This window comes from Clostridium sp. ATCC BAA-442 (assembly GCF_964239415.1).
Lineage (GTDB): Bacteria > Bacillota > Clostridia > Oscillospirales > Oscillospiraceae > Flavonifractor > Flavonifractor plautii.
In genome coordinates this window covers 250-45068 of the sequence record NZ_CAXSQB010000031.1, presented here as the reverse complement: position 1 = coordinate 45068, position 44819 = coordinate 250, and the positions used below count along the sequence as shown (strand labels likewise).

The following is a 44819-nucleotide window of genomic DNA, read 5'->3' as shown; positions in this document are numbered from 1 at the left end:
ATATCGTAATTTTCCCTCCAGTTCCTTTAGTTCACGCCCAGGTTGGCGGAGATGACCATGCGCTGCACCTCGCTGGTACCCTCGTAGATCTCGGTGATCTTCGCGTCGCGCATCATGCGCTCCATGGGGTACTCACGGGTGTAGCCATAGCCGCCGAACAGCTGCACGCAGCGGCGGGTCACGTCGCTGGCCGTCTCAGCCGCCACCAGCTTGGCCATGGCGGCGTCCACAGTGTAGGGCTCGTGGTTCTCCTTCTTCATGGCCGCGGAGTACACCAGCCACTTGGCCGCCTCGGTCTTGGCGTGCATGTCAGCCAGCTGGAACTGGGTGTTCTGGAACTGGGAGATGCGCCGGCCGAACTGGACGCGCTCCTTGGTGTACTTGATGGTCTCCTCGATGGCTCCCTCGGCCAGACCCAGGGCCTGGGAGGCAATACCGATACGGCCGCCGTCCAGGGTCTTCATGGCGATGCCGAAGCCCTTGCCCTGCTTGCCCAGCAGGCGGTCCTTGGGGATAATGCAGTCCTCCATAATCAGCTCACAGGTGGAGGAGCCCTTGATGCCCATCTTCTTCTCGTGCTTGCCCACGGAGAAGCCGGGGTCGGTGCGCTCCACGATGAAGGCGGAGATCTCCTTCTTCTTGCGGCCGCGCTTGTCGGTGGTAACGCCGGTGATGGCAAAGATCACGAACACGTTGGCGTAGCCGGCGTTGGTGATGAAGATCTTGGAGCCGTTGAGGATCCAGTTCTCCCCCTTCTCGTCCAGCACGGCGGTGGTCTGCTGGCCCTGGGCATCGGTGCCGGCGCCAGGCTCGGTCAGGCCGAACGCGCCGATCCACTCGCCGGAGCACAGCTTGGGCAGGTAATACTTCTTCTGCTCCTCGGTGCCGTTCTCATAGATGGGAGCGCAGCACAGGGAGGTGTGGGCGGAGATGATAACGCCGGTGGTGCCGCAGACCTTGCTCATCTCCTCGACGGCCATGACATAGGACAGAACGTCCGCGCCGGCACCGCCGTACTCCTTGGGGAAATAGATGCCCATCATCCCCAGCTTCGCCATCTTCTTGACGGTCTCCTCGGGGAACGCCTCGTTCTCGTCCACCCACTCGGCCAGGGGCTTGACTTCATTTTCGGCGAAGTCACGGTACATCTTGCGGAGCATTTCCTGCTCTCTGGAAAGGTGCAGATCCATTTGTTGCCTTCCTCCTAAGATTTATATTTCAGAACGGGCGGGCGGGAGTCAGGGGCTCCCGCCCGTCGTTGCTCGCATAGGGAACTGCGTCTGCCCTGTTTACTTTTTGGAGTAGTCGTAGAAGCCGATGCCGGTCTTACGGCCCAGCTTGCCGGCGCGGACCATCTTGCGCAGCAGCAGGGAGGCGCGGTACTTGGGATCGTGGGTCTCGTCGTACAGGGTGTCCATGATGGCCAGGCATACGTCCAGGCCGATCAGATCGCCCAGGGCCAGGGGGCCCATGGGGTGGTTGGCGCCCAGCTTCATGGCGGTGTCCACGCCCTCCACACTGGCCACGCCGGTGTAGACCAGGTCGATGCCCTCGTTGATCATGGGAACCAGAATCTTGTTCACCACAAAGCCGGGGGCCTCATTGACTTCAACGGGCTCCTTGCCGATGGCGGCGGCCAGCTCGGCAATGGTCTTGTAGGTCTCATCGGAGGTGTGGGCGCCCCGGATGACCTCCACCAGCTTCATGACGGTGGCGGGGTTAAAGAAGTGCATGCCGATGAACTTGTCGGCCCGCTTGGTGGCCGCCGCGATGGCGGTGATGGAGATGGAGGACGTGTTGGAGGCCAGGATGGTCTCCGGCTTGCAGAGGCTGTCCAGCTCCGCGAAGATGCTCTTCTTGATGTCCAGGTTCTCGATGGCGGCCTCCACCACCAGATCGGCATCGGCAGCGGCGGCCAGCTCGGTGGTGAAGCTCATGTGGGACAGGATCTCAGCCTTCTTGGCCTCGTCCAGCTTGCCCTTGCTCACCAGCTTATCCAGGCCCTTGTTCAGCCGGGCCTCGCTGGCCTGGATGATCTCGTCCTTGATGTCGCGCACCACAACGTCATAGCCGTTGCGGGCAAATACCTGGGCGATGTCCAGCCCCATGGTACCGCCGCCGATGACCACAATCTTCTTCATAGTAAAAAACCTCTTTTCTATTGGTTTGATCAGAACATTCCATACCTGGTCGGACAGGTTTGCGATGACAGGCGTCATATGTACCGTTTACCGGTTCTGGAAGTGCTTCTCAGCCCGCTTCTCCAGGAACGCGCCCATGCCCTCGTTCTTGTCCTCGGTGCCGCAGGTAACGCCGAAGGCCTCGGCCTCGAAAGCGGAGCCGGTGTGGATGTCGGTCTGCATGCCCATGCGGATGCAGCGCTTGGATTCGCACACGGCGATCTGGGCGTTGGCGCAGATCGCGTTGGCCAGCTCCATGGCCTTATCCATCAGCTCCTCGGCGGGGTAGACCTCGCTGACCAGGCCGATGGCCTTGGCCTCGTCGGCCTTGATGGTCTTGGCCGTCAGAATCAGCTCCATAGCCTTGCTGACGCCCACGATGCGGGGCAGCCGCTGGGTGCCGCCGAAGCCGGGAGTAATGCCCAGGCCCACCTCGGGCTGGCCGAACCGGGCCTTCTCGCTGGCCAGTCGGATGTCGCAGGCCATGCTCAGCTCACAGCCGCCGCCCAGGGCGAAGCCGTTTACCGCCGCAATCACGGGCTTGGACAGGTTCTCCAGCTTGAGGAACACGCCGCCGCCGTGCACGCCGAACTTCTTGCCGTCGATCGAGGAGAAGCCCTTCATCTCACCGATGTCGGCTCCCGCCACAAAGGAGCGGCCCGCGCCGGTCAGAATCATCACATAGATCTCATCGTCCGCCGCCACCTGGTCGATAACCGCGTCCAGATCGCTCAGAACCTGGCTGTTCAGGGCGTTCAGGGCCTCCTGACGGTCGATCGTCACGATGCCCACATGGCCCTGCTTTTCCAGCTTCACAAATCCCATTTGTTCTGCCTCCTTAATCCAATATCAAAGCCTGCGATTATAATCGTTATTTTTTTAACACAAACCTTCCTAATAAGTATACTGCTTTCCACGCCAACAGGCAAGTGAAATGCAAGAAAAAAGCGTTATTTTTTTATCAAAATTTGTGGTCAGGATGCATAAATCAGGAAAAGGCCACTCCAGATCTCTCAGGATAATCAGCAAACCGGCCGGTTTTTCATGGCAGACCAGCCGGGCGGTCTCCACTCATACCCGCAGCCCGGCAGCGCATCCCGCACAGGCAGATCGGCCAGGGACAGGAACATGGGGCGGTATCCATTGCCCATGTGGAAGGCCCGGTATGCTGGGCCCGGTGCCCTCCCGCAGTGTTTGAACAGGAGAGCCGGCGCGCTGCTGGGGAACATCAGGGCACATGGATCACTTTGGCCGCCACGGTTGGCCCTTTCTTCCATACTACAAAGTATGAATGGATTTATCATACGCGCTTGCGGCCGTTTTGTCAAAGATTTTCCCGCGTATGGGGGACAACCCGTGGTGAATAGGGTTTAGGGAAAGGAGGGTGCGCCTTGAAACTCGACCGTACCTCTATGCTCTACGGTACCCTGATCCTCACGGGCACCAGTATCGTCTCCCAATTTCTCGGGTTCGTGTACCGCATCCTGCTCTCCCGGCTGATCGGCGCGGAGGTCATGGGGCTGTACCAGCTCATCATGCCGGTGTTCTCCGTCATCATGGCCCTCACCGCCGTGGGTCTGACGGTGGCAGTGTCCAACCTCTCCTCCCAGTATCACGCCAGGGGCAACCGGGCCGCCATCGCCCAGGTGCTCCGCCGCTGCCTGGCGGTGTTTCTCCTCCTCTTTGCGGCGGTGGCTGCGGTGGTGGTCCTGCTCTACGACCCCATCTCGGTCTATCTGCTGGGGGACGCCCGCACCCAGCTGGGCCTGCTGCTCCTGCTGCCCTGCATCCTGCTCACCGGGGTGGAAAACCTGCACAAGCACTTCTTCTACGGCACGGGCAACATCCGTCCGCCGGCGGCGGTGGAGCTGTGTGAACAGTTCATCCGCACCGGAGCGGTGCTGGGGCTGCTGGTGGTCTTTCTCCCCCAGAACCCGGAGCGGACGGTGGGGCTGATTGTCACCGGCATGATCCTGTGCGAGCTGTTCTCCGCCGTTACCCTGCTCCTGCTGGCCCGGCGGCACCTGAACCGGGCGGGCGGCCTGACCGGCGCGCCGCTGGAGCACCGGCAGCTCAACCGCCGCATCGCCTCCATCGCCGTCCCTATCGGGCTGACCAGCCTGCTGGGCAACCTAATGGGCTCGGCCACCTCTGTGCTCATCCCCCAGCGGCTGGTCCACGCGGGGGCGGAGGTCTCGGAGGCCATGAGCGCCTTCGGCGTGCTGTGCGGCATGACCCTGCCCATGCTCTGCCTGCCCACCGCCTTCATCGGGGCGCTGGGCCTGGTGCTGGTGCCCAAGCTGGCTGAAGGCGCCGCCCTGGGGCAGCGGGGTCTGGTGCAGCACCGGGTGGACCGCTCCATGCTGGCCACCTCGGTGCTGATCCTCCCCGCCATGGCCTTTCTGGTGGTGCTGGGCCCCACCCTGGGCGCCGCCCTGTTCCGGGAACCCACCGTGGGCCGCTCTATTCTCCCCCTGTCCGTCGGGGTGCTCCTGTCCTGCTACCAGTCCGTCCTCGCCTCCGCCCTCAACGGCGTGGGCCGTCCGGGGGCCGCCGCCCGCAACTCCATCCTCTGCGGCGTGGTGCAGCTCGGCTGTACCTTCTTCCTCATGGGCCTGCCCGGCGTGGGGCTCAGGGGCTATGTGGCGGGCTTTCTCGCCTCCGCCGCCCTGGGGGTACTCCTCAACTGGTGGGCCGTCCGCCGGGCCACCGGCCTGCGGGCCCAGATTTTTCAGTGGTGCACCGCCCCCGCCCTCTCCGCCCTGCTCATGGGGCTGGTGATCAACCTTCTGTTCCAGGTGCTCCGCCGCGCCGGCCTGGAGGCTCTCCCCGCTGCCTTAGCCTGCCTGCTGTTCGGCGGCGTGCTCTACCTGGCCGCCCTCCAGGCCCAGGGCATCCACCTGCGCCGCCTGTTCCGCCTGCGCTGAAACCGCTTTGCAAACGTCCCGCTCCGTGCTATGATGGAGTGAAGCTGAAAAAAGGAGCGGACGTATGGGAATTCGGATTGGAATCGTCGGCGCGGGCACCACGGTGGCCATCGCCGACCGGCATGTGGAGGGCTTTCTGGCCCAGGCGGGGCGCTGTACCGTCACCGCTGTGTGCAGCCGCACCCTGGAGGGCTGCCGGCGGCTGTGCATCCGGCACGGGCTTGACGGGGTACGGATGACCACCCGCCTGGAGGAGCTGCTGGACGTGGTGGACGCAGTGGTGCTCTGCACTCCCAACCAGTTCCACCTGCCCTATACCGAGCGCGCGGTGGAGCGGGGCAAGGCCGTGCTTCTGGAAAAACCCCTGGGGCTCCAGACCGCCCCGCCGGGGCAGGCGGAGCGGCTGCTGGCCCGGCGGGATGCCAGGGTGATGGTGGCCTATGTCTACCGCTATACCGCCGTGGTGGAGCGGCTGCGCGCGCTCCTCCGCCAGCGGATGGGGCGGGTCTATCTGGCCCAGGCCAGCCAGGGCGGCACCCGCCTGGCCGACCCCGCGGTCCCTCTGGAGTGGCGGATGCGCCGCTCCGCCTCCGGCAGCGGTGCTCTGGGCGACTTCGGCAGCCACCTGCTGGACCTGCTCCAATATGCAGCGGGCGTGGAGCTGGCCGAGGCCGCCGGCTACGGCGGCACCTTCCTCCCCAACCGCCGGCCGGACGGCCAGGGAAACACCTGTGTGGAGAACGACGACGCCTTCGTGTTCTGCGGCCGGGGAACCGGCGGGGCGCTGTGCAGCGTCTCCGTCAGCCGGGTGGGACTGGACGGCATCCACCTGTGCATCTCCGGCGAGGGCGGGCTTCTCCGCGCCAGTGTGGAGGAAGGCGTCCTCACTTACTGGCCCAAGGCCCCGGACGGTCCCTACGCCCCGGAGGGGGAGGCGCGTTCGGAGCACCTCGCCGAGCCGCCCGGGCTCCGCTTTGCGCGGCAGGCCGCGGCGTTTTTGGATCTGGTGGAGGGCCGCCCGGTGGAGTACTGCACCCTGGAGCAGGCCGTCCGTCTGGAGCGCCTGCTCACCCGCCTGGACCAGTCCGCCCAATAGACAAATCCCCATGCCGCCGAAGTACGGCGGCATGGGGATTCCCTTATCTCTGCATCAGCTCTCCCAGCAGCGGCTCGAACTGGACCCCCTCCAGAACCGGGGTGCCCAGCGCCAGGGTGTGGGCTGCGCACCGCTGGACAAACTCCGCCGCCCGCTGGGCCGCTGTCTCCAGCGGCTCCCCCTGGAGCATCGCCCCCAGCACCACGCTGGCGAAAAGGTCGCCGGTTCCGGGGAACTGGGCCGGCTCCTGCCTGGCCATAGCAAAGCGGATGCGCCCTGTGGCCCGGTCGAAGCAGCCCGCGCCGATGGCGCCCGGCCGGAGGCTCACCCCGGTGAGCACCACCGAGCGCCGCCCATCCAGGCTCAGCCGCTCCAGCCACGCCCGCAGCCCCTCCTCGTCCCGGGGCAGATCGGCGTAGTCCTCCTCCAGCAGCAGCGCCGCCTCGGTCAGGTTGGGGGTGATCACGTCCGCCTGGGCCGCCAGATCCCGCATACGCCCGCACAGCTCCGGCGTGTAGGTGCGGTAGGGCTTCCCGTGGTCCCCCATCACCGGGTCCACCAGCACCAGCGTCCCCTCCCGGCGGAACTGGCGGTAGAAGTCCTCAATCAGTCCGATCTGCCCGGCAGAGCCCAGAAAGCCGCTGTAGATGGCGTCAAAGGTCACCCCCAGCTCCGCCCAGTGGGCCGCCGTCCCCGCCATCTGGCCGGTCAGATCCAGAAAGGTGGCCTTCTCGCTGGCCGGAAACGCGGTGTGGGCGGAGAGGCAGGCGGTAAGCAGCGGGCAGCATTCCCCGCCCATGGCGGCCAATACCGGCAGCACCACCGTGGTGGAGCAGCGGCCGAAGCCGGAGATATCCTGAATCGCGGCAATCCGCGGAGCACGTTTCATGGTCGGTTTCCCCCTTGCGGTTTACGTTCTTCTCTATTATAACTGCCCGCTCCGCAGAGTGCAATTGACAATTTTGCACGGGAATAGTATACTGAGTTATCATGCGGGCGTGGTGGAACTGGCAGACTCGACGGATTTAGGTTCCGTTACCTTCATGGTGTGCGGGTTCGACTCCCGCCGCCCGCACCATCGGAGTATCCTCCGGGATACTCCGATTTTTTTATTTCTAAAATTATTCTAAAAAAGTTGTACAGAAACATGCAGCTTTTTGCCTGTTTCCCCCTATATTATGAAAAATAATTTTCTTGTACTTTTAAGGGGGAATAACTGTTGTACTATAAGCGATATTTCGGCACAATACAAAAGAGTGCAGGACTACCAAGCTGGGTCAAATGAACGCACCATTCAGAGGGCAAAACTCACTGTGAGGAATGCTTGAGGCTGGATGACTGTTGGTTTCAGAAGGAAAAAGCTCCGCTTTGTCCGCACCATCCATACTGTCACTGCACATTAGACCCGATTCCTTATACCATTGTTGTCAGCAACGCTGCAGCACATAGCGCATACAGCAAATTTGACCCATATCTGTTTAATACCAGAGGTGAACATCCACACGGGAAAGATAAACTGTTTCATGAATGGGGCTATACAGTTGTGGATGCATTTTGGCTGCAAAAAGAAATAGAACGACAGGCAAGGGAAAAGTATGTATCTGGAAATTATGAATTGGGAAGGTTAAATTTCGCAGGTCAAAGAATAAGTATCAGAATTGAAATCCCGAGAAGAAATGGCGATGGAACAGTATCGTTTATATCAGGTTGGATGGTTGAGTCTACCGGCGAGATACGACTGACAACACCGTACGGAGGTGAATAAAATGCAGATGATGGATTGTGTTGAAGTGATTGTGGAAAAAGAAAGCTATGCCCGGGAAGGCGTACACAAAGGAATGCAGGGTTGGATCTGTTATGAACAAGAAGTAGACGGTTATTGGCTGGTCAATTTCCCGCAATACGGTGAGAAAAACGATATTGCAGAGATTGACATCAAGGAAGAGGACCTTAAATATCTTCCTAATGGCATGAATGTTAAACGGAATGAGCAAATCAAGGCGCAGTTTGATGCATTAGAAAAAGGCGGAGGATATTTCCGATTATATGATTTGATTGGATAAAACTCCTTGCTTCCCGCTTACAAACCATTGATATTACTATATTTTCCACAGATCCTTTCATGACACTCAGACCACGTCGGAGCAAACGTCAAATCGTTTGCTCCGACTTTTTTAAAAAGTCAGAGCGCATTTATTTTGCTGCTCCTCCTTCCCAAATCACAACCGCTGCGCTGGGTTGTGATTTGGGATCGCCGCTCTGCGGCGTTTTTCGATTTTGCAGAAATATCGGTTTTAACCATTATTCGCATAAAAATAACCAGACCTTTCGGTGTGGTTATTTTTATGAATACCGTGAGGACTTCACATACCCGGCGGAAGTGAATTCCGCCTGCGCCAAGGTTTTTGAATGCCCCCACCCAATTCGAACAGTTTACATGAGACTGGCGGATAGGGGGGTATAGCTGAAAGCCTTATCATGACAGGACTTTCAGCTATTTCTGTATTCACTTCGGAGATGAGGCATGAAAGTGCAAACGAGCTGAAATCGAGATACAAAATGGAAGATTTTTGGGATCTGCCCCCCCTGTGTCATAACCACATGAGATTAATATTGAGTTGCATAAAATAGGAATACTTGATATAATTACAGCAATACTCTGGGAGAAAAATGTGTAAAGGGTGGCTGTTATGACAGGAAAGCAGTGGTTTGCGCGACAGAAAAAAGAACAGATTGCGCAGCTAACATGTCAACTGGACGCACTGCTTCCTAGTATCTTGCGGCGCCATGCCTTCAGCAAAGACAATCCAGATGACTTCAAATCTCAGCAATTATCCCTCCACGCAAAAATCGGAGGGAAGCACACGACGTATCTTAATGTTACAGATGACGTGATAAGCTCACCTGAGGAATTTGCCGCCCGTTGGTTCCAGGGGCTTATAAACCACATAAAGACCGTCGATGCGGGAAAAGAGGCATCCAGGGCGGCGTATAAGTTTCAGCAGCAACTGACAAGTGATCCGGAACTCTTAGAATATGTGACTCTTTTTTTAAAGCGCACATATTGGCGCAACTGCGATGCCTTGGCAAAAAAACGCCCTAAAAAGGAAGAAGCAGCACTTTGGATTGGGCAAACAAATGCAAGCTATGGACTTCTCATCACCCCTCGTTTTAAAAATGGAGAATGGGAAAACGATGTCAGTGAAATTCGACATTTTAAACCAAACTACTGGACCATCGGACATGTCCTGGAGACAGGACTTGTCGTTCCCCATTCACCGCAAAGAATAGAGTTTTTTACGATAGAACAATACCTGGTATTTTTTCAAAATATTATGGTTCGACAAACGAGATCACCCTATGAAATGGAGATTGCCAAAAAGTATTGCGAGTTGGTGTTAAGCAGCAAGCAGCCATACGAAATTCCGCTCTTGATCCCAGAATTGCGATATGGCGGTCTTCAGACACAGCACAGGTATCGGTTGGATTTCACGATTATTAATCCCTATACATTGCAGAAACAGGGATTTGAATTTTCTCCCTGGTCAACACATGGGTACTTATCCAGGACAAAGGAAAAAAATCAAAAAGAAATCAATTTAGAGGCCAGAGCCAATTTTGAAAAAGAGATGCAGAAGCACAAAGAATATTACCGAAAGTTTAATATTTTTACTTTAATATATACAGACTCAGACCTGCAAAATCTCGATCAAATATTTGAAGAAATGCAACAGTATTTAAAGCCTGAGCACGAAAACAGACAGATACTTGAAGCGACACTTGAGGAATTCAAACGGTTTTCTTTATAGAATCAACCTTAATCCCAAGCCCTTATCAAAGTGCATTTTTTATCAACACAGGACATGTCGCCGCGGACGTCATATCGGGGCCACTTTTTTGTAAAAGTCACCGCTCACTCATTTTGTCGCGGCTCCTTTCCAAACCGCAACCGCTTTGCTGGGTTGCGATTTGGTTTTTGGTGCAGACCTGCAACCACTGCATCTTTTTTGTAGCCATCACCCGGCGAAGAAACCTGTCTTTGACTTCGGTCAAAGACAGGTTTCTTTCTATTTTGACTGTCATCATTGTCCATAGAGGATACGGTGTTTTCCCTGCCCGATCCAGATTGAAAAGAATTTGTAACAGCTAAAAAAGTTATTTGATTAGACCAAATAAAATTGCCCGCCGGCATCAAATCCAGAGCGGATTTTCCGGCTGCTGTGCATACTATCCTCTTTTGCCTCCGAGTTATAGCTGCCTGCACGGTGTGGTCTTAAGCGTCCTCTGCCTCCAGCCTGGTTTTTCAAGTGGTCAAAATCTGACGTTGAAATTCTGTGACTTTATATGTTATATTAGCTTTGATTACTTTTACGGGCTCTCGCAAAAGAGAGTCACAGCGTGTACTGGGAGATATCATAGTGCGTGAAAATGAATATAAGGAGATCCTGTCGGCGCTCTTAGGCCTTTTGAATGAAGGGGTTCATATTGTGGCCGGGCAGGGGACCTCCATTTTTTACAATTCCGTTATGGCCAGGATGGAACAGATGGAGCCGGCAGATGTGGTCGGCCGGCGTTTTGAGGATGCGTTTTCTCACATGGATCTGGAGTCCAGTACGATTTACCGTGCGCTCCAGGCCGGGGCATCCACCGTCAATCAGCCGCAGCGGTACATCAACGCCAGCGGCAAATATATTCACACCATTAATACTACCATTCCGGTCAAAGATGCCGACGGGAAGTTGCTCGCCGTGATCGAGGTAGCCAATGACGTAACTCAGCTGTCGGAGCTGTGCGACCGGCTGGCCCATCTGCAAAGTCAGGTGGGGACGCAGGAGACATCCAAAAAACAGAAGCTCAAACGCTATCACTTTTCCGATCTGATCGGGCGTGATCCCAAGTTCCAGAAGAGCATGGAGCGGGCCAAGCGGGCGGCGCAAAACGACATGCCGGTGCTGATCTACGGGGAGACGGGCACCGGAAAGGAGCTGTTCGCCCAGAGCATCCACTACGGTGGAACGCGGAGCGGGAAGCCCTTTATTGCGCAGAACTGCGCGGCCCTGCCCAGCAACCTGCTGGAGGGGCTTCTGTTCGGCACCGCCAAGGGCGGGTTCACCGGAGCGGTGGACCGGGCGGGCCTGTTTGAGCTGGCCAACCACGGTACGCTCCTGCTGGATGAGCTGAACTCCATGCCCTATGAGCTCCAGAGCAAGCTGCTCCGGGTCTTGCAGGAGTCCTACATCCGGCGGGTTGGGGGCTCAGAGGATATTCCGGTGGATGTCCGGGTAATCACTACTGTAAATGAAGACCCTGTCGACCTGATCCGCCAGGGAAAACTCCGTCAGGACCTATACTACCGCCTCAGCGTGGTCACCCTGAATATTCCGCCCCTGCGGGAACGCAGGGGCGATATCCCCTATCTGGCCCAGGCGCTGATTGAAAAGCACCATGCGAAGATGGGAAAGCGCCTGTCGGAGCTGCCGCGGGATGTGCTGCGCCAGCTCATGGAATACGACTACCCGGGAAACGTCCGGGAATTGGAGAACATCCTGATCCAGGCCATGTTCATGATGGATGGGGACAGCGGCTTTACAACAGAGCTCCTGGACCTGCCCGCGCCCGGCAAGGCCGTGGACCGGCGTGGCACAGACTTTCAGGCGGGCGAGTCCCTGCAGGACTATATCGAGCGCATTGAGGAGGAAACGATACGCACCATGTTCGACCGCTGCCGGGGGAACGTATCCCAGTGCGCAACCTGTCTGCATATGAAGCGGCAGACCCTTCAGCACAAGCTGAAAAAATATGGAATTCTTTATTAACGGCTTCTTGGGGGGCGCAAAAAAGTGGGCACAATGCCCATTTTTTTGCGCCTTGTCAACCTGTTTTGGTGCATGTTTGCCAGAGCAGCTCACAGGCCGTTTCAGAATAAAACTTTGTGGATGTCCTCTAAACCCCGGCTAATTGTCCATATAAATGGAAAATATAAGAATTTAATTGAAATATTATACAGATCAAAGGGTGCGCCGGAAAAACTGGCACACCCTTTGCTTTTTCTATCCGCAGACAGGACACAGAACCTGAACCACACGACCTGTAACGGAAAGGATGAATGCAGCATGAAAAATGTGAAGGTAATTCTCTGGGGACTGGGCGCCATGGGCGGCGGCATCGGCAAGATGCTCTGCAAAAAGCAGGGCGTGGATATTGTGGGCGCCATCGACATCGGCGCCAAGCTGGGCAAGAGCCTGTATGACGTGGTGCCCGGCATTGAGCGCGGCGACCGCGAGGACGTGATCGTGGGCACCGCCGAGGAGGTCATCCGGCCCGGCGCCGCCGATATCGTGGTGGTGTGCACCAACTCCTTTACCCGTGATGTCTATGACAAACTGGTGTTTGTTATGGAGCGGGGCATGAACGTCATCACCTCCGCCGAGGAGATGGCTTATCCCCAGGCCCAGGAGCCTGAGCTGGCGGCCAAGCTGGACGAGATCGCCAGGAGGAACGGCGTCACCGTGCTGGGCACCGGCATCAACCCCGGCCTTATCATGGATCTGCTGGTCATCCTGTGGACCGGCGCCTGCGAGAGCGTGGATCACATCGTCTCCCGCCGGGTGAACAGCCTGTCTCCCTTCGGCCCCGCCGTCATGGAGGAGCAGGGTATCGGCCTGGAGGTGGCCGAATTTGAGAAGCGGAAGGCTGCGGGCACCATGACCGGCCACGTGGGCTTTGCCGAGTCCATCCGCATGATCACCGACGCTCTGGGCTGGAAGCTGGATAAATTCGAGCAGGACATGGAGCCCATCGTCACCGACGTGGACCGCAAGTCCCCCTATGGCTTTGCCGCCGCCGGCCATGTGGCGGGCGTTGCCATGAAGGGCTGGGGCACCGTGGACGGCCAGGTGAAGATCGAAATGGACCACCCTCAGCAGATCGAACCCGAGCAGGTGGGCATCCATACCGGCGACTATGTGGAAATTCAGGGCATTCCCCCGGTCAACATGGTCAATACTCCCGAGATCGAGGGCGGAATCGGCACCATGGCCATGATCATGAACTGCATTCCCCACGTGATCAACGCCCGTCCCGGCCTGAAAACCATGGTCGACATCCCCGTGCCCCACGCCATCATGGGCGACATGCGGGACATGATCGACGAGGACTGCAAGCTGGTGAAGTAAGGAACCGTCCAATCGACTTGAAACGGTTACGGGCCCGGAGGAGCTTTCTCCTCCGGACCCGCGGAGAAAGGAAGCTGTGAAATGGTTCAAAAAGGAACATGGGTACGGATTAAGAAGATCCTGCTTCCAGTGGGCCAGCGTGCCCCTCAGGATCCTGAGGACACCAGAAATACCCCGCTGGTGATGTGGACAAAGGGATTCCTGGCGGCCGACGCCAATCTGGGAGACGAGGTGCAGGTCACCACGGCCGCAGACCGGGTGGAGACCGGCACGCTGGTGGAGGTCGACCCCTATTACACCCACAGCTATGGCAAGTGCGTGCCCGAGCTGGTGCAGATCGACCGCAATTACAGAGCATTCCTGTATGGAGGTGATAAGTGATGGCACTGGCAAAGGATTACGCCTCCGTGATGAGCCGCAAGGGCGAAATTATGAAGAAGGCCCTGGGCATGGATTTCTCCGCCTTTGAGAGCGGCTCCATCGCCTTTGACTACGAGAAGATGATGTCCTCTACGGGGTTCTCCATGGAGGAGGTAGAACGGGTGCAGGGGCTGACCGGAGTGGGCAATACCCCGCTCTTCACGCTGCGGAACCTGACCGCCCTGGCCCGCAAGTGCGCCAGGCCCGGCTATGGCGCCACCATCTGTGTGAAGGATGAGATGACCAACCCCTCCGGCTCCTTTAAGGCCCGCCGGGCCGCCTGTGCGGTGGCCTTTGCCAAGGCTCACGGCTATAAGGGCGTCATCGCCGCGACCTCCGGCAACTACGGCGCCGCCGTGGCCTCCCAGGCCGCGATGCAGGGCCTCAAGTGCATCATCGTCCAGGAGGCCTACGACTCCCGGGAGGTGGGCCAGCCCGAGATCATTGAGAAGGCCCGGGCCTGCGAGGCCATGGGAGCCGAGGTGGTGCAGATCACCGTGGGCCCCGAGCTCTTCTATGAGTCCCTCTCCCTGCTGGAGGACACCGGCTTCTTCAATGCTTCCCTCTATTCCCCCTTTGGCATCGCCGGCATCGAAACACTGGGCCATGAGATTGCCCTTCAGTGCCGCGCCCAGTTCGGCAGGGATCCCGATATGGTTGTGTGCACCAATGCCGGCGGCGGCATGGTTACCGGCACCGCCCGGGGCCTGCGGAAGGCGGGGGCCGGCCATACGCAGATCGTAGCCGCCTCAATTGATCTGACCGGCCTGCACATGGCCTCTGACACCCAGTTCAACCGGAAGTCCTGTACCACCGGCCACACCGGCTTCGGCGTCCCGTTTGCCAACTGGCCGGACCGCTCCGACGTGCCCCGTTCTGCCGCCCGTCCCCTGCGCTATATGGATCGCTATGTCACCGTGACGCAGGGCGAAGTTATGTGCATCACCGAGCTGCTGGCAAACCTGGAGGGCCTGGAGCGCGGCCCCGCCGGAAATACCTCTCTGGCCGCGGCCTTCTGCCTGGCTCAGGAGCTGCCGGAGGATCAGATCCTGGTAGTCAGCGAGACCGAGTACACCGGCGCGGGCAAGCATGTGCAGCCCCAGCTGGACTTTGCCCGGGAGAACGGCATCGAGGTGCGCTTTGGCAAGCCCGGCGAGGAGGTGCCCGGCGTCAGCGTGATCCTGCCCGCCGATCCCTATCAGTTCCAGGTCAGGGATCTGGATCTGGACAAGATGCGCCATTCCCTCATCAAGACGGCCCTAAAGACCTATACGGCCACCCCCACCGAGGCGGACTATGAGTTTCTGGCCCAGGAGACCAACAAGAGCGTGGATTGGGTCAGGGAGCAGGTGGCCGCCATCGTGCCCACACTTTGAGAGAGGAGCGTGACATCCATGAAGCGTGCCGATGATTTTGCTGAGAGAAGAAAGCATATCGCCAATCTGACCGACCAGGAGCTGTATGACCGCTTCTGGGCGCTGACCGAGCAGGTGGTTGCCCCGCTGCTGGAGCTGGGCCGCAGGAATACCACCCCCTCGGTAGAGCGTGCCGTGCTGCTGCGGATGGGCATCTCCTCTCTGGAAACCCAGAAGATTGTGGAGGGCTGTATGGATCACAGCCTGATGAGCCACGGCGCCGGCCATGTAGTCTACAAGCTGTCCAGGGAGAAGAATCTCTCCATTCCGGAGGCCGGACACCTGCTGGCCCAGGGGAAGTACTGGGATGAAGCCGCCGCGCTGTTCAAGGAGGGGAAGTAAGTATGTCTGAGATGACCCTGAAGCCCAACGAAAAGCTGGATGTACGCAACATCCTCAAGGATCTGGACAAGTACGAGCCCAAGCGCCGGGGATGGACCTGGCGCAAGCCCGCCCCCAACCTGGAGATGGGCCCCTTTACCTACCACGATGTGTCCGAGCCGCTGAAGCAGAGCGTCGGCCTTCCCCCGGCCAAGTACTTCGGCGATATCGACCCCCAGCCGCTTCCGGTCATCACGACCGAGATTGCCTCCGGCCGCTTTGAGGACGATATCCGCCGCATGCGCATGGCCGCCTGGCACGGCGCCGACCACATCATGGTCATCCGGCATATGGGCCAGTCCCACATCGACGGCCTGATGGAGGGCACCCCCCAGGGAATCGGCGGCGTTCCCATCACCCGCAAGCAGGTCCGCGCACAGCGTAAGGCGCTGGATCTCATCGAGGAGGAGGTGGGCCGCCCCATCAACTATCACTCCTATGTCTCCGGTGTAGCTGGCCCCGATGTGGCCGTCATGTTTGCCGAGGAAGGCATCAATGGCGCCCACCAGGATCCCCAGTACAACGTCCTCTACCGCGACATCAACTGCGTGCGCTCCTTCGTGGACGCCTGCGAGTCCAAGTCCATTATGGCCTGGGCCGGGATGCTGCAGATTGATGGCGCCCACAACGCAAACGCCACCGCCCGGGAGGCGTGGAAGGTTATGCCTGAGCTGATCGTGCAGCATGCCATCAATTCCCTGTTCTCCGAGCGGGTGGGCATGAAGCCGGAGAACATCAGCCTGTCCACCGTGCCCCCCACGGCCACTCCGGCCCCCTGCGTCTATACCGACCTGCCCTACGCCGTGGCGCTGCGGGACATCTGCGGGCGCTACAAGATGCGGGCCCAGCAGAACACGAAGTACATCTGCTCCTCCACCCGCGAGGCGACAGTGACCCACGTGCTGAACATGCTCATTTCAAAGCTGACCAGCGCGGACATCCAGTCCACCATCACCCCTGACGAGGGCCGCAACGTCCCCTGGCACATCTACAATATCGAGGCCATCGACAACGCCAAGCAGACCCTCATCGGTCTGGACGGCCTGATGGAGATGGTGGAGCTCAAAAAGGATGGCCCCCTGCGCGAGATGGCCCGTGAGCTCAAGGAGCGCGCCTGCCTGTTCATGGAGGAGATCGTGGAGGTCGGCGGCTACTTCAACGCTGTTCAGGAGGGCTTCTTCGTGGACTCCGCCAAGTACCCCGAGCGCAACGGCGACGGCATCGCCCGCAAGATTGAGGGCGGCGTGGGCTACGGCTACATCTTTGAGCGGGCCGAGGACTACATGGCCCCCGTCACTGCCCACTACGGCTACAACAACGTGGAGCAGTACGGCGGCGATCCGGCCAACCCCTCCGCCCTGATTGGCGGCTGCACGTTTGAGGACCGCAGCAAGATCGTCTACATCGACGAGCTGGATGAGGAGGACAACGTAAACGTCCGTCTGGACAAGGTAAAGAAGTATCTGGACGGAGAGGCCATCAAGCCCGAGGTGGAGTGGTGCGCCGACGGCACCATCCTGCTGACCATGTGTATCCCCGCTGAGAAGCGTGTGGCCGAGGCGGCGGCCCTGGAGATCGGCAAGCGGCTGGGTCTGGATCACCCTGAGGTGATCAGCAAGGAGGTTCTTCAGGAGGCGGAGGGTACCCGCATCGAGATGAAAGGCAAGCTGACCTTCGACGTGGATCCCACCAAGCTGGAGGTCCCCCCCGAGCCCCACCATCTGAGTGACGCCGTGCTTTACAAAGAGTTCGAGGAGCACCCCATGGTGGTGGTCTGCGGCACGGTAGGCGAGGATGAGCACTCCGTGGGCCTGCGGGAGATTATCAATATCAAGCACGGCGGCATTGAAAAGTGGGGGGTCAAGGTTCACTACCTGGGCACCTCCGTCCCGGTGGAAAAGCTGGTGGACGCGGCGGTGGAGCTGAACGCCAACGCCATTCTGGCCTCCACCATCATCTCCCACGATAACGTCCACTACAAGAATATGAAGCGCATCAACGAGCTGGCGGTGGAAAAGGGCATTCGTGACCGGGTAATCATCGCCGCCGGCGGCACCCAGGTCATCCCGGATGAGGCCGTCAAGACCGGCATTGACCAGGGCTTCGGCCGGGATTCCCATGGGATCGACGTGGCCACCTTCCTGGCAGAGGAGGCCATGCGCCGGAGAGGTGAGCTGTAAGCTCAAAGCAATCCCCGAACGGCTGGATTGCTCCATATCTATCCATGCCCCGGCGAAGGCCTGAAGGGGAGCCGGGGCAGGATAGGTTTCAGGTTCGTCTAAAATGCAGTCAAATGAAATGAACGGACCCCAACCCCATTCCCCAACCTGATTTTGGATTTAGGAGGAGCCTTCATGAGTCAAGAAACGACGAACAAAGCAGGCGGCGTTTCCTTTATCGGATTGCTTGGCCTGGTCATCGGCGCAACAATCGCAAGTGCGGTATTTGCATTCCCGGGCGACTTTGCTGCGGCCGGGGCCGGTTCCGGCGCTGTTCTGGTGGGCTGGCTGATAACCGGCATCGGTATGCTGGGGCTCTGCCTGGCCTTTTATTACTTAAACAAACTGAAGCCCGAGCTGAAGGGCGGCGTTTACAGCTATGCGCGCGCCGGCTTTGGTTCTTATGTGGGATTTAACTCCGCATGGGGTTATTGGTTAAGTGAGCTGCTCTCAAACATCTCGTTTTTGACACTTCTGTTCGCCTCGGTAGGACAATTTCTGCCCCTGTTCGGCGTAGGAAACAACATCCCGTCGGTCATTGGCATGTCCGTGGTATGGTGGATTGCTATTATCCTGGTGCTCCGCGGCACAAAGGAATCCACTGCGGTCAACCTGGTTTCCACCATCGCAAAAATTATCCCCATTCTGGTGCTGATCGTCGTCATTATTTTTGCCCGCGCCTTCTCCTTCGAGACCTTTATGCAGAACTTCTCGGGCAGCGAGGGCGGAATGAGCTTTGGCAAGCAGGTCATGGCGACCACCACCACCACAGTGTGGGCGTTTACCGGCATTGAAGGAGCCGTGGTAATCTCCGGCCGCGCCAAGCGTTCCAGCGACGTGGGCCGCGCCACGGTGATCGGCTTCCTTTCCGTACTGATTCTCTATATTATCATTTCCTTCCTGAGCGCCGGCGTGATGACCAATGAGGAGCTGGCCGCCCTGGGCAATCCCCCCATGGCCGGTATCCTGGAGCACGTGGTGGGCCCCTGGGGCGCTGCCCTGGTGAATATCGCCGTTATTATCTCCCTGCTGGGGGCCACGCTGGGCCACACCATCATGTGCACGGAGTGCCCATATGAGGCGGCCAAGAGCGGCGCGTTCTGCAAGGCGTTTACCCGAACCAATAAAAATGGCGCGCCTGTCTTCGCCATTGTCCTCACCAGCATCATTGCGCAGGTATTTCTGGTTCTGCTCTATTTCAATGAATCGACCTATCAGGTATTTTACTTCTTTGCCACCGGCATGATCATGGTGCCGTACTTCCTCAGCGCAATGTATTTCTGCAAGGTGGCGCTGAAGCAGGAGAACGGGCTGATCAAAGGAATTGGTATTTTCAACGCTGTTTACGCGGTCTGGATGGTCTTTGCCGCCGGCATCAGCGTCATGCTGGCAACCGTCCTGCTTTATGTGCCCGGTATCTTTGTCTATGCCAAGGGACAAAAGGAAAAGGGACTAAAAGTATTCGAGACAAAGGTTGATAAGGCCGTTTTTGTCGCCCTTCTGGCACTTCTGGTTATTTGTATCTACTTTGTGGCCACCGGCAGGATCAATCCGCTCGGCTGATTCGGCTGAATGTCGTCCTGTCCCGCGCAACAGCGCGCCGAACGAAACAAGTCGGGCAAACAGGCAAACCGAGGGGCAGAGGCGCTGCGGCCTTCTGCCCTGGTTTGCCTGTTTGCAAAGCAAATCTGTAGTATGTTTGCTGCCTTCCAATGCAGCAGAAAGGCGGTGACAGTAATGAAAGTAGATGTCCTTGTAGCGGAGATCGGCTCCACCACGACCGTGGTAAACGCGTTTCACGGCCTGGAGGGCGACCGCCCGGTCTATCTCGGCCAAGGCCAGGCCCCCACTTCTGTACTGGACGGAGATGTACGTATCGGCCTGCAGAGCGCAGTCTCCGACCTGTGCGGCAAGCTGGGAACGGAGTCCCTGGAGTACCGCGAGATGCTGGCCACATCCTCTGCCGCCGGCGGCCTCAAGATGACGGTACACGGCTTGGTATACGACATGACGGCCAAGGCCGCCAGGGAGGCGGCCCTGGGCGCGGGAGGGATTCTCCACTACGTTACGGCGGGACGGCTGCGCCGGACTGATTTGGCCAAGATCAAGGAAATACGCCCCAACCTCATTCTGATCGCAGGCGGCGTGGACTACGGCGAACGGGACACGGCGATCGCCAATGCGGAGATGATCCGCTCCATGAACCTTAAAATCCCCGTCGTCTACGCCGGAAATGTGGAGAATCAGGAGGAGATGCGCCTGATTTTTCCGGAGGAGGAGGGGGAGCAGCTCTACATTGTGGAGAATGTCTACCCCAAGATCGACGCGCTGAACGTAGAGCCCTGCCGGAAGGTCATTCAGGATGCGTTTGAACAAAACATCACCCATGCTCCAGGCATGGAGCACGTCCGGGAGATGGTGACAGGCCCCATCATCCCCACGCCGGGCGCGGTGATGGAATGTACCAAGCTGTTGTATGAATACCTGGGCGACCTCATTGTTTTGGACGTGGGCGGGGCGACAACAGATCTGCATTCCGTCACGGTGGAGTCCGACCAAGTCGCCCGCCTCATGATTTCACCCGAGCCGAAGGCCAAGCGCACGGTTGAAGGGGATCTGGGCGTGTATGTCAACCGCTGGAAGGTGGTGGAGTCCATCGGCGAGGAGAAGCTCCGGGAGCAGTGCCGGGAGCAGGGCTTTTCCATGGAGCATGCCCTGGAGACCTATCGGGCCATCCCCAAAACGGAGGAAGAAGTGAAGCTGGTGGAGCTGCTTACCCGAGAGGCCGTGGTAAAGGCGGCGGAGCGGCACGCCGGCAGGCTGCGGTATATCTACGGCCCTTCCGGACGCAGCACGGTGGCCGAGGGCAAGGATTTGACGCAGGTCAAATACATCGTGGGCACCGGAGGCGCCCTCACCCGGCTGCCCCACCGTGAGGAGATCATGCGGGAGATCACCCGCTGTAATGAGTCGGGCATGCTGCTGCTTCCCGGGGAGCACGCCCAGATCCTGGTGGATCACGACTATATTATGGCCTCGCTGGGCGTGCTGTCCAAGCGGTACCCACAGGCGGCCGCCCGGCTGCTGGAGCAGAGCCTGGGCATGACCTTTCCGGAGCGGAAAGCGGAGGAGCCGGTACCCGTCTGCAACAAGGAGCTCTCCCGGCTTGAGACCCAGCGGCAGCAGCGGGAAGAGGAGCTACAGCGGCACATTGAGGAGTGCGAGGCCATGGGCTATGATATGAGCGCCTACCGGGAGAACAGGCCGAAAGCAGGGGACTGCAGCCATGAGTGCAGCCGCTGTACCCGCCTCCACTGCCCCAACCGCATTACACAGGAAGGAGCGAGTTCGTAAGCCATGTACCCCAGAGTGCGTATTCACATGGACAGACTGCGCCGGAACCTGGACGCCTGCGCCGGCATAATCCAAAAGGTTCCCGGCTGCACCCTTATGATCGTGACCAAGGGCGTGTGCGCCTATCCCCCCATCGTCCGCATGCTCACGGGGCATCCGGGGGTTGATTTTCTGGCCGACTCCCGCATCCAGAACCTGAAATCCTATGCCGCACAGGCGCGTCAGGCCGGTAAGCAGACGGTTCTGCTCCGCCTGTCCATGCCCAGCGAGGTATCCGAAGTGGTGGAGTATGCGGATGTCAGCTTCCAGTCGGAGCTGTCCACCATCAGGCTGCTGGACGAAGCCGCCGGGCGGGCGGGCAAGCGCCATAATGTGGTGCTGATGATCGACCTGGGCGATCTCCGGGAGGGAATCTTTTACCAAAAGGAAGAGGAGATCTTTTCCACGGTGGCAGAGCTCCTTTTGCTCAAGCACATACGCCTGTATGGGCTTGGCACCAACCTCACCTGCTACGGGGCCATCATTCCGAAGTATGAGAATCTCTCTCTGCTGGTGGGGCTTGCGCGAAAGCTGGAGCAGCGCTTCCACATCCGGCTCCCCATGGTCTCCGGCGGGAATTCCAGCTCCATTTATCTGATTGAACAGGGGAATCTGCCGGAGGGCATCAATAATCTGCGCCTGGGCGAGTCCTTCCTGCTGGGCAATGACACTGCTTATGGCACAAGAATCCCGGGAACCGTGGGGGACGCACTGGAGCTGGAGGCGGAAGTCATTGAAATCAAGGAAAAGCCCTCCCTCCCGGTAGGCGAGATCGGCGTGGATGCTTTCGGACACCGGCCCACCTATGAGGATAAGGGGATCATGCGCCGGGCCATCGTGGCGGTGGGCCGGCAGGATGTGGACACAGACAGCCTGCAGCCCAGGGATCCGCAGATAGAAATCCTGGGCGGAAGCTCGGATCACCTGCTGCTGGATCTGACCCACTGCACCACTGTATACCAAGTGGGGGACCGGATACAGTTTACCCTTGGTTACGGCAGCATGCTCAAGGCATTTACCAGCCCCTATGTGGAAAAAGTCATCTGAGCCGCAGATCTCTGCGGAGAGGGAGTGGCAGATATGTTACGGAAACTCGACCTGATCGGCGTTCAGTCGGATTGGGGTGCCTCGCAACGGGGGGCCAGCATGGGACCAGCCGCCATCCGGTTTGGAGGGCTTGTGGAGGGTCTGGAGCGGCAGGGCCACCACGTACGGGACAGGGGAGATATCCTCGCTCCCCGGACAGGGGCCAGCCGGGAAAAGCTGCTGCACTATGAACAGGTGTCAGAGGTGAACCGGCGGGTGTACCTCTCCGTTACGGAAACCCTGGAGGAGGGGCGTTTCCCCGTTATCCTGGGCGGCGACCACAGTATCGCCGCCGGCAGCATCGCGGCGGTCTCGAAGAGGCACAGCGGCAACATCGGCGTCATCTGGATCGATGCCCACGGCGACTGGAACAGCGAGGAGAGCACATGCACCGGCAATATGCACGGGATGCCCTTTTCCGCTGTCTGTGGTTACGGACCTGACTGTATGGTGGAGTTCGGCCAGGGAGCGGCGCCGGTTAACGTGGCTCACTGCGTGCAGGTCGGCGGACGGGACATTGACGATTTGGAGCGGCAGCGTATGGCGCAAGCGGGGGTCACTGTGTTTCCGATCAATATGATCGACAAGCTCGGGATGGGCGCGGTAATTGAGCAGGCCATCCAGATCGCCGGAGAGGGCACCGATGGCATCCACCTCAGCTTTGATGTGGATGCCATCACTCCGGAGGCTGTGCCGGGCACGGGAGTGATTGTTTACAACGGCCTGACCCCCCGTGAAGCCTTTCTGGCGGCAGAGGCCATTGCGGAGAGCAGGAAGCTGATCTCCATGGACATGGTGGAGGTCAATCCCTTCCTGGATACCGCCAATAAGAGCGGCATTCTTGCCTCTGAGCTGATCCAGTCGGCTCTGGGAAAAAGCGTATATTGAGCACGGAGGGAGACCTGTGGAGGAACCTTTGGAACAGACCATTTCCGCACGCCAGCTTGGGGCTGCCTTTTCGGGGTGTTTTCTGGGGGCCGGCTATGTCTCCGGCAGGGAGATGTGGCAGTTTTTCGGCCGGTTTGGCCCGGTGGGCTGGCTGGGGCTGTGCCTGAGCATCGCGCTGCTGGGTGGGGCGGGGTTGCTTCTGCTTACCATGGTCCGGCGGACCGGCCGGCATGAGTTGTCCTTCCTGATGGTCCCCTGGCAATGCCCGGCGCTCAGATATCTCCTGGCTCTTTTCTCTGTCCTGCTCCTGTTCGGGGTGGTAACCATCATGACAGCGGGGACGGGGGCGGCGCTTCATCAGGCCTTTGGACTGCCCCCCTGGCTATGCGGATTGCTCTTTGCTCTGCTGATCGCAGCCCTCTCTCTGTCGGGGCTGCGGGGGATGATCTCTATCTTTTCCTTTGCGGCCCCCGCGCTGGTTCTCTGTACGGTGGGGTTAGGGGCGGGGGCCCTGCTCCTGCTGCCTGCCTGTCCGCCGCCTGCGTTCCAGGGCGGTGTTGGGTGGCTTCCCTCCGCTATGGCATTTTCGGCCTATAACATGTTCAGCGCTGTGGCAATCCTGGCCCCCCTGGGGCGGCAGGTCCCGCCAAGGTGCACTCCAAGGGGAATTGGCCTGGGCTGTACCATGCTTTTCATGGTGGCCGCGCCGATTCTGCTTGTCCTGAACCACTATCCCGGGGCGGCCGAGACGGAATTTCCCATGCTGACGGTGGTCACAGCCATCTCCCCAGGACTCGGCATTCCCTATCTTTTGCTCCTGCTGATCGCCATGGTGGTCACCGCCTTTTCCTGCTTTCTGGCTGGTATGGAGCGGCTCTCCGCCGGAACAGAGCTGCACGGCCGGGAGAGGGTCCTCCGGTTTTTCGCTGTCTCCCTGGTGGCCTGGGGCGCGTCTCTGCTGGGCTTCGGTGAACTCATCAGTCTGATCTACCCGGTGTTCGGCGCAGTCAGTGCGGTTTTCCTAACAGGTATGGCTGTCCATTTTTGCAGGGTGAACTGGGGGAATCCGAATGAAAAAGCAGACGGAAAGTGACCTGGTGGCAGAGGCGGTCGCCTACATGAGGCTCCATTTCGCCAGACCACTCAAACTGACAAAGGTTGCAAGGCACGTGGGCTGCTCTCCCGCCTACTTGAGCAGGAAATTTCAGGCCGAACGCTCCTGCACGTTTACTTACTGTCTGAACCAGATCCGGGTAGAACAGAGCAAGCCGCTTCTCCTCAACCCTGCCCTCACGGTAGGGGATGTGGGCTACCTGGTGGGATTTTGTGAGCAGAGTTATTTTGTTAAGGTATTTCGCAGATATACCGGTATGACACCGAGGCAGTACCAGCAGTCGGAAAAGCGGGGTCTTTCGCCCTGAAAGGAGCGCAGTACGATGTATTTTTGCAGACCAGGGCTGGACACAGCGCTGCTTCCCGGATCATTCAAACAGACGATCAGGGGGGAAACGCCGGTTGGCGTTTCCCCCCTGTGTTGCTCTCCGCGCCTCTGCGTCATAGTCTAAGGCAGGGCCATTGCGCCCAATCCAGTATGGAGTGTACCCTTATGAACTATTATGGATGTTATTACACAGGAAGGGGCTGCCCCTGCTCCTGTGATACCTCAGATGACGAACTGTTTCAGCGCGGGCCGCAGGGCCCCCAGGGAATCCCCGGTGAGCGGGGTCCGCAGGGCCCACGTGGTCCAAAGGGCGATCCAGGCTGTCCTGGGCCTGTCGGGCCCCGCGGTATGGCCGGGCTGCCCGGCACCCGCGGACCGCAGGGCGTGCGGGGCGACGCCGGGCCGAAAGGAGATCCGGGGCCCATGGGTCCCCAGGGAATCCGTGGAGTTCCAGGCCCTATGGGCCCGCAAGGCGACCGCGGTCCGGTTGGTCCGAAGGGTGATCCCGGTCCGGCCGGCCCCATGGGTCCAAAAGGGGAACAGGGTGATCCCGGAGCCCGCGGTCCGGTTGGTGAACAAGGTCCTATGGGAGAACAGGGTCTACAGGGTGAAACCGGCCCACAGGGTCCTCAGGGAGAGCGCGGCTGCCCCGGTCCTATGGGGGAGCAGGGACCAATGGGACCAACCGGCCCTGCCGGAGAAGTCGGCCCCACCGGCCCCCAAGGGTTGACCGGTCTTACCGGGCCGACCGGGCCGACTGGACCTCAAGGCATCCAGGGCGTCACCGGGCCGACTGGACCGACTGGACCTCAAGGCATCCAGGGTGTCACTGGGCCGACCGGACCTCAGGGTATCCAGGGCGTCACCGGGCCGACCGGACCTCAGGGCATCCAAGGTGTCACCGGGCCGACTGGACCGACTGGACCTCAAGGCATCCAGGGTGTCACTGGGCCGACTGGGCCAACTGGACCTCAGGGCAGCCAGGGTGTCACCGGGCCGACCGGACCTCAGGGCATCCAGGGCGTCACCGGGCCGACCGGACCTCAGGGCAGCCAGGGTGTCACCGGGCCGACCGGAACCACCCCATCCGTCACGGTGCGGAATGTAACCTCGGGCTCTACCGCCGCTGTCACCGCCACCCCCTCCGACACCGGCGTGGCGCTGGACTTTGTGCTGCCCCAGGGGCCAACCGGACCGACGGGAAGTGCCGGCGTCAAGGGTGACATCGGCGCTACCGGCCCCGCGCCCACCATCACGGTGGAGGAGAGTTCCCCCACCGCTTACCGTGTGCGCTTCCACGGCAGCGGGGCCGACGTGGTTTCCCCCAACCTGCGCGCGAGCCCCGAAGTCTATAACATGAGTTTGTCATCTACGGGGAGCGCCAGGGAAATCACCCTGGGCAAGCTGATTCTCAATGTGCAGAACGCCGGTACCAGCGCCATTCGTCTGAGCCTCCGGGCAGCGGACACTGCGGCCCCCGTACTGGTGGACCTCCGGCGAACCACGATCTACGACGGGAGCACCATTGAATCTCAGACCTGGAACAGCGTATCCTTTTCCACTGCTCAGATAATCGACGATATTCTCTACGACAACTCCCAGGAAACTCACTGGATGCGGCTCCGCCAGCAGGACCCCGCCACCAAGCTCTGGTCCATGTGCCAGATCACTACCTTTGCCTCGGCGGCAGGCGCCCGCGTTTCGGTCATCATCGACTGGTATTACACCGGCGTAACCTTTGCCGCCCCATCCGGCTCCTAAAAAGGAAACAGGCGCACGCCCTCATTCTGGGCGTGCGCCTGGATTTTTTGCGGGCAGCTGCTGCCCTGGCCTCTTAACCGCCGACTCCGTTCTCCAGCTCCACCGTGGCCAGAGGCAGGTCGAAGAGCTCCGAGAGATCGCTTGCACCCTCCAGCACAAAGGCGTCGGGGGACAGATCCCGGCCGCTCCAGTCCTCCTCAAAGTCCAGAGCCACCGCCACCGGATCCAGCAGATCGGGCCGTTCTCCGGCATCGCAGGCATCCTGGAGGGCGGCGTAATAGTCGTCCATGGGCTGATCGGTCTCCGGCACCACCAGATAGCGCGTGCCATTCTGATCCATCCAGCGATCCACGCACCAGATGCCCCTCTCCCCCTGGGTCGCGGGCTGGGAGAGCACCAAGGTGTAGACCGTGTCCGCCACTTCTTCATAGCCGGACAGGCCGTAATAGGGCCGGTAGCTCACCCGCAGATGCTCCCCGTGCGGATAGGAGAGCACCCCGTTCACCCGCTGGTAGAAGGGATCCTCCTCCATAGGGGTGAGCCCGGCGCCGGCGGCCAGCTCCTCCAGCCACGCCATCAGGGCTGTCCCTGTATCATGGTAGTCGCCGTAGTGGTCGGGATGGAAGTTCACATCGGTGGGGCTGTGGCAGGCGTAGTACCAGTCCCCGCTCCGGCCCAGGTAGGAACAGCCGCCGGTCAGCTCCCAGCTATAATAGGACTGCTCAAAGCCCACCTGGCTGTAGCGCCCCACCTGGAGGAGCAGTCCGCCCCATTCGGTGTTGTAGTCCGGCGCGTAATAATAGGTGGCCAGCACGCCGGAACCGCCCTCCGTCACATCCCCCGGCCCGGTTACCACAACCTTGTCCGCCAGCTCCGCCGGCAGGGCGGCCAGCCCACTCTCCAGGGGAACCTTCTCCTCCGTCTGAACAGCTAGGTTGGACACGAACTGCCAGCCCTCCCCGCGCTCCCGCAGGGTGACCTGCTTATATCCGTCGCCCATAAAGGTGTCGTCGTAGGTGAGGCGCACCAGCTCGCCACGCCGCTCCCCGCCGGTGAAGGTGACGGAGCCGCGGTAATTGGTGTCGCCGTGGTAGTAGAAATACACATCGAAGTCGGGCAGATAGGTAAAGTGTTCCAGCCCCACCTGGCCGGTCTCCGCCAGGGTGAGGCCCAGATACTCCTCCAACACCTTGTCCATCTGGGCGGTGGTCAGGATGGTGGCCGGGCAGTCGGGGGCATCGCCGCCCTCGGCGGCCAGCATGGCCGCCTCCAGGGCCACCGGGTCGACGCCGTCCGGTGGGGCGGCGTAGTCGGCGTCCCCGTCGCCGCAGTAGAAGAGCTGGAACAGGTCGATCTCCTCCGGCGCGGCATAGGTGGAGCTGAGGAACTGGTTGCGGATGTTCAGGTAGTCCCCGTTGAAAAAGCCGTCTCCGTTGAAGTAGGCCAGCTCCTCCTCCGAGAGCGGCTCCCAGGCGTCGCTCCGCCCGCCGGTGAAGGTGCACCCCACCGCCAGCCCCGCCAGGAGGGCCACCGCCGCCAGGACGGCGGCCAGGGTTCTGGGCTTCCCTGCAATCATGGCAATCCGCTCCTTTAAGCTCGATGACCCGGCGGTCATGGTGGTGGCGCAGCACAGCAGCTCGCCCGCCGACGGCCGGGCCGTCACCAGCCGGATTAGAGTACGGCCGTAGGCCGCCCGCTCCCGGTCGTCCGCCCCCTGGAGGGCCCCCTCGTCGCAGGCCAGCTCCCCGTCCCGCCTGGACAGAACGGCGGCCAGCCAGACCAGGGGGTTGTACCAGTGGAGGGCCAGGGCCGCCGCCCGCAGCACCGCCCAGATGTGGTCGCCGTGGCGGCGGTGGGTCAGCTCATGGCGCAGGACGTGGCCCAGCAGCTCCGGTTCGCCGGCCGCCGCCGGGGTCAGATAGACCGCGGGCCGGGGAAAGCCATACAGGCAGGGGGAGGGCAGCCCGCGGGCCACATAGACCGGCACGGCTATCCCCGGGATGGGGTGGGCCCGCCGCATCCGCCGCAGGCGCAGATAAAAGCGCAGGTTGCACGCCAGCAGGGCGGCGGCCAGCACCCCCGCGCCGCCCAGCCACACCGCGGTCAGGACGCCCCTCCAGTCCGCCGCCCCGGCGGGAGCGGAGTCCGGCGCGGCCGCCGGGCCGGAGGGCCGGGGTTCCGCCTCCCCCTCCGGCCGGACGGGCATGGGCTCCGCCTCCGGGGCGGAGGGACTCCCGCCGGACTGGGGCGGCTGGGCCTGCACCGCGGCCGTCTGGGGCAGGGGCACATAGTTCAGCACGCTCAATCCGGTCTGGAACACCGTGCCCGGCACCAGAAGGCGCAGGAGCACCAGCAGCCACAGGGCGTACCGCAGCCGCAGGCCCATCCGCCCCCGGAACAGGGCCCGCACGGCCAGCACAATCACGATCAGCAGGGACGACATCAGAATCCACTCAGCCATGCTCCTTCTCCTCCAGTCCCTTCAAAACGTCGTAGAGGGCGTCGATCTCCTCCCGGCTCAGGCGCTCCGGCTCCGCCGCGGCGTTTGTGAGCATGCTCACGCTCTCCCGGCAGATACGCCGGAGGAAGCTGCGGGTCTCGCTCACCACCGCGGCCCGGCGCTCCACCGCCGGGGCGTACCACTTGGCCCGCTCCCCCTGCCGACAGGTGAGCAGTCCCTTTTCGGTCATCCGCTTGAGCACGGTGGTGGTGGTGCCCTTGGCCCACCCCTCACGCTCGGCCAGGGTGCGGGCCAGCTGGGTCATGGTCTGGGGGGACGCCTCCCAGAGGCAGTCCAGCACCGCCCACTCGGTTCCCGTCAGGCGCACCAGTTCTCCGTCCATTTCATCACCTCCATCTGGTAGACATTGTCTACCTGTAACATAACACGGCAGGTAGACAATGTCAACCTTTTATTTTTCCACCTCCTGCTCTATAATAGTGGAAAAAGGAGGCTTTGCCATGCAGACAACCGACAAGCTGATGGAATACATTCAGGACAGTCCCAGCCCCTATCACGCGGTCGCCGCCGCGGCCGCCCGGCTGGAGGCGGCGGGCTTTACCCGCCTGGAGGAGAGCGACCCCTGGGCGCTCTCTCCCGGCCAGTGCTGCTACACCACCCGCAACCAGAGCAGCCTGATCGCCTTCCGCCTGCCCGGCGGCACCCCGGAGGGCTGGCGCATGACCGCCGCCCACAGCGACTCGCCCACCTTCTATGTGAAAAACGACGCGCTGGAGGGGGACAAGCGCTACGTCCGCCTGGCGGTGGAGGGATACGGCGGCATGAACTGCGCCAGCTGGCTGGACCGGCCCCTCACCGTGGCGGGCCGGGCGGTGGTGCGCACCCCGGCAGGGGTGGAGGGGCGTCTGGTCTATCTGGACCGGGATCTGCTCACCATCCCCAGCCTGGCCATCCACCAGCAGCGGGACGTGAACCGGGGCCACGACTACAACGCCCAGAAGGACATGCAGCCCCTCTACGCCCTGGGCGGCGGCCCCTCCCTCACCGCCCTGCTGGCGGAGGAGCTGGGGGTGGACGTGGGGGACATCCTGGCCACCGACCTGGTGCTCTGCCCCCGGCAGGCGCCGGTGCGCATCGGGCCGGAGGGTGAATTCTTCCAGGCCCCCCGCATTGACGATCTGGGCTGCGCCTACGCCACCCTGGAGGGGTTCCTGAGCGCGAAGGGCACGGAGCGCTTCGGACAGCTCTACTGCCTCTTCGACAACGAGGAGGTGGGCAGCGGCACCCGCCAGGGGGCCATGAGCTCCTTCCTCCCCGACGTGCTCACCCGCATCGGGGAGGCGCTGGGCCTCTCCGCCCAGGCCCGCCGCCAGGCCCTGGCGGGCAGCCTGCTCCTCTCCGCCGACAACGGCCACGCCGTCCACCCCAACTTCCCCGAGAAGGCCGATCCGGCCAACAAGGTCTACCCCAACGGCGGCGTGGTGATCAAGTACTCGGCCAACCAGAAGTACACCACCACCGGCCTCACCGCCGGCCTGTTCCAGGCCATCTGCCAAAAGGCCGGGGTGCCGGTGCAGGTGTTTGCCAACCGGGCCGACGAGCCGGGCGGCTCCACCCTGGGCAACCTGCTGGGCCACCAGGTCAGCATCCCCATGGTGGACATCGGCATGGCCCAGCTTGCCATGCACTCCGCCGTGGAGACGGCGGGCAGCCGGGACCCGGAGTACATGGCCCGGGCCTGCGCCGCCTTCTTCCAGGCGGAGTTTACCCAGACCGCCGACGGCGTGTATCAATTCTGATTTCAACTGTCCTCACCGGAAAAGGCCGGCCCGTCGTGAGACGGGCCCCGGCCTCAGCCTGTCGAAACCTCTTTTCGACAGGCTGCTGAACTTTTTGAGACTCTAAACGAGTTCCAAAAAGTTGTTTGATCCCACGCGAAAGGGAACCCTGACGGTTCCCTTTCACACTATCCTTCCCTTCGAAAACCTTAGCAGGAAGGCTTAATAACCGCCTAAAGGCCGGCCCGTCTCACGACGGGCCGGCCTTTTCCATTAAGGGCTTCCGCTCTGCAAAGTGGGCGCGAATATGGTCGAACAACTGTGCGGCGGCAAAGGAGTGATAGCCCTGTCTCCTGCGGATGATGGCAATATCCCACACGATGCGCGGCTCCAGGGGCACGGTGACAAGCTTGTCGCACATCCCGTGGAGGATCAGCGGCAGGGGCAGCAAGGCGATGCACTGCTGCATGGCCACCATCTTGAAACTGAAGCCAGGCATCAGGCTTTTATAGGCAATGCGGGGGGCAAAGCCCTGCTCGCCGCACATCTGAATAAAGGTGTCGTGCAGGGTGGCCGTTTCACTGAAGGTCAGAATGGTCTCCCCTCTCAGCTCACGGATATGTACGCCGGGCATCTGGGCAAAGGGATGCTCCCGGCTCACCACAAGCTGACACACATCGCTGACCAGAAGGTGGCTTTCAAAGCGGGACGGCTCCTCCACCGGGAGCATGACCAGTCCCAGATCCGCCTTTCCCAATCCCACCGAGGCGGCGGTGAGCTTGGAGCCCTCCTCCACCAGGCTGATGTCGATGCCGGGGTATTGCCGGTGAAAGCTGGCAAACAGCTCGGGAAAATACATGTCCAGCAGCACCCCGGGAATACTCAGCCGTACCTCTCCGGTCTTGACCGAGCGCACGTCCGCCATGGTCTGGAAGATCGCCTCATACTGCATGAGAAACTCCTGGGCCCGCTCGTACAGGATCCGTCCCGCATCGGTCAGGTGAAAGCTCTTGCTGGTGCGTTCAATGAGCAGAACATTCAGCGATTCCTCCAGTTGTTTGATGGAACGGGTCAGCATGGGCTGTGTCACAAAAAGCTGGGCGGCTGCGCGGGTAAAGCTCTCCTGCCGGACCACTTCAACAAAATATTTCAAGTGCTGAATATCCATAGCTACCTCCACGTCCTCGGTGATGCTGTCCCTATCATAATCGAAGAATAAAAAAATTTCCAGAAAAATCCGCACAAAGTTTCTACTGTGAAATTGTTAAAAATGAAACACAGCATTCCCCCCGCGCATTCGTCCATACGCAAAAGGCATGATACTGTGGATATGCCACAAATATAGCAATAAAAGTTCTACAATAATGTGCAATCTATTCCGATTTTGGAATGCAGCCTATCAAATTGTTCATTTTACAGATGTACTTCCTATGCCGTATACTTTCTGCAACGGCGCGGGCCGCAGACCAGCCGAACCCGTGCCGCCTCCTTCCGGGGAGGAATGGTGAGCGGAAAGGGAGTGCAGATATGCCCAAAATCCTGTCGGCGCACGATGCCGTGCGCCAGTACATCCACGACGGAGACACCGTCACCTTCGGCGGCTTCGCCAGCGGCCTGATGCATCCGGAGTCCATTCTCAGAGCGCTGGAGGAGCGGGCGCGAAACGGCGAGGGGCCCCACGGCCTGACCGCCTTGTACGCCGCCGGTCAGGGCGACAGCGACAGCCGCGGCCTGAACCACCTGGGGGTGGAGGGCCTTTGCCGCAGGGTGATCGGCGGCCACTGGGGGCTCTCCCCCAAGCTGGGCCGGCTGTGCGCGGAAAACAAGCTGGCCGGCTACAACCTGCCCCAGGGGGTGATCGCCCAGCTTTTCCGGGACATTGCCGCGGGAAAGCCCGGCGTAATTACCCATGTGGGCCTGGGCACCTTTGTAGACCCCCGCCTGGAGGGGGGCAAGCTCAACGACGCCGCCCGGGCGGCCGGGGACGTGGTAAAGCTCATTGAGCTGGAGGGGGAGGAAAAGCTGTTCTACCCTGCCATTCCCATTCAGGTGGCTATTCTCCGGGCCAGCTATGCCGATACCAGGGGCAACTGCACCTTCCAGCGGGAGGGCGTATACGCCGAGGCCCTGGCCCAGGCACAGGCCGCCCGGAATTCCGGCGGAACGGTCATCGTCCAGGTGGAGCGCATTGTGGAATACGGCTCCCTGGACACCCGCCTGGTGCGCCTGCCCGGCATCTACGTGGACGTGCTGGTGGAGGCCCCGCCGGAGGAACATATGCAGACCTTCGGCACCCGTTATAACCCGGCCTTCTCCGGCGAGGTGCGCGTCCCTCTGCGCTCCCTGCCCCCGCTGCCCATGGGAGAGCGGAAAATCATCGCCCGCCGGGCCGCCATGGAGCTGCTCCCCCACGCAGTCACCAACCTGGGCATCGGCATGCCGGAGGGGGTGGCCGCCGTGGCGGCGGAGGAGGGCCTGGAGGGGCTTGTGCTGACCACCGAGGTAGGGGCCATCGGCGGCATCCCCGCCGGCGGCAAGGACTTCGGCGCAGCCATCAACGCCGACTGCATTCTGGACCAGCCCGCCCAGTTCGATTTCTATGACGGCGGCGGGCTGGACGTGGCCTTCCTGGGCCTGGCCCAGATGGACGCCGCAGGAAACATCAATGTCTCCAAATTTGGCCCCAAGATCGCCGGCTGCGGCGGCTTCATCAACATCACCCAGAACGCCAAACGAGTGGTGTACTGCGGCACCTTCACCGCCGGCGGGCTGGACGTGGCGGTGGAGGACGGCAGGCTGGCCATCCGCCGGGAGGGGTCCGTGCGCAAGCTGCTGCGCCAGGTGGAGCAGATCACCTTCTCCGGCGCCTATGCGGCCAGACGCGGCCAGCACGTGCTCTACGTCACGGAGCGGGCCGTCTTCGCCCTCACTCCGGAGGGGGTGGAGCTGAAAGAGATCGCCCCCGGCGTGGACCTACAGCGGGATATTCTGGACCAGATGGACTTCCAGCCCATCATCCGCAAGGTCCGGGCGATGGATCCCCGCATCTTCCGCCCGGAACCTATGGGGCTCACCCTGCCTTGATCTGAGAGGGGACGTTTATTCTGTATCTGTAGAGGAGGAATCCAAATGTCACTATCCCTGTTCGGCATTATTTTGGGCCTGGTCCTGCTGATGTTCCTGGCCTACAAGGGCTATTCCATCATCTGGGTCGCCCCTGTCTGCGCCGTGGTGGTGGCCGTGCTCAGCGGCTATGCCATCCTGGACGCCTACATTGGCGACTATATGAAGGGCATGGCCGACTACGTGCTCCAATGGTTCCCCGCCTTCTTCCTGGGCGCGGTGTACGGCAAGGTCATGGATCTGACCGGTTCCGCCCGCAGCCTGGGCAACGCCCTGGTCAAGCTGATCGGCCCCCGCTTCGCGGTGGCAGCAGTGGTTATCCCCTGCCTGCTGATGACCTATGGCGGCATCTCCCTGTTCGTCGTGGTGTTCGTCATCTATCCCATGGGCTATTCCATCTACCGGGCCGCCGACCTGCCCCGCACCCTGCTGCCCGGCGCCATTGCCACCGGCGCCTTCGGCATCACCATGACCGCCGTGCCCGGCACCCCCCAGATTCAGAACCTGATCCCCACCGACTACTACGGCACCACCACCATGGCGGCTCCGCTCCTGTCCCTTGTGGCCTGCGCCGTTATGCTGCTGCCCGCCTATATCTACCTGGAGTGGCGGGTGCGCCAGTCCCGCCGCAAGGGCCTGCACTTTGTCCCCGACCCCAAGCACAAGGAAGTGGATCACGACTCCAAGGCTCTGCCCTCCTGGCACTGGGTCACCGGCATCGTCCCCCTGGTGGTCGTTGTGCTCATGCTCAACCTGTTCCCCTGGCTGCTCAATCGCTTTGCCGGCATTGAGCTGGCCTCCAACTACGCCATCGTCATCGCCCTGGTGTGCGGCATTCTGGTGGCCTGCCTGCTGAACCTGAACCAGGCCAAGACCCTGCTGCCCGCCATCAACGAGGGCGCCAACGGCTCCATGGGCGCCATCATGAACACCGCCTGCGCCGTTGGCTTCGGCTCCGTGGTCAAGGTGGTCCCCGGCTTTGCCTCCCTCACCAGCATCGCCCTGAACATGCCCGGCTCCATCCTCTTCTCCGAGGCGGTGGCCGTCAATCTGCTGGCCGGCGCCACCGGCTCGGCCTCCGGCGGCATGTCCATCGCCCTGTCCGCCCTGGGCCCCAAGTACGCCGAAATGGCTGCGGGCAACACCGGCGTTCTGGAGGCCCTGCACCGCATCGCCTCCATCTCCTCCGGCGGCCTGGACACCCTGCCCCACAACGGCGCGGTGCTCACCCTGCTGGCCGTGTCCAACTGTACCCACAAGGAGTCCTACATCGACATCTGTATCACGACCTGTATCATTCCGCTGGTATCCTCTCTGGGGCTGGCCCTGATCTGGGGCCTGTTCCTCTGATCCCCGTCAGCGCATACAAGAAGGAGGCCGCATCATGACCATTCAGCAATTGAAGCTGGGCGACAGCGCCAGCCACTCCAAGACCATCAGCGAGACCGACGTGTACCTCTTCGCCGGTATCACCGGCGATCTGAACCCCGCCCATGTCAACGAGTCCGTGGCCAGTGCCTCCCGGTTCGGCGGACGGATTGCCCACGGCATCCTCAGCGCCGGCCTCATTTCCGCCGTCCTGGCCATGCAGCTGCCCGGCCCCGGCACCATCTACCTGGGCCAGGAGCTGAAGTTCACCAGGCCCGTCCGCTTCGGGGACACCGTCACCGCCACCTGCACAGTGAGCGAAATCCGCGCGGAGAAGAACATCGTCAAGCTGGATACGACCTGTACCAACCAGCATGGCGAGGTGGTTCTACAGGGCATGGCCACGGTCATGCCGCCCCAACAGTAGCGTTTTCTTCCCATACCTCCCCTTTCTCATGCAGAGCCCCCGGATGCCATTGGCGTCCGGGGGCTCTGCGCGCTCACAGGGGCAGGCGGAGGACGGCCAGGACGCCCCGCGCCGCCCGGTGCAGCTCCAGTGCGCCGCCATGGGCCCTGGCGATCTGCTCCACCAGCCTGAGGCCGGTGCCGTGGGCGGCCCCGCCGTCCGGGGCCAGTCCGACCTCCGCCAGTCCGACCGGCAGACCACCACCCCCGTCGTCCTCCACCCTCAGGGTGCATACTTCCCCCTCGGCTGCCGCAGTCAGGGTGATGGCGCAGCCCTCCGGGTTGTGGCGCACGCAGTTGTTCACCAGGTTAAGCAGGGCCCGCCGCAGCAGGGACGCGTCCCCCTCCAACGTAAGGGTTTCGGCCTCCGGCGGCACCTCCACCGCCAGGGCGTACCGCTCCTCCAGCCCGCCGTTGAGCACGTCGGCCGCCACCTGCCGCACCAGGGCGGCGGGGTGGAGGCTCCCCCGCCGCAGGGGCTGCATGGCGTAGTCCAGGCGCATGGTCAGGTTGAGGTCATTGATCAGATCCCGGATGGTCTGGCTCTGGCGGCGGATGATGGCGGCCTGGGCCCTCCGCCGGGGCGGGAGGACCGGGTCCGCCTCCAACTGCCCGGCGTAGCCCATGACCATGGACAGAGGGGTGCGGATGTCATGGGAGATGCCGTTGATCCAGTCGGAGCGGGCAAAGTCCCGCTCCTGCTGTTCCCGCCGGAACTGGCGGCCCAGCACCAGGGCGGTGAGGCCCAGCACCCCCAGCAGGGCCAGCAGAAACAGCCCCGCGAACCAGAAAGGGATGGTCTTCAGCACATCCATATCCAAGACGAAGGGGTGCTTCCAGGTGCTCCCCTTCGGGCCGCCCGCCACCAGCAGACCGTCCTCCCGTACCCGTACCTGTACCGGGTAGTCGCTCAGATACCAGCGGGTAAAGGCGGCCACATCGGTAAGGGAGTAGCGGTCGGGCACATCGGCAGGTTTGCCCTGCTGCCACACCACGGCGCCGCCCTCGTCCACCAGCATGGCCCACAGCTCCTTCTCCGCCAGGTACTCCCCGCCGGTAAAGGCATAGCCCCCCTCCGTCCGCACCAGGGCGGCGGAGAGCTCGTCCATGGAGGCGTTCCACGAGCTGCCCGCCCCGGCAGAGGTGACAATAAAGGCCAGCAGCCCCGCCACCGCCAGAACCAGCACCAGCACCGCCGAGGCCGCCACCAGGCCGGCCGCCACCAGGGTACGGCGGAGATTGCGCCCCCTCACGGCCGCTCCTCCTGGGCCAGGCGGTAGCCCAGCCCCCGGACGGTGAGCAGGTACTGCGGGTGGGAGGGGTCGGTCTCCAGTTTCTCCCGCAGGCGGCGTATATGAACCATGAGGGTGTTCTCATAGCCCACCATGGGCCCCTCCCACAGGGCCTGGCACAGGGCGTCGATGGTGACGATGTTTCCCCGGTTGGCCGCCAGCTTTTTGAGCAGGGCGTACTCCTTGGCGGTGAGGGCAGCCTCACCGCCGCCGGGGCGGCGCACCGTGCCGGTGCCCCAGTGCACCTCCGCTGCCCCGAGGCGCAGCACCTCCCCCGCCCCAGCGCCGTACACCCGGCGGAGCACCGCCGCCAGGCGCAGCAGCAGCTCCTGAGGCAGGAATGGCTTGGTGATGTAGTCGTCCGCCCCCAGGCCCAGCCCCCGCAGGCGAGCCTCATCCTCGTCCCGTGCGGAGAGGAACAGCACCGGCACGCCGTTCCCCACCCGCCGCAGCTCCTCCAGCAGGGAAAACCCGTCCCCATCGGGGAGCATCACGTCCAGCAGCGCCGCGTCGGGCTGCGACTCTGTCCACGCCCGGCGGGCCTGGGCGCAGTCGGCTGCCAGTGTGACAGCATAGCCCGCCCCCTCCAGCAGCTCTCCCACCATGCGCCGCAGCTCCGGCGCGTCGTCCACCAGTAAAATGTGATAGGCCATCCTTGCTTCCCAGTCCTTTCTGATCGGAGCAAATGCCCCGTAGGGACGACCCTCGTGGTCGCCCGCGGGGGGCCAGAAGGGCCGCCCCTGCCGACTTGCGCAGGGCAGAAAGCACATGGCCCCGCGCCCTGTTCCCGCTGTTTTTCTATTATACAACAACTGGCTTCCCCTTTGCACGCCCCGGCCGGAAAACGTAAGGTAAGCGTAAGGATGGCTTCATCGGGATGTAAGGGAGGGGCGCTATCCTTGCGGTGTAACAAGGAGGTGTCCTCACATGAACGCTGTTGTGGAAACCCGCGGGCTGTGCAAACAGTACGGCCCGGCTCTGCGGGTCAACCATCTGGATCTCACCGTGCCGGAGGGGGCGGTCTATGGATTTCTGGGCCCCAACGGGGCGGGCAAATCCACCACCCTCAAGCTGCTTCTGGGGCTGGCCAGGCCCACGGCAGGGGAGATCGCCGTCTTTGGGCGGCCCATGGGTCCCCGCACCCGCATGGAGACTCTCAGTCAGGTGGGCAGCCTGATCGAGAGCCCCAGCTACTACGGCCACCTGACCGGCGCGGAGAACCTGCACATCGTCCAAACCCTGCGCGGGGCGCCGGAGCGGGACATCGGGGAGGTGCTGCGCATCGTCCGGCTGGACGGCCAGAAGGGCAAGCGGACGGCCCACTACTCCCTGGGCATGAAGCAGCGGCTGGGCCTGGCCGCCGCCCTGCTGGGCTTCCCCAGGCTGCTGATCCTGGACGAGCCCACCAACGGCCTGGATCCGGCGGGCATCCAGGAGATGCGGGAGCTCATCCGCTCCCTGCCCGGCCGGTTCGGCATGACGGTGGTGGTGTCCAGCCACCTGCTCAGCGAGATCGACCAGATGGCCGACCACGTGGGCATCATCCGGGAGGGGAGGCTGGTGTTTCAGGACACCCTGTCCGCGCTCCACGCCCGCAGTTGCCCCCGCCTGGCCCTGCGCACCACCGACAACGCCGGGGCGGCCCGCCTGCTGGGGGAGAACCGTGTCCCCTGCACCCTGGAGGACGGCTGGCTCACCCTTCCCCTGCTCTCCGACGCCGATGCAGCCAGTCTCTCCCGCTTTCTGGCCTCCCACCGGGTGGATCTTCTGCGCATGGAGGAGCGGCAGAAGAGCCTGGAAGACCTCTTTCTGGAGCTCACCGGAAGGGAGGAGAGCCTGTGAAGCTGCTGGCCCTGGAGTTCTGCAAGTGCCGCCGGCGCAAGCTCACCCTGGTCTGCGCCGGCCTGCTGGCCGCCCAGCTCCTGTGGTTCGGGGCCTACCTGACCCGGCAGGATGCGGAGGCGCTGGCTCAGGGGTGGATGCTTCTGCTCTACAACCTGGCAATGGTGGACGCCATTATGCTCCCTATCGGCGTGGCGGTGATTGCCAGCCGGAGCTGTGAGCTGGAGCACAGGGGGCATACCCTCAAGCTGCTGGAGACTGCCGTCACCCCCGGTCGTCTCTACGCCGCCAAGCTGGCCTGGGGCGCCCTGGTGCTGGCCGGCCTGCTCCTGGTGCGCGGCGCCCTCTTTCTGGCCCTGGGCCTTGCCATGGGCCTCCCCGGCGGGACGCCCTGGGGGCGGTTCGTGGTTTTTACCGCCCTGTCCTGGGCGGTGTCCATGACCCTCTACGCCCTCCAGCAGGGGCTGTCCCTCCGCTTCGCCAACCAGGCCGTGGCTCTGGTATGCGGCATCTTCGGCAGCTTCGTGGGACTCATGGCCCTGCTCTTCCCCGTGTGGGTACAGCGGTGCGTCCCCTGGGGGTATTACGGCCTGCTCTCTCTGGTGCGGATGGAATGGGATGAGGCCACCCGCTGGACCGCTTTCTTTTGGCGGCGGCCGGAGCCCCTGGATCTGGCCCTCCTGTGCCTGTGGGCGGCCCTCTTTCTCACTGTGGGACGGACTCTGTTCGTCCGAAAGGAGGTATGAGGCATGGTACTGCGCTGTCTCCGGGCGGAGCTGATGAAGTGCCGCCGCGCCCCGGTGTGGCTGGCCTTCCTGGTACTCCCCCTCTTTCCCGCGGTGCTGGGCACCTTCAACTACCTGGGCAACCTGGAGGTGCTGGACGCCGGCTGGTACAGCCTGTGGACCCAGCACACCCTGTTTGCCTCCATGTTCTTCCTCCCCGCCCAGTTCGGCGTGTTCTGCGCCTGGCAGTGGCGGCTGGAGCACGCCGACCACAACTGGAACGCCGCCCTCACCGCCCCGGTACCAGTGCGTGCGCTCTACCTGGGCAAGCTGCTGCTGGACGTGGGGGTGTCCGCCCTGGCCATGGCCCTCATCGGCCTGCTCTTTCTCCTCAGCGGCAGGCTGGCAGGTATCTCCGCCCCTCTGCCCCCGGAGCTGCCCGGCTGGCTAGCCTTCGGCGCCCTGGGCTGTACGGCGGTGTGCGCCGTACAGCTCTACCTCAGTCTGGCCATCCGCGCCTTCGCCCCGCCGGTAGCCATCGCCCTGGTGGGTGGAATCTTCGGCCTGCTCCTTACCAGCCAGGGCTTCGGCGCCGCCTTTCCCTACTCCCTGCTCTGCCTGGGTATGCGGGCCAACAACCCCCAGATGGCCCTGCCCCTCCCCTCCTTTCTGGCGGGCTGCGGGTTCTACCTTCTGCTCTTCTCTCTGCTGGCCGTACGGCGGCTCTCCCGCCGGGATGCCGTCACCGGGTAAAACATACCCCCGCGTGCCATAGCACGCGGGGGTATGTTTTACCGCCTATCGAAAAGGTCCTTTCGACGGCAGGAGGGTTTATAGACATCCTCCTGTGTCATCCGATTCAGTCCTCCCTGGAACAGATGACGGCAGTCGCCTTCATGGAGGGGATGAAGACGATGGCGGCGGTGATGTAGGCCACCACAAAGATGGCGGGCACCTTGGTGATCCAGAAGCCGAAGAAGCCCGCGCCCATGGCGAAGCCGATCTCGCAGAACATCAGCAGGAAGCTCATGAGCAGCACAATCACGAACACGATGGCCAGCAGGCGCAGGAAGTAGGCGGCGGGGCCTTCCATCTTCTTGACGCCCAAGGCGCGGACGAACTTGTTGCCCATGGCGGGCAGATCGATGATGGTCTCCAGGGTCATGTTGAGGCAGAAGCCCTGAATCATACCGATGATAAAGCTCTCCGGGGTGAGCGCGCCCTCGCCGGCCTTGACGAAGATGGTCACCACCAAAGTGATGAAGAAGGCCAGGAAAATGTTAAATACCAGAGGGAATTTGCTCTTCTTGCACATGACGGCTCCTCCTTACCAGTTGTCCTTGTTCTCGGCGTAGACCTGAGGCAGGATGGCGGCCAGGTGGCCGAACTCCTTCAGGTTGTGGGCGAACAGGCCCATGGGTACCTCCTCCGGGACGGACACGCCGTCGGGCACCAGCTTGACCAGCCTGCCGTCCACCAGGCCGTAGCCGATCCAGAAGCGGGAGCGCAGCTCGATGCCGCCGGGGATCTCGCGGACGAAGTGGGTCATGATGGCCGCCACGCCCTGGCCGGGGACGGGGCCGTGGCCGTTGGCGCAGATGAGGGCGGCGCAGGCGTCGGTGCCCACCTTCTCCTCCTCATAGCCCAGCTCGTGGGGATAGCGGAACTCCAAAACCAGCTCGTCGGGGCCGGGGCCGATATCCTCCAGCACATGGTGGACGGTGCCCCAGGTGCGCTCCCGCATGGGCAGGCTCTGGTCCAGGGTCTTCTCCCGCATCTGCTGGCGGGCATAGTAGTGATCCTCCGGGTCCCAGATGCGGTAGCGGAGATCCTCCAGGCTGTGCCAGGCGAACCACCACTCGAACATCTCAGGAGTCACGCCGGGCATCTCGGTGCGGTTGGCCAGGAAGCCGGTGCCGTTGGGCATGACGCAGTAACCGATCTCGCAGGGCAGATAGCCGGGCTTGAACAGGTCGTTGCGGTCCTCGATCTTCAGCGCCAGGCTGGGATCGATGGGGCCAGCCGCCAGCACGGCCAGCTTCTCCTCCGGAATGGGGGTGATAGGCAGGTCGTAAAACTTAGCGTAGGGCAGGGCGCGCTCAGCAGCGGTCAGTTCGGGTCTCTTGCTCATGATAAACACTCCTTCTGTGTTTTGTATTCACGTCTATTTTCATGAGCAATTCCCGTGCCAAATGCGCCGCACGGCCCGGAACCCCCGCCCCACAGGGGACTTCTGCCCTCCTTCTCCCCCCATTCCGCCCGGCTGTCTTGTCTTTTTTCCGTACATATTGTATAATAGTGTTCAGATTATGAACAGGTGGTGAGGACATGCAGACTTTGCACATCAGCCGCCAGGAGCTGCACACCCGGGGCGGCGTCCTGGACCGGATGCTGGACAGCCTGTTCGACACCGCCATTCTGGTGGACACCGACTGCCGCATCCTCTACATCAGCGCCAGCTCCTTCCCCGACCCGTCCCAGCGGGCAGCGGTGGTGGGGCAGCATATCTCAGTGCTGGACCAGCTCTCCCCCTTCGAGGAGGTACTGCGCACCGGCCAACCCCGGCCCGACCTCTTTCTGGAGCTCCATGGCCGGCCCTGTATCTCCAGCCTGTTTCCCGTCCTGGACGGGGAGCGGGTCATCGGCGTGGTGGGCACCATCACGGTGCGCAACCTGGGCCGGTTGAAAAAGGTGCTCTCCCAGCTCAGCGACCAGGCCGCCGGCTTCCGGGGCCTCTACCAGGATCTGGCCCGGGTGGACAGCGGCTACCGCCTGGAGGATTTTGTAGGGGAGAGCCCCCGGGTGGCCGACCTGCTGGACAAGGCCCGGAAGGCCGCTCACAGCGGTGAGAGCGTACTCATTCTGGGGGAGACCGGCACCGGCAAGGAGATCATCGCCAGCGGCATCCATGCCGAGCGCCACGGGGGCCGCCCCCTCCCCTATGTGACCATCAACTGTACCGCCATCCCAGAGCAGCTCCTGGAATCCGAACTCTTCGGCCACGAGAAGGGGGCTTTCACCGGCGCCACCGAGGCCCGGATGGGCAAGTTTCAACTGGCGGGGGACGGGGATCTCCTGCTGGACGAGATCGGGGACATGGATCTGCAGATGCAGTCCAAGCTGCTGCGGGTGCTGGAGTCCCGGGAGTTTGAGCGGGTGGGCGGTCGTGAGATCATCCCCCTGCGTGCGGGGATCATCGCCTCGACCAACCAAAACCTGCTGGCCATGAGCGAGCGGCGGGCTTTCCGGGCGGATCTCTACTACCGCCTGTCCACCATCGAACTCTACCTGCCGCCCCTGCGGGCCCGGCCGGAGGACATTCCCCTGCTCATCGACCGCCTCTGCGCCCAAAAGGGCGGGCGGCTCCGCCTCACCCACCAGGCCATGGAGTACCTTCAGCGGTACACCTGGCCGGGTAACGTCCGCCAGCTCAAGAATCTGGTGGGCCGCTGGCTGGTGTTCTACGACGGGGTGCAGATCACCGGACGGCACGTGGTGGACGAGCTGACCATCGGCCAGCGCAGCTACAACGAGGCCTTCGGCGTCACCGACCCCCTGGCGGGGACGGCGTCGCCGTCCGGCCCCGCCTCCGCGTATCCCTTGGATACGCGGCCCGCGTTTTGCATGCTATCTGGTCTGCTCCCCTTCGGGGATCATGCCGAAGTTTTGGAAGGGCAGCAGGACGCACACCGCCCGCCCCAGCACATACCGCTCGTCCACGGTGCCCAGGGTCACGTCCCGGCTGTCACTGGAGTGGTTGCGGTTGTCGCCCATGACGAAGATGGAGCCCTCCGGCACCTCAATATGGGTCTGGTTCTCATAGGTGGGACACAGCATGGCCTCATGGATGTAGGGCTCGTCCAGCACCTGTCCGTCCGCTGCGACGGTGCCCGCGTCGTAGTCGATGTCCACCGTCTGTCCGCCCACGGCGATGACCCGCTTGACGATGGGCCCGTCCACATCGCGGAAGGCCTTGGTGAGCACCACCACATCCCCCTGCTTGGGCTCATAGCCGACGCTCTGGAGCAGCAGCATGTCCCCGTGGTGCAGCGTGGGATACATGGAGCTGCCGTCCACGCCGATGATGCGCCCCACGAAGGTGAAGAGAAGGATCAGCGCCACCAGGGCCAGCACCAGGGCCTGGAGCCAGAAGTAGAGATCCAGCTTGAGGGAGTCGCCGCTGGAGAGCTCCTCCTGCTCCTCCCCGTCTTGTGTTTGCTTCTTTGCCAAAGGTATCAGCTCCATCCGAATGGAAAAAAGATCGTTCTATTATACCCCGCCCTGCTCACGATTGCAAGCGCAGAACGGCGGCCCCCTCCCGGCCCTCCGCCAGCCGCGCCTCCCGGCTGTGGCAGGTGAACAGGAGGATCTGCCGCTCCTCTCCCAGCCGGGCCAGGGCCTCCAGGGCCAGGGCGCAGCGGCCGTCATCGAAGTTGGCCAGGGCGTCGTCCAGCACCAGGGGACAGGGCTCCTCCGCAGGGAGCACCAGCTCACACACCGCCAGACGCACCGCCAGGTAGAGCTGGTCGGCGGTGCCTTGGGAGAGGGTCAGCGCCCGCCGGGGCTGGAGGCCGTCGTGCTCCTCCGCCAGGGCCTCAAACTGCTGGGTAAGGGCCACCTTGTCGTATTTCCCGCCGGTGAGCTCCGCCAGCAGCCCCCCCGCCCGGCGGTTGAGGGCCGGGGAGAACCGGGCCTGGAGCCCGCTGTGGGCCTGCTCCAGGGCGGCCAGGGCCGCGCCCAGGGCGTCGTACTCCGCCCGGCGGCGGTCCAGCTCCTCCTGGATGGCCTCCCGCCGGGTCTGAAGGGCCTCCCGGTCGCCCAGGGTATTCAGCTCCCCCTGGGCCATGGCCAGGCCGCTGCGCAGCCGGGAGAGCTCTCCCTCCGCCGCGCTCAGGCGGGCCGCGGTCTCGGCAGGGTCAAAGCGGGGCTCCACGTCCGTCCCGCCGGAGACCTCCTCGGGCCGGGGCAGGCTGTCGGCCAGGGTTCTGGCCCCCTCCAGCTTTACCCGGGCGGTGGACAGGCGCTCGTCCAGGTTCAGCGCCCGGGAGAGGGCGGCGGATACGCCGAAGGTGTCCGTCACCGTGGGGGCGAAGGGGTGCACCAGCTCCAGCAGCCTCCGGCGGGTCTCCTCGTCCCGGGCGATGTGCCCGGCCAGGGCCTGCTCCACCGCCTCCCGCTTTTTGGCCGCCTCCGCCGCCACCACACACGCCTCCCGGTAGGCGCTGGCCCGGCCCAGAATATCCTCAGGCCGCTCCGCCCCGTAGCGTGCCAGCAGCTCTGCCGCTCCGGCGGCAAATCGTCTTTTCCACAGCCCGGCGGCGATCAGCAGGGCTGCCCCCCCGATAGCCAGAGCAGCGGACACCCCGGCCGTCGTCAAAACGGC

General features: G+C 62.2%; 39 protein-coding genes, 1 tRNA gene and 1 pseudogene. 27 read left to right on the top strand and 14 right to left on the bottom strand.

What is annotated here, in order from left to right; all coding sequences use genetic code 11:
• Positions 1-26: 26 nt before the first annotated feature.
• The 3 genes from ACESY8_RS13215 to ACESY8_RS13205 all read right to left on the bottom strand — a co-directional run bounded on the left by ACESY8_RS13215 (position 27) and on the right by ACESY8_RS13205 (position 3005).
• The gene (locus ACESY8_RS13215; protein WP_007493351.1) at positions 27-1190 is read right to left on the bottom strand and encodes an acyl-CoA dehydrogenase; all 1164 of its coding nucleotides are present in this window, start codon (positions 1188-1190) and stop codon (positions 27-29) included.
• Between the two features lie 99 nt (positions 1191-1289).
• On the bottom strand, positions 1290-2141 hold the full coding sequence (locus tag ACESY8_RS13210; protein ID WP_024723552.1) for a 3-hydroxybutyryl-CoA dehydrogenase: 852 nt from the start codon (positions 2139-2141) through the stop codon (positions 1290-1292).
• Positions 2142-2228: 87 nt separating this feature from the next.
• Positions 2229-3005: an enoyl-CoA hydratase-related protein gene (locus ACESY8_RS13205; protein WP_007493348.1), complete on the bottom strand. Its 777-nt coding sequence runs from the start codon at positions 3003-3005 to the stop codon at positions 2229-2231.
• Positions 3006-3571: 566 nt separating this feature from the next.
• Between ACESY8_RS13205 and ACESY8_RS13200 the strand changes: the two genes are divergently transcribed.
• Complete coding sequence (locus ACESY8_RS13200) at positions 3572-5107, top strand: putative polysaccharide biosynthesis protein (RefSeq protein ID WP_131971410.1); 1536 nt, start codon at positions 3572-3574, stop codon at positions 5105-5107.
• Between the two features lie 64 nt (positions 5108-5171).
• Complete coding sequence (locus ACESY8_RS13195) at positions 5172-6203, top strand: Gfo/Idh/MocA family protein (protein WP_204682170.1); 1032 nt, start codon at positions 5172-5174, stop codon at positions 6201-6203.
• Between the two features lie 43 nt (positions 6204-6246).
• Here ACESY8_RS13195 and ACESY8_RS13190 read toward each other — a convergent pair whose 3' ends face one another.
• Complete coding sequence (locus tag ACESY8_RS13190; protein ID WP_204682172.1) at positions 6247-7092, bottom strand: pyridoxamine kinase; 846 nt, start codon at positions 7090-7092, stop codon at positions 6247-6249.
• A gap of 103 nt (positions 7093-7195) precedes the next feature.
• On the opposite strand from ACESY8_RS13190, the gene ACESY8_RS13185 reads away from it, so the two are divergent.
• From ACESY8_RS13185 to ACESY8_RS13170, 4 genes are all read left to right on the top strand, one after another.
• Positions 7196-7281: transfer RNA gene (locus ACESY8_RS13185), tRNA-Leu, on the top strand.
• A 246-nt stretch (positions 7282-7527) separates the two neighbouring features.
• The gene (locus ACESY8_RS13180; RefSeq protein ID WP_082382951.1) at positions 7528-7968 is read left to right on the top strand and encodes a hypothetical protein; all 441 of its coding nucleotides are present in this window, start codon (positions 7528-7530) and stop codon (positions 7966-7968) included.
• 1 nt (position 7969) lies between these two features.
• Entirely contained in the window at positions 7970-8266 is a 297-nt protein-coding gene (locus tag ACESY8_RS13175) for a hypothetical protein (RefSeq protein ID WP_152970535.1), read from the top strand.
• Between the two features lie 627 nt (positions 8267-8893).
• Complete coding sequence (locus ACESY8_RS13170; protein ID WP_434307890.1) at positions 8894-10012, top strand: hypothetical protein; 1119 nt, start codon at positions 8894-8896, stop codon at positions 10010-10012.
• Between the two features lie 104 nt (positions 10013-10116).
• Here ACESY8_RS13170 and ACESY8_RS13165 read toward each other — a convergent pair whose 3' ends face one another.
• The gene (locus ACESY8_RS13165; RefSeq protein WP_152970536.1) at positions 10117-10296 is read right to left on the bottom strand and encodes a hypothetical protein; all 180 of its coding nucleotides are present in this window, start codon (positions 10294-10296) and stop codon (positions 10117-10119) included.
• Between the two features lie 241 nt (positions 10297-10537).
• Here ACESY8_RS13165 and ACESY8_RS13160 point away from each other — a divergent pair, with 241 nt between their 5' ends.
• The 13 genes from ACESY8_RS13160 to ACESY8_RS13100 all read left to right on the top strand — a co-directional run bounded on the left by ACESY8_RS13160 (position 10538) and on the right by ACESY8_RS13100 (position 26382).
• On the top strand, positions 10538-12019 hold the full coding sequence (locus ACESY8_RS13160; protein WP_434307889.1) for a sigma-54 interaction domain-containing protein: 1482 nt from the start codon (positions 10538-10540) through the stop codon (positions 12017-12019).
• Positions 12020-12316: 297 nt separating this feature from the next.
• Positions 12317-13378, top strand: coding sequence for a 2,4-diaminopentanoate dehydrogenase (gene ord / locus ACESY8_RS13155; protein WP_035300013.1), 1062 nt, complete (start codon positions 12317-12319; stop codon positions 13376-13378).
• An 81-nt stretch (positions 13379-13459) separates the two neighbouring features.
• On the top strand, positions 13460-13759 hold the full coding sequence (gene ortA / locus ACESY8_RS13150) for a 2-amino-4-oxopentanoate thiolase subunit OrtA (RefSeq protein WP_007488541.1): 300 nt from the start codon (positions 13460-13462) through the stop codon (positions 13757-13759).
• Positions 13759-15174: a 2-amino-4-oxopentanoate thiolase subunit OrtB gene (gene ortB, locus ACESY8_RS13145; RefSeq protein ID WP_054339476.1), complete on the top strand. Its 1416-nt coding sequence runs from the start codon at positions 13759-13761 to the stop codon at positions 15172-15174. Before ortA ends, ortB begins: the two co-directional genes overlap by 1 nt.
• A gap of 18 nt (positions 15175-15192) precedes the next feature.
• Complete coding sequence (locus ACESY8_RS13140; RefSeq protein WP_007488539.1) at positions 15193-15555, top strand: ornithine aminomutase subunit alpha; 363 nt, start codon at positions 15193-15195, stop codon at positions 15553-15555.
• 2 nt (positions 15556-15557) lie between these two features.
• A complete protein-coding gene (gene oraE / locus ACESY8_RS13135) occupies positions 15558-17774 on the top strand; it encodes a D-ornithine 4,5-aminomutase subunit OraE (RefSeq protein ID WP_044938928.1) in 2217 nt (738 codons plus the stop codon).
• Between the two features lie 174 nt (positions 17775-17948).
• On the top strand, positions 17949-19376 hold the full coding sequence (locus ACESY8_RS13130) for a basic amino acid/polyamine antiporter (RefSeq protein ID WP_054339477.1): 1428 nt from the start codon (positions 17949-17951) through the stop codon (positions 19374-19376).
• Between the two features lie 174 nt (positions 19377-19550).
• The gene (locus ACESY8_RS13125; RefSeq protein ID WP_054339478.1) at positions 19551-21167 is read left to right on the top strand and encodes a GlmL-related ornithine degradation protein; all 1617 of its coding nucleotides are present in this window, start codon (positions 19551-19553) and stop codon (positions 21165-21167) included.
• A 3-nt stretch (positions 21168-21170) separates the two neighbouring features.
• On the top strand, positions 21171-22253 hold the full coding sequence (orr, locus tag ACESY8_RS13120; protein ID WP_054339479.1) for an ornithine racemase Orr: 1083 nt from the start codon (positions 21171-21173) through the stop codon (positions 22251-22253).
• A gap of 33 nt (positions 22254-22286) precedes the next feature.
• Positions 22287-23180 (top strand): arginase, encoded by an 894-nt coding sequence (gene rocF / locus ACESY8_RS13115; RefSeq protein WP_054339480.1) that lies wholly within the window; start codon positions 22287-22289, stop codon positions 23178-23180.
• A gap of 28 nt (positions 23181-23208) precedes the next feature.
• Positions 23209-24273, top strand: coding sequence for a YkvI family membrane protein (locus ACESY8_RS13110; protein ID WP_434307888.1), 1065 nt, complete (start codon positions 23209-23211; stop codon positions 24271-24273).
• Complete coding sequence (locus ACESY8_RS13105; RefSeq protein ID WP_007488530.1) at positions 24251-24601, top strand: helix-turn-helix transcriptional regulator; 351 nt, start codon at positions 24251-24253, stop codon at positions 24599-24601. The genes ACESY8_RS13110 and ACESY8_RS13105 overlap by 23 nt, the downstream gene beginning before the upstream one ends.
• A 695-nt stretch (positions 24602-25296) precedes the next feature.
• A complete protein-coding gene (locus ACESY8_RS13100; protein ID WP_498794772.1) occupies positions 25297-26382 on the top strand; it encodes a collagen-like domain-containing protein in 1086 nt (361 codons plus the stop codon).
• A 73-nt stretch (positions 26383-26455) separates the two neighbouring features.
• On the opposite strand, the gene ACESY8_RS13095 is transcribed toward ACESY8_RS13100, so the two are convergent.
• Together ACESY8_RS13095 and ACESY8_RS13090 are read right to left on the bottom strand one after the other, a co-directional pair.
• Entirely contained in the window at positions 26456-28843 is a 2388-nt protein-coding gene (locus ACESY8_RS13095; RefSeq protein ID WP_498794771.1) for a M56 family metallopeptidase, read from the bottom strand.
• The gene (locus ACESY8_RS13090) at positions 28836-29225 is read right to left on the bottom strand and encodes a BlaI/MecI/CopY family transcriptional regulator (RefSeq protein ID WP_054339548.1); all 390 of its coding nucleotides are present in this window, start codon (positions 29223-29225) and stop codon (positions 28836-28838) included. Before ACESY8_RS13090 ends, ACESY8_RS13095 begins: the two co-directional genes overlap by 8 nt.
• A gap of 118 nt (positions 29226-29343) precedes the next feature.
• Between ACESY8_RS13090 and ACESY8_RS13085 the strand changes: the two genes are divergently transcribed.
• Positions 29344-30642 (top strand): M18 family aminopeptidase, encoded by a 1299-nt coding sequence (locus ACESY8_RS13085; protein ID WP_054339547.1) that lies wholly within the window; start codon positions 29344-29346, stop codon positions 30640-30642.
• Between the two features lie 229 nt (positions 30643-30871).
• Here the strand turns inward: ACESY8_RS13085 and ACESY8_RS13080 are convergent, their stop codons facing one another.
• Positions 30872-31789: a LysR family transcriptional regulator gene (locus tag ACESY8_RS13080; protein WP_009258987.1), complete on the bottom strand. Its 918-nt coding sequence runs from the start codon at positions 31787-31789 to the stop codon at positions 30872-30874.
• A gap of 359 nt (positions 31790-32148) precedes the next feature.
• Here ACESY8_RS13080 and ACESY8_RS13075 point away from each other — a divergent pair, with 359 nt between their 5' ends.
• From ACESY8_RS13075 to ACESY8_RS13065, 3 genes are read left to right on the top strand one after another with little or no spacing between them, the layout of a single operon-like run.
• Positions 32149-33705 carry an acyl CoA:acetate/3-ketoacid CoA transferase gene (locus ACESY8_RS13075; RefSeq protein ID WP_055180773.1) on the top strand — a complete coding sequence of 519 codons (1557 nt, stop codon included), beginning with the start codon at positions 32149-32151 and terminating at the stop codon, positions 33703-33705.
• A gap of 45 nt (positions 33706-33750) precedes the next feature.
• Positions 33751-35094, top strand: coding sequence for a GntP family permease (locus ACESY8_RS13070; RefSeq protein WP_007488825.1), 1344 nt, complete (start codon positions 33751-33753; stop codon positions 35092-35094).
• Positions 35095-35128: 34 nt separating this feature from the next.
• Complete coding sequence (locus tag ACESY8_RS13065) at positions 35129-35539, top strand: MaoC family dehydratase (protein ID WP_021630346.1); 411 nt, start codon at positions 35129-35131, stop codon at positions 35537-35539.
• 73 nt (positions 35540-35612) lie between these two features.
• On the opposite strand, the gene ACESY8_RS13060 is transcribed toward ACESY8_RS13065, so the two are convergent.
• On the bottom strand, positions 35613-36830 hold the full coding sequence (locus tag ACESY8_RS13060) for a sensor histidine kinase (RefSeq protein WP_148341755.1): 1218 nt from the start codon (positions 36828-36830) through the stop codon (positions 35613-35615).
• Positions 36827-37522, bottom strand: a complete 696-nt coding sequence (locus ACESY8_RS13055; RefSeq protein WP_035299029.1) for a response regulator transcription factor — start codon at positions 37520-37522, stop codon at positions 36827-36829. Before ACESY8_RS13055 ends, ACESY8_RS13060 begins: the two co-directional genes overlap by 4 nt.
• A 274-nt stretch (positions 37523-37796) precedes the next feature.
• On the opposite strand from ACESY8_RS13055, the gene ACESY8_RS13050 reads away from it, so the two are divergent.
• The 3 genes from ACESY8_RS13050 to ACESY8_RS13040 are packed head-to-tail and all read left to right on the top strand — an operon-like array spanning position 37797 to position 40189.
• Positions 37797-38711, top strand: coding sequence for an ABC transporter ATP-binding protein (locus ACESY8_RS13050; RefSeq protein ID WP_054339545.1), 915 nt, complete (start codon positions 37797-37799; stop codon positions 38709-38711).
• Positions 38708-39457, top strand: coding sequence for an ABC transporter permease (locus tag ACESY8_RS13045; RefSeq protein WP_434307886.1), 750 nt, complete (start codon positions 38708-38710; stop codon positions 39455-39457). The genes ACESY8_RS13050 and ACESY8_RS13045 overlap by 4 nt, the downstream gene beginning before the upstream one ends.
• 3 nt (positions 39458-39460) lie before the next feature.
• Positions 39461-40189, top strand: a complete 729-nt coding sequence (locus ACESY8_RS13040) for an ABC transporter permease (RefSeq protein WP_009258982.1) — start codon at positions 39461-39463, stop codon at positions 40187-40189.
• Between the two features lie 106 nt (positions 40190-40295).
• On the opposite strand, the gene ACESY8_RS13035 is transcribed toward ACESY8_RS13040, so the two are convergent.
• Together ACESY8_RS13035 and ACESY8_RS13030 are read right to left on the bottom strand one after the other, a co-directional pair.
• Entirely contained in the window at positions 40296-40751 is a 456-nt protein-coding gene (locus ACESY8_RS13035; protein ID WP_007488816.1) for a hypothetical protein, read from the bottom strand.
• A 12-nt stretch (positions 40752-40763) separates the two neighbouring features.
• Positions 40764-41567 (bottom strand): DAPG hydrolase family protein, encoded by an 804-nt coding sequence (locus ACESY8_RS13030; RefSeq protein WP_007488814.1) that lies wholly within the window; start codon positions 41565-41567, stop codon positions 40764-40766.
• Positions 41568-41764: 197 nt separating this feature from the next.
• Between ACESY8_RS13030 and ACESY8_RS13025 the strand changes: the two are divergent.
• A pseudogene (locus ACESY8_RS13025) lies at positions 41765-42949 on the top strand (sigma-54 interaction domain-containing protein); the annotation flags it as partial.
• 114 nt (positions 42950-43063) lie between these two features.
• Here the strand turns inward: ACESY8_RS13025 and lepB are convergent.
• Together lepB and ACESY8_RS13015 are read right to left on the bottom strand one after the other, a co-directional pair.
• On the bottom strand, positions 43064-43681 hold the full coding sequence (gene lepB / locus ACESY8_RS13020; protein WP_498794773.1) for a signal peptidase I: 618 nt from the start codon (positions 43679-43681) through the stop codon (positions 43064-43066).
• A 40-nt stretch (positions 43682-43721) separates the two neighbouring features.
• Positions 43722-44819 (bottom strand): ATP-binding protein (locus ACESY8_RS13015; RefSeq protein WP_498794770.1); only part of this gene is annotated, 1098 nt, incomplete at its 5' end.

Coding starts and splice junctions, on each gene's coding strand:
- ACESY8_RS13215 (WP_007493351.1), bottom strand. CDS start 1,190: ATGGATCTGCACCTTTCCAGAGAGCAGGAAATGCTCCGCAAGATGTAC.
- ACESY8_RS13210 (WP_024723552.1), bottom strand. CDS start 2,141: ATGAAGAAGATTGTGGTCATCGGCGGCGGTACCATGGGGCTGGACATC.
- ACESY8_RS13205 (WP_007493348.1), bottom strand. CDS start 3,005: ATGGGATTTGTGAAGCTGGAAAAGCAGGGCCATGTGGGCATCGTGACG.
- ACESY8_RS13195 (WP_204682170.1), top strand. CDS start 5,172: ATGGGAATTCGGATTGGAATCGTCGGCGCGGGCACCACGGTGGCCATC.
- ACESY8_RS13190 (WP_204682172.1), bottom strand. CDS start 7,092: ATGAAACGTGCTCCGCGGATTGCCGCGATTCAGGATATCTCCGGCTTC.
- ACESY8_RS13175 (WP_152970535.1), top strand. CDS start 7,970: ATGCAGATGATGGATTGTGTTGAAGTGATTGTGGAAAAAGAAAGCTAT.
- ACESY8_RS13170 (WP_434307890.1), top strand. CDS start 8,894: ATGACAGGAAAGCAGTGGTTTGCGCGACAGAAAAAAGAACAGATTGCG.
- ACESY8_RS13165 (WP_152970536.1), bottom strand. CDS start 10,296: ATGGACAATGATGACAGTCAAAATAGAAAGAAACCTGTCTTTGACCGA.
- ord (WP_035300013.1), top strand. CDS start 12,317: ATGAAAAATGTGAAGGTAATTCTCTGGGGACTGGGCGCCATGGGCGGC.
- ortA (WP_007488541.1), top strand. CDS start 13,460: ATGGTTCAAAAAGGAACATGGGTACGGATTAAGAAGATCCTGCTTCCA.
- ortB (WP_054339476.1), top strand. CDS start 13,759: ATGGCACTGGCAAAGGATTACGCCTCCGTGATGAGCCGCAAGGGCGAA.
- ACESY8_RS13140 (WP_007488539.1), top strand. CDS start 15,193: ATGAAGCGTGCCGATGATTTTGCTGAGAGAAGAAAGCATATCGCCAAT.
- oraE (WP_044938928.1), top strand. CDS start 15,558: ATGTCTGAGATGACCCTGAAGCCCAACGAAAAGCTGGATGTACGCAAC.
- ACESY8_RS13130 (WP_054339477.1), top strand. CDS start 17,949: ATGAGTCAAGAAACGACGAACAAAGCAGGCGGCGTTTCCTTTATCGGA.
- ACESY8_RS13125 (WP_054339478.1), top strand. CDS start 19,551: ATGAAAGTAGATGTCCTTGTAGCGGAGATCGGCTCCACCACGACCGTG.
- orr (WP_054339479.1), top strand. CDS start 21,171: ATGTACCCCAGAGTGCGTATTCACATGGACAGACTGCGCCGGAACCTG.
- rocF (WP_054339480.1), top strand. CDS start 22,287: ATGTTACGGAAACTCGACCTGATCGGCGTTCAGTCGGATTGGGGTGCC.
- ACESY8_RS13105 (WP_007488530.1), top strand. CDS start 24,251: ATGAAAAAGCAGACGGAAAGTGACCTGGTGGCAGAGGCGGTCGCCTAC.
- ACESY8_RS13100 (WP_498794772.1), top strand. CDS start 25,297: ATGGGACCAACCGGCCCTGCCGGAGAAGTCGGCCCCACCGGCCCCCAA.
- ACESY8_RS13095 (WP_498794771.1), bottom strand. CDS start 28,843: ATGGCTGAGTGGATTCTGATGTCGTCCCTGCTGATCGTGATTGTGCTG.
- ACESY8_RS13090 (WP_054339548.1), bottom strand. CDS start 29,225: ATGGACGGAGAACTGGTGCGCCTGACGGGAACCGAGTGGGCGGTGCTG.
- ACESY8_RS13085 (WP_054339547.1), top strand. CDS start 29,344: ATGCAGACAACCGACAAGCTGATGGAATACATTCAGGACAGTCCCAGC.
- ACESY8_RS13080 (WP_009258987.1), bottom strand. CDS start 31,789: ATGGATATTCAGCACTTGAAATATTTTGTTGAAGTGGTCCGGCAGGAG.
- ACESY8_RS13075 (WP_055180773.1), top strand. CDS start 32,149: ATGCCCAAAATCCTGTCGGCGCACGATGCCGTGCGCCAGTACATCCAC.
- ACESY8_RS13070 (WP_007488825.1), top strand. CDS start 33,751: ATGTCACTATCCCTGTTCGGCATTATTTTGGGCCTGGTCCTGCTGATG.
- ACESY8_RS13065 (WP_021630346.1), top strand. CDS start 35,129: ATGACCATTCAGCAATTGAAGCTGGGCGACAGCGCCAGCCACTCCAAG.
- ACESY8_RS13055 (WP_035299029.1), bottom strand. CDS start 37,522: ATGGCCTATCACATTTTACTGGTGGACGACGCGCCGGAGCTGCGGCGC.
- ACESY8_RS13050 (WP_054339545.1), top strand. CDS start 37,797: ATGAACGCTGTTGTGGAAACCCGCGGGCTGTGCAAACAGTACGGCCCG.
- ACESY8_RS13040 (WP_009258982.1), top strand. CDS start 39,461: ATGGTACTGCGCTGTCTCCGGGCGGAGCTGATGAAGTGCCGCCGCGCC.
- ACESY8_RS13035 (WP_007488816.1), bottom strand. CDS start 40,751: ATGTGCAAGAAGAGCAAATTCCCTCTGGTATTTAACATTTTCCTGGCC.
- ACESY8_RS13030 (WP_007488814.1), bottom strand. CDS start 41,567: ATGAGCAAGAGACCCGAACTGACCGCTGCTGAGCGCGCCCTGCCCTAC.
- lepB (WP_498794773.1), bottom strand. CDS start 43,681: ATGGAGCTGATACCTTTGGCAAAGAAGCAAACACAAGACGGGGAGGAG.